At 64.1% G+C, this 57671-nt stretch carries 46 protein-coding genes (1 of these 46 running past the window's edge); 13 read left to right on the forward strand and 33 right to left on the reverse strand.

The features are described 5' to 3' along the window. Window positions 1-692 precede the first annotated feature (692 nt). Window positions 693-1208, reverse strand: a complete 516-nt coding sequence (locus ACODSO_RS20855; protein ID WP_068367960.1) for a hypothetical protein — start codon at window positions 1206-1208, stop codon at window positions 693-695. A gap of 265 nt (window positions 1209-1473) precedes the next feature. Here ACODSO_RS20855 and mobF point away from each other — a divergent pair, with 265 nt between their 5' ends. After that, window positions 1474-5580, forward strand: coding sequence for a MobF family relaxase (gene mobF, locus ACODSO_RS20860; protein WP_489038623.1), 4107 nt, complete (start codon window positions 1474-1476; stop codon window positions 5578-5580). Window positions 5581-6157: 577 nt separating this feature from the next. Here the strand turns inward: mobF and ACODSO_RS20865 are convergent. Further along, on the reverse strand, window positions 6158-7396 hold the full coding sequence (locus ACODSO_RS20865; protein ID WP_489038624.1) for an EAL domain-containing protein: 1239 nt from the start codon (window positions 7394-7396) through the stop codon (window positions 6158-6160). 250 nt (window positions 7397-7646) lie between these two features. Here ACODSO_RS20865 and ACODSO_RS20870 point away from each other — a divergent pair, with 250 nt between their 5' ends. Both ACODSO_RS20870 and ACODSO_RS20875 read left to right on the forward strand, forming a co-directional pair. Then, window positions 7647-8675, forward strand: coding sequence for an Rv1355c family protein (locus tag ACODSO_RS20870; RefSeq protein ID WP_489038625.1), 1029 nt, complete (start codon window positions 7647-7649; stop codon window positions 8673-8675). Window positions 8676-8753: 78 nt separating this feature from the next. Continuing rightward, window positions 8754-9923: a GGDEF domain-containing protein gene (locus ACODSO_RS20875; protein ID WP_489038626.1), complete on the forward strand. Its 1170-nt coding sequence runs from the start codon at window positions 8754-8756 to the stop codon at window positions 9921-9923. A 12-nt stretch (window positions 9924-9935) separates the two neighbouring features. Here the strand turns inward: ACODSO_RS20875 and ACODSO_RS20880 are convergent, their stop codons facing one another. The 16 genes from ACODSO_RS20880 to ACODSO_RS20955 all read right to left on the reverse strand — a co-directional run bounded on the left by ACODSO_RS20880 (window position 9936) and on the right by ACODSO_RS20955 (window position 29470). Further along, entirely contained in the window at window positions 9936-10745 is an 810-nt protein-coding gene (locus ACODSO_RS20880) for a hypothetical protein (protein WP_231912299.1), read from the reverse strand. A gap of 346 nt (window positions 10746-11091) precedes the next feature. Continuing rightward, window positions 11092-11688: a DUF4913 domain-containing protein gene (locus ACODSO_RS20885; protein ID WP_489038627.1), complete on the reverse strand. Its 597-nt coding sequence runs from the start codon at window positions 11686-11688 to the stop codon at window positions 11092-11094. Between the two features lie 29 nt (window positions 11689-11717). Next, on the reverse strand, window positions 11718-13565 hold the full coding sequence (locus ACODSO_RS20890; protein WP_068368135.1) for a type IV secretory system conjugative DNA transfer family protein: 1848 nt from the start codon (window positions 13563-13565) through the stop codon (window positions 11718-11720). Next, window positions 13562-14383 carry a methyltransferase gene (locus ACODSO_RS20895; protein WP_489038628.1) on the reverse strand — a complete coding sequence of 274 codons (822 nt, stop codon included), beginning with the start codon at window positions 14381-14383 and terminating at the stop codon, window positions 13562-13564. The genes ACODSO_RS20890 and ACODSO_RS20895 overlap by 4 nt, the downstream gene beginning before the upstream one ends. After that, entirely contained in the window at window positions 14380-15864 is a 1485-nt protein-coding gene (locus ACODSO_RS20900) for an ATP/GTP-binding protein (protein WP_489038629.1), read from the reverse strand. Before ACODSO_RS20900 ends, ACODSO_RS20895 begins: the two co-directional genes overlap by 4 nt. Window positions 15865-15878: 14 nt before the next feature. Beyond that, window positions 15879-17465 (reverse strand): SCO6880 family protein, encoded by a 1587-nt coding sequence (locus ACODSO_RS20905; protein ID WP_489038630.1) that lies wholly within the window; start codon window positions 17463-17465, stop codon window positions 15879-15881. Between the two features lie 3 nt (window positions 17466-17468). Then, the gene (locus ACODSO_RS20910; protein ID WP_489038631.1) at window positions 17469-19658 is read right to left on the reverse strand and encodes a hypothetical protein; all 2190 of its coding nucleotides are present in this window, start codon (window positions 19656-19658) and stop codon (window positions 17469-17471) included. A gap of 8 nt (window positions 19659-19666) precedes the next feature. After that, the gene (locus ACODSO_RS20915; protein WP_489038632.1) at window positions 19667-20407 is read right to left on the reverse strand and encodes a DUF8175 domain-containg protein; all 741 of its coding nucleotides are present in this window, start codon (window positions 20405-20407) and stop codon (window positions 19667-19669) included. Window positions 20408-20480: 73 nt separating this feature from the next. Further along, window positions 20481-20894 (reverse strand): hypothetical protein, encoded by a 414-nt coding sequence (locus tag ACODSO_RS20920; protein ID WP_489038634.1) that lies wholly within the window; start codon window positions 20892-20894, stop codon window positions 20481-20483. Between the two features lie 58 nt (window positions 20895-20952). Then, entirely contained in the window at window positions 20953-21543 is a 591-nt protein-coding gene (locus ACODSO_RS20925; RefSeq protein WP_068368149.1) for a hypothetical protein, read from the reverse strand. Beyond that, window positions 21540-23231, reverse strand: a complete 1692-nt coding sequence (locus ACODSO_RS20930; RefSeq protein WP_489038636.1) for a peptidoglycan DD-metalloendopeptidase family protein — start codon at window positions 23229-23231, stop codon at window positions 21540-21542. Before ACODSO_RS20930 ends, ACODSO_RS20925 begins: the two co-directional genes overlap by 4 nt. A 142-nt stretch (window positions 23232-23373) precedes the next feature. Continuing rightward, a complete protein-coding gene (locus ACODSO_RS20935; protein WP_489038637.1) occupies window positions 23374-25455 on the reverse strand; it encodes a cutinase family protein in 2082 nt (693 codons plus the stop codon). A 39-nt stretch (window positions 25456-25494) separates the two neighbouring features. Beyond that, window positions 25495-26784: a MinD/ParA family ATP-binding protein gene (locus ACODSO_RS20940; RefSeq protein WP_489038639.1), complete on the reverse strand. Its 1290-nt coding sequence runs from the start codon at window positions 26782-26784 to the stop codon at window positions 25495-25497. Next, window positions 26784-27440, reverse strand: coding sequence for a hypothetical protein (locus ACODSO_RS20945; RefSeq protein WP_068368161.1), 657 nt, complete (start codon window positions 27438-27440; stop codon window positions 26784-26786). The genes ACODSO_RS20940 and ACODSO_RS20945 overlap by 1 nt, the downstream gene beginning before the upstream one ends. A 55-nt stretch (window positions 27441-27495) precedes the next feature. Continuing rightward, window positions 27496-28089, reverse strand: a complete 594-nt coding sequence (locus ACODSO_RS20950) for a DUF8176 domain-containing protein (protein WP_068368162.1) — start codon at window positions 28087-28089, stop codon at window positions 27496-27498. A gap of 49 nt (window positions 28090-28138) precedes the next feature. After that, window positions 28139-29470 carry a hypothetical protein gene (locus tag ACODSO_RS20955; RefSeq protein ID WP_231912300.1) on the reverse strand — a complete coding sequence of 444 codons (1332 nt, stop codon included), beginning with the start codon at window positions 29468-29470 and terminating at the stop codon, window positions 28139-28141. 1113 nt (window positions 29471-30583) lie between these two features. Between ACODSO_RS20955 and ACODSO_RS20960 the strand changes: the two genes are divergently transcribed. Continuing rightward, complete coding sequence (locus ACODSO_RS20960; protein ID WP_068368169.1) at window positions 30584-31036, forward strand: helix-turn-helix domain-containing protein; 453 nt, start codon at window positions 30584-30586, stop codon at window positions 31034-31036. Window positions 31037-31131: 95 nt separating this feature from the next. On the opposite strand, the gene ACODSO_RS20965 is transcribed toward ACODSO_RS20960, so the two are convergent. The 12 genes from ACODSO_RS20965 to ACODSO_RS21020 form a co-directional block, all read right to left on the reverse strand. Continuing rightward, the gene (locus ACODSO_RS20965) at window positions 31132-32136 is read right to left on the reverse strand and encodes a GAF domain-containing protein (RefSeq protein WP_489038640.1); all 1005 of its coding nucleotides are present in this window, start codon (window positions 32134-32136) and stop codon (window positions 31132-31134) included. 51 nt (window positions 32137-32187) lie between these two features. Further along, complete coding sequence (locus ACODSO_RS20970) at window positions 32188-33006, reverse strand: SDR family NAD(P)-dependent oxidoreductase (protein WP_068368174.1); 819 nt, start codon at window positions 33004-33006, stop codon at window positions 32188-32190. Between the two features lie 269 nt (window positions 33007-33275). Further along, the gene (locus ACODSO_RS20975) at window positions 33276-34064 is read right to left on the reverse strand and encodes an enoyl-CoA hydratase/isomerase family protein (protein WP_489038641.1); all 789 of its coding nucleotides are present in this window, start codon (window positions 34062-34064) and stop codon (window positions 33276-33278) included. Window positions 34065-34151: 87 nt separating this feature from the next. Continuing rightward, window positions 34152-36071 (reverse strand): acetate--CoA ligase, encoded by a 1920-nt coding sequence (acs, locus tag ACODSO_RS20980; RefSeq protein WP_489038642.1) that lies wholly within the window; start codon window positions 36069-36071, stop codon window positions 34152-34154. Window positions 36072-36115: 44 nt separating this feature from the next. Continuing rightward, window positions 36116-37318 (reverse strand): acetyl-CoA C-acetyltransferase, encoded by a 1203-nt coding sequence (locus tag ACODSO_RS20985; RefSeq protein ID WP_068368189.1) that lies wholly within the window; start codon window positions 37316-37318, stop codon window positions 36116-36118. Window positions 37319-37466: 148 nt separating this feature from the next. Next, complete coding sequence (locus ACODSO_RS20990) at window positions 37467-37883, reverse strand: WhiB family transcriptional regulator (protein WP_331712348.1); 417 nt, start codon at window positions 37881-37883, stop codon at window positions 37467-37469. 194 nt (window positions 37884-38077) lie between these two features. Further along, on the reverse strand, window positions 38078-38476 hold the full coding sequence (locus ACODSO_RS20995; RefSeq protein WP_068368191.1) for a carboxymuconolactone decarboxylase family protein: 399 nt from the start codon (window positions 38474-38476) through the stop codon (window positions 38078-38080). Beyond that, window positions 38469-39329, reverse strand: a complete 861-nt coding sequence (locus ACODSO_RS21000; protein WP_068368194.1) for an HpcH/HpaI aldolase/citrate lyase family protein — start codon at window positions 39327-39329, stop codon at window positions 38469-38471. Before ACODSO_RS21000 ends, ACODSO_RS20995 begins: the two co-directional genes overlap by 8 nt. After that, the gene (locus ACODSO_RS21005; protein ID WP_068368197.1) at window positions 39326-39811 is read right to left on the reverse strand and encodes a MaoC family dehydratase; all 486 of its coding nucleotides are present in this window, start codon (window positions 39809-39811) and stop codon (window positions 39326-39328) included. Before ACODSO_RS21005 ends, ACODSO_RS21000 begins: the two co-directional genes overlap by 4 nt. Beyond that, window positions 39808-40974 carry an acyl-CoA dehydrogenase family protein gene (locus tag ACODSO_RS21010; RefSeq protein ID WP_068368200.1) on the reverse strand — a complete coding sequence of 389 codons (1167 nt, stop codon included), beginning with the start codon at window positions 40972-40974 and terminating at the stop codon, window positions 39808-39810. The genes ACODSO_RS21005 and ACODSO_RS21010 overlap by 4 nt, the downstream gene beginning before the upstream one ends. Beyond that, entirely contained in the window at window positions 40971-42977 is a 2007-nt protein-coding gene (locus tag ACODSO_RS21015; protein ID WP_068368220.1) for an acetyl-CoA carboxylase biotin carboxylase subunit, read from the reverse strand. The genes ACODSO_RS21010 and ACODSO_RS21015 overlap by 4 nt, the downstream gene beginning before the upstream one ends. Before the next feature lie 5 nt (window positions 42978-42982). Further along, complete coding sequence (locus ACODSO_RS21020; RefSeq protein ID WP_068368203.1) at window positions 42983-44560, reverse strand: carboxyl transferase domain-containing protein; 1578 nt, start codon at window positions 44558-44560, stop codon at window positions 42983-42985. Window positions 44561-44675: 115 nt separating this feature from the next. Between ACODSO_RS21020 and ACODSO_RS21025 the strand changes: the two genes are divergently transcribed. Continuing rightward, the gene (locus ACODSO_RS21025; RefSeq protein ID WP_489038643.1) at window positions 44676-45317 is read left to right on the forward strand and encodes a TetR/AcrR family transcriptional regulator; all 642 of its coding nucleotides are present in this window, start codon (window positions 44676-44678) and stop codon (window positions 45315-45317) included. Window positions 45318-45862: 545 nt separating this feature from the next. Continuing rightward, on the forward strand, window positions 45863-46756 hold the full coding sequence (locus ACODSO_RS21030) for a TIGR03619 family F420-dependent LLM class oxidoreductase (protein WP_068368210.1): 894 nt from the start codon (window positions 45863-45865) through the stop codon (window positions 46754-46756). Window positions 46757-46938: 182 nt separating this feature from the next. Here ACODSO_RS21030 and ACODSO_RS21035 read toward each other — a convergent pair whose 3' ends face one another. Then, window positions 46939-47787 carry a 3-hydroxybutyryl-CoA dehydrogenase gene (locus ACODSO_RS21035; protein WP_489038644.1) on the reverse strand — a complete coding sequence of 283 codons (849 nt, stop codon included), beginning with the start codon at window positions 47785-47787 and terminating at the stop codon, window positions 46939-46941. Window positions 47788-47850: 63 nt separating this feature from the next. After that, window positions 47851-49161: an MFS transporter gene (locus tag ACODSO_RS21040; RefSeq protein WP_489038645.1), complete on the reverse strand. Its 1311-nt coding sequence runs from the start codon at window positions 49159-49161 to the stop codon at window positions 47851-47853. A gap of 162 nt (window positions 49162-49323) precedes the next feature. On the opposite strand from ACODSO_RS21040, the gene ACODSO_RS21045 reads away from it, so the two are divergent. Further along, window positions 49324-49488: a hypothetical protein gene (locus tag ACODSO_RS21045; protein ID WP_489038646.1), complete on the forward strand. Its 165-nt coding sequence runs from the start codon at window positions 49324-49326 to the stop codon at window positions 49486-49488. A gap of 354 nt (window positions 49489-49842) precedes the next feature. Continuing rightward, on the forward strand, window positions 49843-50523 hold the full coding sequence (locus tag ACODSO_RS21050; RefSeq protein ID WP_489038647.1) for a TetR/AcrR family transcriptional regulator: 681 nt from the start codon (window positions 49843-49845) through the stop codon (window positions 50521-50523). Between the two features lie 44 nt (window positions 50524-50567). Here the strand turns inward: ACODSO_RS21050 and ACODSO_RS21055 are convergent, their stop codons facing one another. Further along, a complete protein-coding gene (locus ACODSO_RS21055; protein ID WP_068368224.1) occupies window positions 50568-51359 on the reverse strand; it encodes an SDR family NAD(P)-dependent oxidoreductase in 792 nt (263 codons plus the stop codon). A 299-nt stretch (window positions 51360-51658) separates the two neighbouring features. Between ACODSO_RS21055 and ACODSO_RS21060 the strand changes: the two genes are divergently transcribed. The 5 genes from ACODSO_RS21060 to ACODSO_RS21080 all read left to right on the forward strand — a co-directional run. Next, window positions 51659-53338 (forward strand): flavin-containing monooxygenase, encoded by a 1680-nt coding sequence (locus ACODSO_RS21060; RefSeq protein ID WP_082897496.1) that lies wholly within the window; start codon window positions 51659-51661, stop codon window positions 53336-53338. Between the two features lie 30 nt (window positions 53339-53368). Beyond that, window positions 53369-54274, forward strand: a complete 906-nt coding sequence (locus tag ACODSO_RS21065) for an alpha/beta hydrolase (protein WP_068368226.1) — start codon at window positions 53369-53371, stop codon at window positions 54272-54274. 124 nt (window positions 54275-54398) lie between these two features. Continuing rightward, window positions 54399-55544, forward strand: coding sequence for an acyl-CoA dehydrogenase family protein (locus tag ACODSO_RS21070; protein WP_068368230.1), 1146 nt, complete (start codon window positions 54399-54401; stop codon window positions 55542-55544). A 111-nt stretch (window positions 55545-55655) separates the two neighbouring features. Further along, the gene (locus ACODSO_RS21075) at window positions 55656-57272 is read left to right on the forward strand and encodes an AMP-binding protein (protein WP_082897497.1); all 1617 of its coding nucleotides are present in this window, start codon (window positions 55656-55658) and stop codon (window positions 57270-57272) included. A gap of 150 nt (window positions 57273-57422) precedes the next feature. Then, window positions 57423-57671, forward strand: partial view of a YciI family protein gene (locus ACODSO_RS21080; protein WP_068368233.1) — the 5' portion only. The gene runs 42 nt beyond the window's last position; only the first 249 of its 291 coding nucleotides appear in the window; its start codon is at window positions 57423-57425; its stop codon lies off the right edge, out of view.

A 57671-nucleotide genomic window follows, 5' to 3' on the forward strand; every position in this document is an offset into this window, starting at 1 on the left:
GGGTGGGGACTTTCACCTGGCCACCAGCGGGGACTTCAACTTGGCCATTGACAATCCAGAGGCAGCACCACTGTCCGCCCGCACGATCTCCAATGAGCCTCACCGCCGCGCTCCGCGAGACGATCGGCGAACCGGTAGAGCCCTATGGTCGCTGCAAGATGCACCGGCACCTGCGCGGAGAGGGGCATAACGCGGCCGTCTGCACGGTCGAGCAAGTGATGAACGACGAGGGCATGTTTCGGCCTCGTCCGAGGCAGGTTGCACCGAACCCTGCCGCAAGGCGGCATGAATTTTACTCGGGCCCCTGAACTGCACGCGACAGTTTGGCCGTTGAACTCTCAGAGCGGAACCGGCACAGGCGCTACGACGTGGCGGTGCGAAGCTGTGCACACGCTGCGAGCAACATCTGACCCACTTCGCAAGCTCGGCACGTGCAGACTTCGACGGAGTATCAGAAGGTGGCACGCAACGCGCCGGCCACGGCAGCGACGAAGAATGCGAACACCATTGACGCAACGAACCTACCGACACGAAGCACACCTCCGGCGACGAGTCCCGTTGCCCGCAGAGGAGCGAACCGCCACCCAGTCTCGTATTTGCCCGCGCGCCACAGCGCTCTTCCGACGATCAAGCACATGGCAACAAGTGCGATGACGATTGTTCACCTCCTACTTGCTAGCTTCGCTCGTTTGTCAGGCATTGCTGCGCCCGCCCGCTTCATCGGCCTGGGCGAACTCATCAATCGATGGCTCTGCAGTCGCACTCGATGCGGAATCGCTATGGCCCCTGTAGCTCTCCTCCGTACTAGCTGGGCCGTAAACGCCATCCTCTGCAGCCGCACCGATATCGGGGCTTGCGGTCGCACGTGACGCCATTGTCGATTTGACCAACCGCGTCGCTTCGGGCACTGAAAGATCCACCAAGGCCGCGATGCTGGCGTATGTTTCACCGCGTTTCTTGAGCTCGGCCAGTGCTCTTGCGCGTCTCTCATACGCCTCATCGAGTTTGGTTTCCGCGTCCCGCCGCAACCGCTCGATCCTCGCAGTCACATCGTCGTTGATTTTTTGTTCGTCGCGGGTCGCATCGAAATACGAAATCAAATCCTGCTCCTGATCCTTCATGCGCAACTGTGCGTCCGACAATCGCTGCGCATTCGCCCGCCGAGCCCGTTCCCGAGCGCTGACCGGTCCACCGTTTAAGGGAGTCATGCGGGACAGGCTACCGCCGACATGCCGGTCGAAGAAAGAGTGTCACGTGCCCAGACGCGCCTTGATTCAACTGTCCTGCTACAGCTTTCGTCCCTCAAGGTCCATATACGTTCTGATTCGTCCGAAATCCAGATACTATCGACTTCAGATTTCCTGTAACCGTCTGCGAAATAACAAAGTAAACGCCACACACCTCTTGCACTATTAGTGTCCATGGGCGGAATCTGCGTACTATCGCGACTGTGCCGCGCGATTCAGAAACAGAATGCGAGCGAGATCGGCCCGTGAGATCTCGTCGCACACGGGCTCGCGGGCGGCGATGCCCGCGATGATGACCGTTCACGCGCTGCACGCGGGCGACGGCTACACCTACCTCACCCGCGAAGTCGCCAGCGCAGACATTCGCCTCGAACGCGGCCAAGACCTCACCGACTACTACGCCGCCGAAGGCACCGAACCGGGCACTTGGGGAGGGCGAGCCGCGGCCGAACTCGGCGTATCCGGGTACGTCCGCGAGGACCAGATGAAAGCCCTGTTCGGCGAGGGCCTGCACCCCGAAGCCCAGGCGCTGATCGAGGCCGCCATCCTCGACGGTACGACGGCGAACGCGGCTATCGAGAGCGTGCGGCTGGGCCGCAAGTTCGCGAGCTTCCGCAACGAGGTGCCACTGATGAAGCGCATCCGCGCCGAGATCGACAAGGAGCGCGCCGCCGGCGGAAAGTCGCTCACCGCCGAGCAGTGCCAGCAAATCCGTTACCGCGTCGGAGCCGACGAGTTCCACCGCGAAGTCGGTCGATCACCGGCCAGCGAAGCCGAGCTCGTCCGCTACATCGCCTCGCAGCAGCGCCGCGAACGCCAACCCGTCGCCGGCTACGACTGCGTGTTCACTCCACAGAAATCTGTGTCGGTTCTCTGGGGCCTAGGCGACGACGACATCCGTGTCGCGGTCGAGCGTGCACACAGCGCCGCGGTGAGCGATGCCATCGGCTGGGTCGAGGACAACGCCTCCTACACCCGCGTCGGCAAAGCCGGTGTCGGACAGATCGAATCGACCGGCCTGATGTACACCCGGTTCGATCACCGCGACAACCGCAACGGTGACCCGAACCTGCACACCCACGTCGCGATCTCCACCAAAGTGCAAGGCATCGACGGCAAATGGCGCAGCCTCGACGGCCGCGTGCTGCACAAGCTCGCCGTCGCCGCATCCGAGCGCTACAACACCCTCATCGAGGAGTACGTCACCCGCGAACTCGGCACCGTGTTCGCCGACCGACCCGGCACCGGAATCAACAAACGCGCCGTCCGCGAAATCGAGGGCATCCCCACCGCACTGCTCAGCGAGTTCTCCCGCCGCGACGCCATCGAGTCACGCCTGGAAAAGCTCGTGTCGGACTACCGCAAGACCCACGGCAAAGACCCCTCGACCGCAGTGCAGATGCGCCTCGCCGACCAAGCGACCCTGGAGACCCGCAAAGAGAAAGCACCACCGAAATCGCTCGGTGCCCAACGCGCGGAATGGCGCGAACGTGCACTCGACGGCGTCGGCCGACGGGCCCTGAACTCCGCCTTGAAGACGAGCACCGGGAACACGATCACCGTCACCGATGCCGCCTCGATCGACCACCGCGAGATCGCCCGCACCGCTGTCGCACGTATCGCACAGCGACGCTCGAGCTGGAATCGCTGGCACATCCAAGCCGAAGTCCAACGACAACTGCGGCCGCTGGTGTTCGCGACCGCGGCCGAGCGTGACGCGGTCGCCGAGAAGGTCACCGAAGCCGCCCTCGGCGCGGAGTCCATCCGGTTGACTCACCAGGTCGACGCGACACCGAAGGCGCTGCAGCGCAGTGACGGGGCGTCGATTCTGACCGTGCACGGCAACGAGACCTACACCAGCGCAGCGATCCTCGCCGCCGAACACCGCCTCGTCGGTGCCGCCCACACCCCGACCGCAGTGATGGCACCTGCCCACGCCTACGCCGCCGCCCTCGCCGCGCACACCCAACGAAAAGGGTGGGACCTCGGCGCGGACAAGAAGGAACTTGTCGAGCATTTCCTGTTCTCCGGTGCGCTCCTGGCTGCCGGTGTCGGTCCGGCCGGCACCGGCAAGACCACCGCCATGCGGGTGGTCGTTGATGCCTGGCGCAGCACCGGATACGACGTGATCGCCCTCGGGCCGTCCGCGAAAGCCGCCGGCGTCCTCGGCGAGGAACTCGGTGTCACCGGCCGCACCATCGCCGACGTCCTCACCCGCTACGAGAACGAACTCGACACCGGCATCAGCCCGGGGTCGATGATCCTCGTCGACGAAGCAGGCATGGCCTCGACACACGATCTGGACCGGTTGACCTACATCGCCGCCGAGCACGGCGCAGTGGTCCGACTGCTCGGTGACCCTCAGCAGCTCGCCGCCGTCGATACGGGCGGTGCACTGCGGCTGGTCGCCCGGTCGAGCGCGGCACCGGAACTGGTCGACGTTCATCGCTTCCGCGACAAGGAAGAGGCCGAGATCTCGCTGCGACTGCGTGACGGTGATACCTCCGTCGCCGCCTGGTACGCCGCGAAAGACCGCGTGCAGCACGGCATGGCCGACGACCTCGCCGAGAAGGTCTTCACCGCCTGGGCGAAGACCTCGGACACCGACACGACGTCGCTGATGATCGCCAGCAGCAACCACGCCGTCCGAGACCTCAACGACCGGGCCCGCACCGAACGACTCGCCAAGGGACTGGTCAAGAAGGGCGGCAACGACCTGTCCGACGGACTGCGCGCCAGCGCAGGGGACCGCATCGTCACCCGCCGCAACGACACCAGCCTGCGAGTCACCGGCACACGTGGGGAACGAGTCCGCAACGGCGACCTGTGGACGGTCAAGACCGCACACCGCGACGGATCGCTGACCGTGCGCCACCTCGAACACGGCGGACGCATCCGCCTGCCGGCCGACTACGTCAAAGAGCACTGCGAGCTCGGCTACGCCGCCACCATCCACCGCTCCCAAGGCATGACCGTCGACCAGGTCCACGTCCTCGTCGACGACACCATGAACCGGCAAGCCCTCTACGTCGCACTTACACGCGGCCGCGACGGAAACCAGCTCTACGTGCCCATCGACCGGATCGTCGACCCGCACCTGATCCACGTGCACCCGGACAAGAAGATCGCCGACGAAGTCGTGCGGACCATCATCGGCCGCGACGGCTCGGACGTCTCGGCGACCGAACAGCAACGCGACGCCGCCGTCGCGCACCGCAAGCTCGACTACAACGTGGGCGGATACGAGTACGCGGGCGAACTCATCGACGCGCACCGCATCGAAGCGATTGTCCGCGAGAACATGGGCCCGGAGTTTGCGAACACGATGATCGCCGAAGCCGAATGGGACACCTTCGTCCACCAGTACCGCCGCGCCGAGCAGCTCGGCCTCGACGCCGCCCCCACCCTCGCCGCCGCACGCTCGGAGCGCGAACTCGCCAGCGCAGACTCCGTCTCCGCCGTGATGCACTGGCGACTCGAAAAGCACATCGAGAACGGTGCGGACGAGATGCGCGTGTGGGCGCAAAGCATCGAACCGACGCTGCGCACCCAGTTCGGTGAGCACGCCGACACGATCCTCGGCGACGACGGGGCGTGGCCCGACCTCGCCGCCCACCTACGCAATGCCGAACGCGCCGGCAAAGACCCCCACGCCGCGATCGTGGAACTGCGCCGCGGTGTCACCGACCCCGACCCGAGTGCAGCGGATCTACTCGACGACGCCGAACGCCGCTGGCCCCTCGGCCGAGAAGCACGCGACCACAGTGCCCCGAGTTGGGTCCTGCCGCCGATGCAGGACCGTGAGGGAATCGACCCCGAACTCGTCGCCTGGAGCTGCCGCCGATACACCGAGATCGCCGAACGCACCCGCGAGCTCGGACAGCACGCCGTCGACGAACAACCCGCCTGGACCCGCCACCTCGGCGAGGTTCCCGACTCCGGCGGTGCCCGACTGCGCTGGCAGATCACCGCCGGCCAAGTCGGGGCCTACCGAGAACAATTCGGCATCGACACCGACCGCACTCTCATCGGCGATCGACCCGAACACGGGGAAGCGGCTCGCGCGTGGGATCAAGTCAACGCCCGCATCAAGACGATCACCGCACCCGTGTTGGAGCCCGCACACGCACGCCCCGGACAGCAGTCGGCACCGACTCCACAACCTGCGACACCCGATCCGATCGTCGACACGGACCGGGCGCGCCGAGAGGCTGCAGAGCAACGCGCGGCAGAACAACGCCGCCTCGGCGAGCAACGCAAAGCCGAACGCCGCGAACAACTACGCCAGCAGCAAGCCCGACGACCCGGACCGACCCGCGGACCACGCATCTAGGACCGGGCATCCGCACCTTTGGTCCACCGCGACGTCGGGATACTCGAACCAGCGTGGGCAGAGCACCCGGTTCTTGCCCACACTGGTCGAGTGCTGGCGGGCGAGGATCCCGCCGACATTCTGCGAACCAGTTCTCCAAGGTCGGAAACTTCGTCGACGGTGCCTGCCGCTCGACGTGGTCGTCCCGATGGAACGCGCCGGGCGCGGTTGTAAGAAACGGCTCCTCGTAGACGGCCGCGATGGCGTGTATTCGATCGAGGACGTGGATCTGCGTTTGTCGGCGATACCGTACAGCTCGAAGGATGCGTTGATCGCGTCGGCGTTGGGTCCGTCCAACCACTAGACCTTCTTTACCAGTACCGGACTGTTCCGAAGTCTGCACCAGTGCAGGCGTTTTCGATACGGCAGCGAGATCGTTGGGGTCAGTATCGCCGCTATCGACCAGGACTGGGACTTCGACGACGATCTCGAACATTCCGCCGCTGCGGGAGGTCGACCTTCGGCAGGACATCGGCGTTCGGCAAGTATTCGAGATTCGAGGTGTCAGCCCAGCCCGCTCGACGTATGCGGGTGGGATTTAAGGGTCGGTGGGGCTCGTACTGTTCACGATGAGCGTGTGTGCGGCGGCGCAGACCTGGGCTGGATCGACGGTGAAGAAGTACATCCACTGACTGGACGGTGAGACTGAATTGTCAGGGTCGATCGGACGCGCGACCAGGGCGCAGTAGAACCGTTGGCCGATGACGGCGACGGCACCGATTCTTTCCGACGGCTGAACCAGATCGGCATGGCGTACCCCGTCGGTGGCGGAGAACAGTGCGCGGGGTGCATCGAGAGCCTCGATATACGGGTGTTCGAGGGCGAGTTGCTGCAGTTTGCGCGCCATGTCTGCGCTGCACAATTCCGGTTCGCGGAACGCGACGACGATCGTCAGAGTCTCGGTGGTAGTCATCGCGAAGTCGAGCAAATGGTCGGAGATGGACGTGAGGAGCGAGATCGACGTCGTGTCGGTGGCGCGGTCGTCGAGAATGTCCGTCAACGGTCTCGTCACAGGAGGGCGTGGCTGCACAGGAAAGGAGAAGGTCGGGGATGCATCGAGGGGGCCGGGACGGCCGAGATGAAACCCTTGCCCGTAGTCGGCACCCCACGCCAAGGCTTTGTCCTTCTGTCTCCCGGTTTCGATTCCTTCGGCGATGAGTGTCACCTCGAACCGGCTCGAGTATGCGAGCACGGCGAGCAAAGTGGCGAGCTTGTCGCCGGGGAGGTCGTCGTCGAGCAACGATCTGTCGAGTTTGATCACTTCCGGTGCCAGAAGGGGCAGAACCACCATCGAGTCGGGGTCGGCACCGACGTCGTCGAGAGCGATGATGATGCCGTCGCGTCGAAGTCGGTCGGCTGATCGGAGTAACCGCGCCGGATCTGTGAGCAGGGAGCGTTCAGCGAATTCCGCGACGGGCCGAACCTGCGACCCGCCTCCGCGCAACAGTTCGCTGAGGTGACGGGCCGAGGTCGATGACTTCTCGGAGGACATCGCTTCGGCTTCGATGTTGACGAACAACGTACGCGGCGCGTGGTCTGCAGGGGTGGACTGTGCCGCTGCGGCGACTGCCGACGCTATGCATCTACGGTCCAATTCCTCGGCCATCCCCATGGTCCGAGCGATATCGAAGATCTGTTCCGGCGAGGTGTCCGGAAACGCCGGCCACCGGGTGAGTGCCTCGTGCGCGACGACCAGCCCGGTCCTTGAGTCGACGATCGGCTGAAAGACTGAGATCAGTGAGCTGAAACGCTCATCGAAGTCATCGTCGACTCCCAACTTTCACCTCATATCCTCGATCCAAGTGCTGCACATGCACAAAGACTTCCGTTCCCTGCGCCGAGGGACGCGGGGGCGTTGCCTGGATACGGACTTTGCCACAGTGGTCATGTCGGCGACTGCGTTGCTTCCGACCCGCATTGCCGAAGAGTCTTTAGTAACGTGAAGCAGTCTGACGTGCCTCAGAATGTCGGACATGATCGGCGTTGCTTGTCGTCGACAGTCATTCGAAGGATGCGGAGCATCAGCAATGTCAGAGCACAGAGTGTTCGATCCGTCCGAGCGTGAACACGACTCGATCGTCCGTGGTCTGATCGACGATCCCGCCATCGGCGTCGTCGACACGACACCCGACCAGTTGGCCTCGCTTCGTGGGCTAATTCCTGCGATCGCCGGCGACCTCGCGGAAGAGCCACGGTGGGTGTACTACCCATGGCGGCGCTCACTGGTGCGGGTCCTCGGTCCAGGCGGCTTCGATCGGCTGCGACTGGACCGCAACAGAAACAAGATCACCACCGAAGAGCAAGCTCGGTTCAGAGGTCTGCGGGTGGGAATCGTCGGGCTGAGTGTCGGTCATGCCGTCGCACATACCCTCGCACTGGAGGGATTGTGCGGGGAGTTGCGTCTGGCCGACTTCGACGAGCTCGATCTGTCGAATCTCAACCGCGTCCCGACTTCGGTGCTCGATCTGGGCGTGAACAAGGCGGTCGTGGCGGCCAGACGAATTTCCGAGCTCGACCCCTATCTGAATGTGCAGGTCTTCGCGAACGGTGTGACGGCCGAGACGCTCGGTGGCTTTCTCGACGGACTCGATCTCGTCGTCGAGGAATGCGACTCGATCGACACCAAATTGCTGGTCCGCCACCACGCCCGCGCCCGAGGTATTCCTGTGGTGATGGAGACCAGCGACGGAGGCGTCCTCGATATCGAACGCTTCGATCTCGAACCCGACCGACCGGTGTTTCACGGACTGCTCGGCGAAATGGACACCGCGGATCTGGCCGACATGACCATCGAGCAGAAGAGCACAATTGCAGCGACGTTGCTCGAACCGAGCAAGCTGACCCCTCGAATGATTGCGTCGGTGCCGGAGATCGGGCGCACGCTCTCGACGTGGCCCCAGCTCGGCGGAGACGTCGCACTCGGGGGTGCCGCTGTAACCGCTGCCGTGAGGGCATTCGGCCGAGGCGAAGCACTCCCTTCAGGTCGGCGGCGGATCGATCTGGATGGGTTGGTACGCACCGGCCTCGACCCTGCCGCCGGTCCTGCAAACGTGTGAGCGGGCGCACCACCGGCGAGGAGCTCCGACAGATACTGTTTGTGGGGTTCGCCCAACCCTGATCCGAGGAATCATCCGATGAACGTGATCGACCAGTCGCCTCGTCGGCGCACGAACTTCTGGCGATCACGGCTCGACACCCGCACGGCCGCAGTCATCGCGAGCGCCACCGGTGCGGTGCCGCTGTTGGCCATTGCGCTGCTGTCACCGACATTCCTACGGCCGAACGCACTTCCGGTTCTCATCGCCGTGCTGACGTTCACCGCAGTCACCGTGCTTTTCGCCGCCAAGGTGGGGCGGTTGAGCGAACGCCAATTCGCGGTCCTGGGTTTCGGGGGTATGACCGGAGTCGCGATCAGTGCCTACCTGATCGCGGATCCGGCAGGAACGCGTGCGGTCACCTCGATGTTGGCCATCGTTCCGGCCATCGCCGCATCGAGCTCACCACCACGTGTGACTGCCGGCCTGTCCGCGGTCTCGGTGGTGATGGCCACTGCACTGTCGGTGATCAGTGTGGGGTCTTCCGGGTGGGCGGTGACTGCGGTCGCTATCGGTGCCGCCGTGACCACGGTGCTGGTGCCGGTCGCGCTTATCGGTGGCCTGCGCCGAACACTGTCGGTGGTCAACCGGAAACTGCAACAACTGGCCGACACGGATCCGCTGACCGGTCTAGTCAATCGACGCGGACTGCTGTCGAACGCCGGGATCCTGGTGCACGAGGCCTGCGAGCGAGGGAAACCGTTGTCTGCGCTCGTAGTCGACGTCGACTACTTCAAGGCCGTCAACGACACGGCCGGTCACACAGCCGGCGACCGAACGCTCGCCGCGGTTGCCGCTACCCTGGCGAATGCGGTGCGCGCGGTGGTCGGCGCATCGGATGCGGTGGTTGCCCGGACCGGCGGCGAAGAGTTCCTGATCCTTGCCACACACCGAGAGGATCACGAGCTCACGCGGCGGATACTCGACCGAGTCCGGTCCGACTGCACGGTGACCGTGAGTATCGGAACGGTGACTGTGGACGTGCGACCGGCCGCGTCCGATGACGGTGCGTCACACGCGACGGGCTTCGCTTCGACCGAATCGGGCGGTCTCGATCAGGTACTCGATGCAGTCGTCCGCGCCGCTGATGCCGCGCTCTACCGAGCCAAGACCGACGGCCGAGACCGCGCCTGCCACGCGGGGACCTTGACGATCAGCTGGCAGGGCTCCGTACAGGGTCGGCAACACGAAAATGGTCGAGGCCAGTGATGTAGCGAGCCGCTATGCCACGAACGGGACGTGCCGATCGTCCCCACACAGTGCGCGGACCTCGTCGACCATCGAGCGCCACACCTCGGGCTGCGCGGCCTGCGCGAGGGTAGTTCGGTCCCACCACATCATGACGGTCCGGTACTGCTCGCTCGGATATGCGGCAGCGGGGATGCCGTGGTCGATCCGCCCACCGGAACTCTCCCACAAACGCAGGACGTGATCGGCCGCGCTGGCGAACAGGTACCGGCTGCCGGTCAATTCGAGCGTCGGCAACGCTGTTCGAGCCAGGACATTCGACACCGTCCGCCCTGCGGCCCCCGCATCGACCCACGCGCTTTTCATTTCCACGATTCCGTGGGGAAGTCGAGACCGAAGCAGGTCGGTAACCGGTGCCAGTCCGGGCGAGTCCTTCCACTCGGTGAGGACATGGGATTGCTCGACCATCGCGTACGGCCCCTGGGCTCGAACGCCGCCGAGCATCTCTCCTGCCTCATCGCACACCACGTAGAACAGTGCTGTCGTTGCGCCGGAAGCCACTTCTTCCATGTCGAGAGCCGCGGTGACACCGTGGCGTGAATACGACTCCCACGCTCCTTCGACGTAGCGGGACCACAGTTCCGGGGAGCCCGACGGCGTCGCGGCTGTCAATGTCAGGGCTCCGTCCGCGCAGGGCGTCGACCGGTGGACGGAGTCCAGCCGTCTCCGCTGGGCACGGACAAGGCTCGTGCTGTCCGCCGGTGCGTTGCGTACAGAGCCAGGGCGGCCTGCGTACTCGATGATGCGTGCCGAGGGCGTGCTGGGGAGGATGGGGGTCGTCATCGATGAGCTCCTGAGGGGGTGTTGCCCGATAACCCTTCTAAGGCATGTCGCGCATGTGTTCGATCTGAAACAGCTGTCAAAGCCATTGTGCAACAAACAAGATTGCTGTCCGGTGTAACGCCATGAAACATACTTCTGGTCTGTTCGAGGAGGTTGAATGTGTTGTGTCACTAAGCCGTCAGCAAGGAAGCCGCAAGATTTATGACTTATCACATCGCCCGGATGTAGGAGGCCTCCGCGAGGACTTGTCGACAAGGTTCGGCCCACTCGCCGCCGCACCCGCAGTCAATCGGCGATGCTGCATTCGGCCCGGAACGTATGGCACGGCGGCCACGCTCGCTTCCGGTCAGGTGGAGGGAACCCAGGCACCCGCGTGGGCGTTGAAGGTCCATTCGATGCCCTCGAAGCTGACGGGGCTGTCGGGGTCGGCGGCGTCCAGTGGTTCGGCGAGGCCGGAGTCGATGGCCATGTCCATATCGTTGGCGGGGATGGTGCGCACTTCCTCGGCGGCAGTGACGTCGGCGACCGGTGCAGGCGGGGCCGGGGCCGGGGCCGGTTCGGGGCGGGCGTTGACGTCGGCGTCGACGAACTCCTCGATGCCGGCGAGCGTGGCCGGCGGCATTGGCCGGTGCGCGCATCGATCGTGGGTGCAGCTGTCGAAGTCCGAGATGTCACGGATACGTGTCATGAGCGGCCGGAACCACTGGGTATGCCAGGCGGTGAGGTCGTCCCGGTAGCCGTCACCGCGATAGTAGGCATCGGTCCACGCCGCCATCAGGGCGCTCAGTTCCTCGACGACGGGATCGTGGCGGTACCAGCACGGCGGAATCTTGGTGCCGAGCTCGTAGCGCCCGCGCAGCCAGGTGGTCCAGTCGATCAGCTCCGACCACAGCGCCCGCGCCTGCTCGGCGTCGAGGTAGCGCCAGGTGAACCGTGACGGCACCAGCTCATCCTGCTCGGCCCCCGGTGCGGTCACGACAGTGTCGTCCCGTCACTGACCTTGTCGAGCACCACCGCGCCGGACTCGGCCTCGGTACGAGGTGCGGTGCCCGACGCCACGATCTCGTCGAACACCTTCTGCGATTGCAGCACCGCGGCACGTGATGGTTTCTCGTCCCACACCGTCGGCAGGTGCACCAGGATCGGCGGCGCGGTCCGATAGATCAGCAGGCCTTGATCGGGGTCCATCTGACGGATCTGCGCCGGCGACATCACCGGTACTTCCCGCAGCGTCGGGCCGGACTGGGCGTTGCCGGAGGGCTGCCACTCGTATCGGTCGCCGAGCATCTTCGAGATCGCCTGCAGCTCGTCGCCTTTGAGGCCGGGAAGGATCAGCCGGGCGGGGGAGTTGTCGGCGAACATCTTGCCGGCGACCGCGCCCCAGCGGAGCTTGTTCTGCTCTTCGTTGTGGGCGTAGGCGTGGATGGTGATGCCGCGGCCGCCCGAGTCCGACATCAGATCCGGCAGGCCCGGGATCGGGGCGACGTTGTTGACTTCGTCGAGCTCGAATCGGATCGGGGGATCGAATCGGCCACCGGGTAGGGACTGCGAATGCCGGTCGGCGAGGTAGTGCACTTCGCTGGCCAGGGCCGCGATGAACGGTGCCGCAGAGTTGTCTTTGCCCTTCGACACCAGATACAGCGTGTCCGTGCCGGATCGAATGAACTCGTCGATGTCGAACGACTCGTGCATCGGTACGTCGACGGCCTCGAGCAGTGCGGGGGAGGCGAGCGGGGCGAGGAGTCGGCTGGCCGCGCCGATCATGTCGTCGGAGGAGTCCGATCCGGAGTCGAGGATCTGGCCGAGTTCGGCTTCCCAGCCGGGCATCGTCCGCATGAGGATCTCGCGTGGTTCGCGGCCTTTGCGCGAGTTCACCCACACGCGCAGCGTGGCCAGGTTCGCGCCGCTGATCGCGGCCGCGTGCAGGTAGCAGCGCAGCAGCACGACTGCTTTGTCTTCCCAGTAGCCGCCGTTCTTGGTGTCTCCCATCGGCATTGCCGACACCAGGCTCTGTGCGCGGCGGATCGCCACGTCCGGATCCTGGCAGCCGGAGAGGATCGACCAGCGGATCGGGTCGGGCCATCCGGTGATGTTGTCCGGATCGAAGATCGACACCCGCCCGAGCGCGGCGCGGTGCTCGTACGTCGCCGAGATCAGATCCACTTTCGTCGACGTCACGAGCAGGGTGCCAGGTGCGTCCATGCAGCGCTGATACGCCACGCGCCAGGTCTTACCCGAGCCGGTGACGCCCTCGACGAGCATGCAGTCGTTCTGCTTGATGTAGACGAACCTGTCGGGGTCGACCATGTTGCGGCCCAACGCGATCGCGACCTCGCTCGCGGCCAGTCTCGAGGCCCGCGTGCCCTTCAACGACGAACGGGTGGCGACGGCAGCGGTGCGGACACTCTTCTCGTCGATGCCTGCTCGGGCGAGCTCACGTCGGCCGGCGAATCCACGTTGCGCCTGATCGCGGTGGTGCTGCCAGTCGTCGATCTCGGAGTTGATCCACAGGGCTACAGCGGTATACAGCGCACCGAGCACCAGAATGCACACCCAGGTCACCCACGCCGGGCCCGGCTGCGCGGTTGCCGGCCACGCAGCCGCGGGGTCCGACGGGTTCGTGACCAATCCGCGGAAGATCGAGAACAGCTCACCGAGGCTGGTGGGCATCGCGATCACCTTGCCCGAGACCAGCGAGGAGACCATGCCGCCTCCGGCGACAGCGAACACGAGCCCCACGATTACAGCGGCACCGACCCACACTTCGGACGGAAAGAACGGATTGCTGGGCCTGCGGGGAGGGGATTGCATCGCACTCATCGAACTGTCCTGTCTTCGGTGGAAGGGACACGGCGGGAATAGCTTTCGAGCACGAGCAGCTCGGCGGCGAGGCCGACGGCGCAGTCCGCGTCGGCTACCGGGTCGAGCGCGGCGAGGTTGGCTCGTAGCTGCGTGATCCGGATGTACCGGGCCACCGCGGCGGCGTCGGTATCGGAGACCGGGGCCAGATGGGTGATCTCGTACCGCCCCTGGTCGGGGAGATAGGTCACGGTGGCCGGGCTGCGTCGACCACTGCGCTCGGTGATCGAGCGGGCGAGGTCGTGCGCGAGGCGGTGCGCGAGGTCCGGTGCCCATTGTCCGAGCAGCAGTGTCGAGTTCGGCAGCGGGTCGGGCCGAGTCGAGAGCACACGCACGTCGACCCCGGCTTCCGCAATCGCACGGCCATCGGGGCCGACGCTGCCCTGCCACTGGATCGGCAGGGCGACCTCGTCGACGGCGGCACGCAGGCAGCCCGGTGCCGGTATCCGCATCGGATCTCCGCCGAGATCGAGTGCCGGCGCGATCCGCGCTTTCCGGACGCCGACGCTGTAGACCGGGATGGCGGCGAGGGCGCAAGCGATCTCGCCGGGGGTACCGGACACACAGACCTCGTCGTCCCCGTCGACAGCGATGGTGACGGTGATGTCGGCGCGGCGGGCCGCAAAGGTAGCGATGACGGCGAATCGTGCTGCGGCGGAGGCCGATGCGAACCGGCCCCCGGTCGAGCTGGTGTCGTCGGCGTACCCGATTGGCGCCGGCGAGCTCACGCGCACGTCGATGGTGCGGGATCGCCGGGCCGCTGGCGAGGAGGTGTTCATGCTGGCTTGACTCCTTTGACGGCGGCGTCGGTGTCGGTGAGGGCGATCTCCTGCGGGGAGCGAACGTGTTCCATCAGGATCGGATCGGACGAGCCAATCTTGACCAGGCATTCGCCCTGGCCCAGGCCCATGATGATGTCGACCGATCCGGGCGGCAGGTGATACATCTCCGCTGTCTCGCGGGCATCGTCGAAGCGTTCCTGCGCGAACAGGAACACGATTCCCGCCTCCTGCATCAGGGCACGCGCGGGGGAGTCGTGGGACATGTCCGAGGGGTGATGAAACGCCGAGACGGTCGACAGACCCAGTCCGCGAGAGAGTTTCATGTTCGACCGGAACACCGCGCCGGTCGATCCTTCGGCGACGTGCCAGCCTTCCTCGACGATGAGAATGGTCTGCTTGGACACCGACGAACGCGCCGCGAGCAGGTTCGCCAACCAGGTGTTGATCACGGTCATCACCACCCGCAGCGCAGGCCCTTCGGTCGGCAACGCGGAGACGTCGAAATGCGCGAACGGATGCTCGAGCGCGGCCCGGACCTCCGGGGAGGTTTCCGCGTCGACGAGGCCCTTCAGATCCCGGTCGACCAGACGCAGCAGGGCCAAGCCCGGCTCGTAACCCCATTCGAGCGAGCGCTCGGACCAGCGGTCACCGAAATACGTGCCGTCGTCGGTGGACGGCTCGACGAGGCGGCGCGCGAGATCCTTGAGCACCGGTGCACGACCGGTCGCGGCAGCGTCGGCGTTGACCAGCTCCAACGCTCGGCCGACGGCGCTCTTCTCCGGTGTGGTCAGCGGGCGTTCCATCGTGTCGGCGAGGACGGCGAGCACGAGGGCTTCCTGACCGGCCGGGGTGACACCGTCCAGGCCCCCGGCGTGTTCACCGCCGGTGGTGATCGCCGGGTCGAGCAGGTTCAGTCGCGCCCCGCCGCCACCGGTTTTGAACCGGACCGATTCCACCTCGAGGGTGCGGGCGAAGATGGAGTACTCGCCTTCGCTGCCCTGGCGTTTCTTGTCGATGACCACTACCTGTCGGCCGAAGATGATCTGCCGCCACAAAAACGCGGTCTTGATCATCGAGGACTTGCCCTTGCCGATGTCTCCGACCACGCAGACGTTGATATTGGAGATGTCGGTGCCGTAGAGCTCGAACGGATCGGTGATCACCAGGTCCTGGGAAATCCGGTTCAGGCCGGTCACCGCTCCCTGGTGGCGGGCACTGCGGCGGCTGATGGCCAGATTCAGCGCTTCGGACTGCCTGGTCGTACTCCACGCGCCTTCGGTGCGGGGTTCGTACCAGCCGTAGCGGTCGAGGAGCGTGAACCGCCGAGGCGGCTTACGGCGGGCAATCCGCTTGGGGATCGCCTCCGCGGCCTCGAGGACGGCGGCGGAGTCGCCGAGCAGGCGGGGGCGCGGCGATCGGGCCGGCTGCCCGGTCGCGGCCGGTCGGGTGGACGGACGACGGGTGGTGTGTTGCGGCATCGAAATCTCCTGGGCTACGTGGTGTAGCGCGTCACGGCGAGACCGCGAGCGAAGGGCAGGGTGGTGAACAGGGCGACGTCGTGCATGTCGTCCTGCCAGGTGATGGTTTTGATTCCTGACTCGTCGGCGGCTTCCTCCACGCGCGTGCACGCCTGCTCGAGGTCGTCTTCGTCGCGTCCGGTGACCGCGATCGACAGGGAGTAGATGGTGCCGTGATGGCCCGAGCCCGGCATCAGATCGGTGCGTCGACGCCCGGACGCGGTGGCCATCACTTCGGCCGAGCCGTCGCCGGTGATGCCTTTGCGTGCTGCGCTTTCCTGCGCCGCCTTGTCCTGGGTGAAGTCCTGACTGGCCGCTTCCCGGGCGACGGCGTCGGGCACGAAATCGACTCGGACACTGACTGTTCGGATCGTCGGTGAGGGCGGGTTCTCGTCGTCGCCGATGTCGGGGGCGACCCCGGTCAGCAGCGGTGCGAGCCACAACGGGCCCAGCGGAATGGGTTCGATGCTCGCCGGCGGGAGGAACCCGACACGGGTGTGCCAGCGTCCGGATACCACCACCGAGTCGTGGCCACCGACGTAGGAGGGCCAGCAGTTCGACCACCGCGCCCCTTGGTGACGATCGAGTGGGTTCGACGGGTCGACGAAGGCGCGGATCAACGCACAGGTGCGCTGCTCACCGAGGACCTGGACGCGGCCCATGCCGGCGGCGACGAGTTTGCTCACCGCGCGCATCGTCTCGTCGCGGATCACTTGGGCGACACCGCCTTCGAATCGGGCACCTTTCCCGCCCGCCGCCCGCGCGGCCGCGTCCTCGAAGTGGTCGGTCTGGGGGAATTTGAGCACCACGTACGCCCGGTGCTCTTCCGAGTGCGGCCGGATGGTGTCGATGAGGTCGCCGTAGGACTCCACCGGTGCCCGCAGACGCATGTCGCCGAGCTTCTCGATCTCCCGCTCGACCCAGTCCTCGTGCATGGTCAGATCCGCGGGAATGGAGCGGTGGATCAACTGCGTTCCGCGGATGAGCGAGGTCTTGCGGGCCATCGAGGCGCTGAACAGACCGAACTTCTCCGATGTCGTCGCCCAGGCCGCGTCGGTGCGCAGCCCGCCGGCCAGGCCCTGCACGGACAGTACGACCGTGTAGTAGGCCCGCTCGCCGGGGTTCGCGGTGCGGACGATGAACATCTCGTCCAGGCCGGTGCCCGCGACGTCGAGCGGTGCGGTCCGCCCGAGCGGGACCGGGTACTCCCAGCCGGGGTCGAGATCGGTGATCCCGTAGGCGGGGTCGTCGGCGTTGCGGTAGACGTGCTCCCCGCGCCGCATCCGCGACCAGTTCCGCAGTCGGTGCATCTGCCGCGCCGCCAGGGAGGTGTCGCCGAATTCGTACGTCGAGGCGAACACCCCGACGTAGAACACGGCCACGAGCCCGACGGTCATCGCGCCGCCACCGGCCGCGAAGTAGTACACGACGCCGATGATCAGGGCAGCGGTCCAGGTGATGAGCACCGGTGCCGAGATCCCGGTCATGCCGCGGCGGGCGATCTCACCGCCCAGGATGGAGGTTCTCTGCTCGCTGTCGTGCTCGACGGTCTCGGTCGACATCGCTTACCTGCCTTCGGCTTCGGACGGTGCGGACTCGGCACTGGATTTGGCTTTGTTCATTGCCGCTGCTGCGGACTGAGCGGCGATCGGCACCGCTGCTGCCCCGGCCGAGGCGACCGTCGCGGCCGATCCCGTCGCGAGCTTTCCGCCGAGTCGGCCGGCCATTCCCATGGTCGAGCGCTTCGGTGTCGACGTCCCGCCCTTGTCGGTGCCGCCGCTGTGGGCGGTCCCGGTGGTGTGGCCTGGGGTGGAGTTGGTCGACGGCGTCGAGTGCGTGGATCGGGTGGCCTTGTCGACGCCGTCGCCGGAGCGGGTCGAGCGCGGTGTGACGGTCGACCCGCCTCCGCCGCCGCCGCCTCCGCCTCCGCCTCCGCCGCTGCGGCTGCGGAACAGGGCCGAGCTGCCCACGCCTCCGATGACACCACCGGCGACGGAGCCACCGCCGCCGAATCCTTCGGAGTCGGCTTTGGTCGGCAGGATCGGTGCCCACTTGAGCATCGCCCACGGTGCCAGGCCGACGACGACCATCGAGGCACCGACGAGCACGAGAGCGCCGAGCGAGGTCAGGTCGCCCGAGCCGCCGCCGCCCGAGAGCAGAGCGTTGTTGGCCCCGGCGAGCACGATCGCGATGAGCAGGAACAGCATCGGCTTGCTGAGCACGATGCCGACGAACGTGAACAGTGGCCGCAGCGCTTTGGTCCGCCACGTCGGGTGCACCCACATGCCGTAGCCGATTCCGGCGACGCACGCGGTCAGCGGAAGCCCGATCTGGTGCATGAGCAGACCCAGGTAGACCGACATCGCGCCGAGCAGCAGGATGCCGAAGAAGACCAGGCCGACGATCGAGCCGCCGACGACGGTGTCCTTGTTCAGCGTGCCCATCGTGGCGTAGATGTTTTCCACCATCTCGGTGATCGTGGAGCCGCTGAAACTGGCGATGCCCTCGGTGAGCACTGTCGCGAACTCGATCAGCAGTTGAGCCAGGGCCAGGGAGAACAGCATCATCACCACCCCGGCGGGCATGTAGCCGAAGACGTTGGCCACCAGCTCCGACGGCGAGCCCTTGTGCCGTGATCGCATGATCGCCAGCAGTACCGCGAGCGACATGACCATGATTCCCAGACCCGTCGATGCGGCGTAGTAGGTCACGAACCACTGCTGGGTGGGATCGAAGTCGCCGGTCGAGGTCAACCCACGCAGCACGGCATCGGTGAGTGAGAGTGCCCCGCTCTTGGTGGCGTTGACCCAGTCGTCGATGACGGTGGTCGGGTCGGTGACGAAGTCGACGACGTCGTTCGCTGCCCCCGAGATCCAGGAGAATGCCTGCAGGTAGGCCTTGCCGAGCTTGTACTGAGGGGTGGCGGCGATGACCTTGCCGAGGGTGTCGTCCAGGCGTTCGGTGAACGAGGTGTTCTTGTCGATCCAGTTCGCGGTGCCGGCGAACAATCGTCCGATCGACAGGTTCCAGTCCTGGCAGCGGCTGGCATCTGCCCGTTCGGCTTTCGAGCAGTCGACGAAGAACGCGTGCATGCAGTACTGGTCGCCCGAACCCTGCGAGCACGGGTCCGACCAGGCGGCGTCGGGCACCTTGTCGGCACCGGGCAGCGCCTTGATCGCGGTGAGCGAGTCCGCGTCCGGGCTCTGCGCCCAGGCGAAGCCCCATGTGCCCCATTCCTTGGTGCCCCACCGGGCGAGGTCGGCGGCGCAGGTTCCGGTCGGTGGGTGAAAGCTGGTGTCTCCGGCCGGAAACACCGTCGGCAGAGCGTCGGCGGGTGGTTCGGTCCCGTCGGCGACGGCCTGACGGGTGATCTCGGCCGTGGCCTGGGCCTGCGGGTCGGAGCCGACCGCGCTCGCACCGCCGAGCATGACGGCTTTGTTCTCGTCCGATGCGGTCCAGTACAGGAGCCGGTTTTCGTTCGTGAGTGCTTGGGAGATATAGGTTCCCAGGTCGCCGCCGTGGTCTGCGCAGTTGCCCGTGAACCAGGGCCCGCTCCGAAATTCCTCGGTGCCGCCGATGAATTTCTTGAGATCGTCCGGGAAGTGCGCGGGCAGCCTCGATGCCGGTTGTTGGGCGGTGACCGCCCCCGGTGCGGGGGCGGGAACGGCGGAAGGCTGGGCGAGCGCAACAGCGGGTGATCCGAACAGTGCCACCAGTGCGGCGGTGACCGCGATGAGAACGAGACGGCGAATCATGTTCTCTCCTAGTCGATGTAGAAGGTGTAGTACCCGGCGGTCAGTTGACCGCCGAGCGCGGAATCAGCGGCCGGGTAGGACGCGTCTTCCGGTCGCGGGCCCTGGCGGTAGGACCAGTCCTTGGCCTTCCAGTCCCCGTCCTGCCAGACCAACGAGATGTCGGTGGTCGCCCACAGAGTGCTCACGGCGACGGTGCCGGTGTTGTTGATGTCGGACTGGGTGGTGGTCATCGACCACACCGAGATCTGCGCGGCGTCGGGGCTGAACGAGGACACGTGCACCGCGGCCGGCAGGGTGTTCATCACGTCGCTGCTCTCGTCGCGGTTGCTGCCGAGTTCGATCTCGCGGGCCAGTTCGGCACCGGGGTCGGCGGCGATCATCGTCGGGCGGACATCGTTCATGTCGATGCGGCCCTGGCTGGCCTGATCGAACGCTTGGAGCACGTTCACCGCGGCCGTCGATGCGCCTTGGGTGTCGCGGGTGTAGCCGCTGGGGACACCGTTGTTGACGGTTGTGGGCCCGTGTACTGCGCGGATGGCATCGGAGCCACCGCCGCCGGAGTTGTCGGTGCTGCCCGACAGACCGACCACGATCACCGAGACGACGGCGAGGATCGCCAGGGCGACGGCCCCGAGAATGATCCAGCGTTTGGATCCGGACTTGCTGTCGGTCTGTCGATCACCGCCGACGTTCTCGGTGTTGGGGGAGCTGGGGGGTTCGGAGCCGACGTTGCGGTAGTCGATGGCCATGATGGGTAACTCGTTTCTGCGGACGGTGCCCGCGTCGGGGAGGCGTAAGAGTGGTGGTCAGAGCCGGGATCGGCTATGCGCCGGGCTGGACGAGGAGCAAGACTGCGCCGACGATCGGCGAGACAGCGGCCACTCCGCCCAAGATGATGAGGGAGAGCTTGAGATCCTCGCCCGCTTCGCTCAGATCGCTGGACATGCCGCGCTTGCGGGCTTTCTTGGAGGCAAGGAACGAGGTGAGCACCCACAGGCCCGCGAGGGCGATGCTGGCTCCCCAGATCGCCGCGAGCAGGCGCTTCCATGTCTGGTTCAGGGCGGGGCCGAACAAGCTGATGTCCGGGTTGACCCCGTCGTACGGGTTGACGGTCTGGGCGGCGGCGACTCCGCCGGCCAGGACGGTCAGCGCGGCGGTGAGGGCGAGGACGCCGAGGATCCGGCGTGCTCGGTGCTCGGTGCGGGTCGCGGGTGTGGTGACGGATTCTGTGTCCATCGGGGGTTCCTTTCCGAAACGGGTTGTTCTGCAGTGCCAGTGGATGTACGAGGTGGGGCTACTTGTCTTGAATGCGGCTCACCTCCCAGCCGTCGGAGCCGCGCCGCAGGATCATCGCGACGACCCGTTCGCTCACCGGTGCCCCGTCGATGGTTTGGGTGACGCGGTAGGAGCGGTAGGCCGTCGAATCGGTCTGTGGGGGAACGGGTTCGTCGTCGGCGACGAGATCGGGGGTCAGGACCGCGCCGCGCGCGGCCCAGGCCAGCCACTGCGCGCCGGGGCTCGATTGCGCTGTGGTGGAGGTGATCTCACGTGCGTACTCGGAGGTGAGGAGCGGTGCGGTGCGGGCGGCGGCATCGTTGGGTCCGGCGTCGACGGCGGTGTTCCAGGTGAACCAGACCGCCAACGCCGCGGTGGCCACCGAGTCCGGATCCTGCCGGTCCACCCCTGCCGCGATGTCGGGCAGCGCGGTCGCGGCCGGCGGCGGGGTCCGGGTGGGATCGCTGCCGCTCGGCGGGGGCGTACCCGGGGTCCACTGCTGCGCCGGGATCGACGGGGCATCGGCACCGCCGGTCTCCTGGCCACCGCACGCGGTGAGAACCGTTGCAGTGATGAGGATTACGGCGAACGCGGTGCGGGTGGTTCTCATCCGAATCTCCGTGCTGTCAGGCCGCTCGCGGGCGGGGTCCAGTCCGATACCTTCACGACGTCGCCGGACTCCGGTGCCTCGACGACCTTGTTTGCGCCGAGCCAGATGAAGATGTGGCCCGAGTGGGGTTGGATGATGTCGCCGGGAGCGAGCTCGCCGGGGGTGGCGATCACGCGGCCGCGGCTGTCGGCGATCTGCGCCGAGTCCTGGTGGGGGAGCACGATCGCGCCGCCGGAGGCTTGCGCGACGGCGTAGAGGACCAGTCCGGAGCAGTCGAAGCCGACCTTGTCGAAGTCGCCGATCATGTCTGCGCGGCCGCCGCCGTCGCTGACCCCGCGAGTGGGGCCGTTGCGGTCGCCTCCGCCCCAGGCGTAGGTGGTGCCGAGCCAGCGCATCGCGGCCGCGACGACGTTCTGACCGAACGGGCCACCGGGGACGATGCCCGGTGTGGCCTGGGGGACGGCGACGGAGAACGCTTCTGCTGCGCGGCGGGGAATCTTCGCGACGTAGTCGAGGGTTTCGGCGTTCTGGCACACCCGGCCCTGCGAGAGGGTCGCACCGGGCCCGCAGTTGTACATCGACAGGTACAGCTCGGTCAGGTCGCCGCTGACCTTGCCGGCGGCGAGCGAGTCCTTGGCGATGCCCGCCAGCTCGCAGTCGTAGGCGGCTTGGCTCATCACCGCGTCGGCGATGCTGCGGGTGTCCTTGCGTCCGTCTCCGTCGCCGTCGACGCCTTTCGCCGCCCACGTGGCGGGCATGAACTGCGCAGGCCCGTCCGCGCCCGATCCTGCGTTGTGGGCGTTGACATCGAACCCGCCCTCTTGTTCGAGCTGCGCGGCCACGACCGGGGCGGTGACTTCGGGGCACACGGTGCCGGCCTTGACGATCCACGGCTCGAAGTCCGCCGGCACCGACCCCGGTCGCAGTCCGGTCGAGCCGGCCGGGACACCGCATCCGGGTTTGATCGCGGCAGCGAGCTTGACCGATCGACTCGATACAGCGCTGGTGCTGGTGGTCGGGGTCGCGGCGGAGGTTCCGGCCGGTCCCGCCGCGAGAACGTCCACGCTCGGGGTCGGTGCGGTGGCACCGGCGGCGGCGAGCCAGGCAACGGGATCGACCGGACTCGATCCGGATGCGAGGCGCGTGCCGGGCCAGACCTCGAAATGCAGATGCGGCCCGGTGGATTGACCGGCGTTGCCGACACCGCCGATCGGATCACCGGCCTTGACGGTCTGGCCCGCGGTCACCCCGACGCCGTCGTCGTTCATGTGGCCGTAGACCGTCGAGAGCGACTGTCCGTCGACGGTGGTGTCGATGATGATCCAGTTGCCGAACCCGCTGGCGTGTTCGGCCTTGACGACCGTGCCGTCGGTGGCCGCATAGATCGGGGTCCCGATCGGGGCGGAATAGTCCTGGCCCTGGTGTCCTTCCGCTTCGCCGGTCACCGGATTGGTGCGGGCACCGAAACCGCTCGTGGCCTGATATGTGCCTTCACGCAGCGGCATCACCACTGTTCCCGAGTGCGGGGCCACCGCCGCCGCGCCGGCCTGCAGGCACGTGCCTTCGTCGACCGGCGGTGTGCGGTCACCGGAGAGGACCCCGAACATGCCGATCGCAGCGACGGCGGCGATCAGCAGCAGGCTCAGTGCGCCCGCACTGCCCCTGCTGCCCTGCTGTGATGCTGCCATCGGTGCATGTCCTCACGAATCGAAAGAATGATCAGTGCCCGCCCGGACACCTGTGGTGGTACGTGTAGTTCGGTTGTGGTGCTGTAGTTTTCGGTTGCTCTGCGTCATGCCCGCACGGCTGCAGAGCCTGCTCGGCGGCTGGTCAGCCCCCGATCTTCTGGGTGAAGAAGTCGATGAGCCATTGCAGGGCGCTGCGGCCGGTGGAGTCGACCGTGAAGTCGCCGTAGGACTGATGCGCACCGGAGGCGAAGAACGTCGCGGCGTCGATACCAGCACCGACCAGCTCGGCCGCGTCCCCTGCGCCCGGTGAGGAGGCCAGTGAGACGAGACTGCCTGCCAGACCGGCGAAGTCGCCGCTGGAGGCTTGCTGGCCGATCGCCGCGGACTGTCCGGTGACCTGGGTCTGAGCGCCGAGCTGGTCGGGGCTGGTCTTGGAGGATCCGGTGAGCACTCCGACCGCAACCGAGGCGAGGTCGAGCCCGATGGGCAGCAGCTCGGCGGCGGCCGCGAGGTTGCCGGTTTCGAGGATCTTCCACGCGACTTCCTGGATCGCGCCGACATCGTTGGCCAGGCGGATCACGTCGACGTTGCCGAGCAAGCTCAGCACCAGGGAGGCAATCTGCGCCGAACCGCTGGGGTCGGGGATCATCGCCACCAATGCCGAGAGGGTGTGCAGGTCCACTCCCGCAGCCATTTTCACGATCGGCGCGAACTGGTTGTTCAGGTCTCCGGCGATCTTGTGCGATCCCGCGACGTCGAGAGCGGCGACCTTCTGCGGCAGCGCGATCAGGTTGTCGACGATGCCTTGGTAGTCTAGGCTCGTGAAGCCGGTCGCGACGTTGACGACCTGGTTGACCACCGTCTTCGGCTTGAGCAGTGAGAGCACCTGCGTTGCCGAGGTCAGCGCATCCGGGGACACGGACTGCAACGGTGCGACCTGCCCGGTGAGCGTTGCGGCCGTATCGGTCAGCCCTGCGGTGGTGCCGGTGCCGCCCAGCACCGACGAGGCGGTGTCGGCGATCGAGGTCGCGGTGCTGAGGACTGCGGGAATGTCGATCTGATCGAGTGCGTCGAGAACCGTGGAGGTCTTCGCTTCCGGCGATCCTTCCGGTGCGGTGTCGATAGTCGAGCGGATGCCGGGGTTCGCGGCGATCACCGACTGAACATCGGCGACCGGTTCGAGGGTGTTGAGCAGCGCTGTCGCCGAGGCCCCGACGCTGGCGACCTGAGACTGCGTGCGGTTGGTTCCCACCGAGTCGGGCAGGGTGGCCACCCGCTCCTCGAGAGTCGATGCGGTGTGCGCGGCACCGGCCAGATCGACGCGGGAGAAGTCCGAGACCAGCGACGACGAGAAATCGCTGGCCTCTCCCGACTGCGCCGGTGTCGTGCCCGGTTGCGTTCCGGCACCGGTGACGCCGCCCTGCGCGGACGTCGACGGCACTGCGGTACTCGACGCTGCTGCGCTTGATCCGGATCCGGTCTGTCCGCCGGTGGTGGCCGGGTCGACGGGCTTGTTCGCCAGCACCTTGCCCAGGCCCGCGAGCAGACCGTCCTTGCCGGCGTTCGTCGAGCAGTACAGGTCCGTGGGATTGCAGAGCTGCTTGACCACCGGGGCGAGAGAGCCGAAGCCTTCCGGCCGGACCCCGCCGATGCCCTGGCCGTCGACCTTCGGCCCGACGACGGTGCCGCCCGCGGTGCCCTGGTGCGGATCGGCGACCAGACCGACACCGAGAATCCGGGCCGCGGGAACGACGCCGCGTCCGTTGCCGATCTCGGCGGCGATGTCGCCGGCGGCGTCCGCGCCCTGGGAGTAGCCCGAGAGCAGGAACTTCGACGTCGCGCACGCGGAGGTGAGGATGTTGTTGATGGCGCTCTTGCCGGTTTCCTTGCTGTCGGCGTAGGTGCGCCCTTTGTCGAACGCCGAGGCCGCGTACGCCGGGTAGTAGACCTCGATGTCGTTGCCGTACTTCTGTTTCAGTGCGTTGCCGACAGTGGCGAGCATCCCTACCGGGGTGGTCGGATTCGCCGCGGCGTTGGTCTCCCACGTACCGGGGGTCATGATCGCGACGTACTTTGCGCACGAGGTCGCCGCCGTCGCAGCCGGGGCAGCGTGTGCGGGGACGGTGCCCGCGGCCAGGACCACCGCGGAGACGACGACGGTCAGCGCCGACAGTGTCCGGCGTTGTCGTCGCCGCGGTGTGGGGTGCGTTCTCTGGCCGGTCATCGTGTTTCTCCTCGTGTGCTTGAGCGGGGTGGGGACGGGTCAGGCTCCGCGACGGTCGCGGCTGCGCCGCTCCCACTGCGAAAGCTGTGGGGGCGGCGCGCTGTCGGGCTGGCGGTACACCGATTGCGGGGAGTACGGATCGGTGAACTGATAGGCCGCGCCGGCTCGTGCCGCGGCGACGTTGTCGGCGACCAGGGCGGTGACGTTGGTGTAGGCCTCGATCGTGGCGGGCGGGAGGTCCTTGTAGAGGATCCGGTCACCGCGGGCGAGCGCTGATTCGTACGGGGCCTGAATGAAATTGCTGTCCTGGACACCGAGATTGCGCAGATCCTCGAAGACCGCCGAAGCCAACTGCGGGTTGGAATCCGGTGTTGCACAGGTCACGATGACCGTCGACGCCAACAGGTGCCCGTAGCCGCGAGCGATAATGCCCTCGAGCATTTGATAGACCTGCCGGGCGATGTCGAGGCGTAGCGGGAGCGGAACGACCAGGGCATCGGAATGCTGTACGGCCCACTGCCAGCTCTCGGCCAAGGGATTTGCGGCGGTATCGATGACGATCAGGTCCCGGTGTCGGCGCAGCACTGCCATCACCGCAGCGCATTCGTCCCACCCCAGGTTGCGCTCACGGTCGGCCGAATTGTCCGCAGCGAGAATGTCTTCCATCGTCGGCTGACGCCGCAGGAACGCATTGAGCGACCCCGACACCGCCGACGAGGACGCCAGCTCGTGTGCATGATCGAGCAGGTCCCACACCGTGAGCTCCGGATCGGTGGTGCGGGCGGCGCGATCGCCGAGACTGCCGAGTGATTCGCTGGCGTCGAACACTGTCACCCCGTGGCCACGGTGCTTACCGAACGTCGAACCGAGCATCACCGATGTCGGGGTCTTGCCCGCCCCGCCCTTGGGGTTGATGACCGAGACCACCGAGCACCCGGGAAGAGGCTGCTGCACAACGCGAATCGACTGACGCAGTCTGACTTCGGCAGATGCAGGCTTGGGCCTCAGGTGAGTTCCCAAGGCGGCATTGAGCCGTCCCCGCAGGCCTGCTTCGGCCGGCTCGACGGTCGGGTCTTCCTCCTGGCGGTCGAACAGTCGCGCTCGGTAGAACGCTGTGGGGTCGACATCGGGTGTCTCGACCGCTGCCAGTGCGTCCTGTCCGACTCCGTACGGATCCGGTGTCGTGTCGGTGTGGACGTCTTCTGCAGGCTGTTCGTCCGGTTCGGATTCGGGTCGGCGAAGACGCTGAGCGCGGAGGTTGACGGTGTCCTCGGCTTCGTACCCTGCGACGGGGTTGTCGACGTCCGGGCGCGGGTGCTGTTCGGCCATCAGCCGACCTCCGCTTGATCGTCGACGAGTAGGTCGGAGAGCCGGATCGCCTGCCACGGACGGTGTCCGGGAACCTCGCACCACACGGTGGCCGGATTGTCGTCGTCGATCTCGAGGCGTTCGAGGTGCACTCCGTAGCGTGCCGCGAGGGCTGCGAGCCGGGTGCCGTCGAGGTGCGGGTTGGAGATGTGCAGAATCAGCCGGATCGCGGGGGCTTCGAGCTCTTCGCGTAGTTTGCCGGCGAGAAAGGCTGCCTTGCCGGCCGCGGAGTCGTCGGCCGATGTCTGATCGCCCTGACGGAACACCGCGTCCTTGCTGTGGAATGTTCCGTACCAGGCTGTTTCGTCGCCGTCGCCGACCACTGCGAAGCTGCCGCGCTCGTCGCCTGCAGCGTAGAGCTCGACCACCGGTGCGGCGGCGGCCGCGGAGGCGACCGCGTCGGTGACCTGCTCGGCTTCGTTGGCGCGCATTCCGTCGTAGTCGAGGTCGAGCTGCTTGTAGAGCTCTCGTTTGACCTTCTGCCACATCGACCAGCCGGACAGGCCCGCCTGCTCTGCCCAGGCGCGGATCTCGCTCGCGGTTGACGCCCTGAGGGTCTCGTGTGCCTGTCGTACTGCGGTGGCGGCCTCGGCCCATTCGCTCGCTGCATCGCTCATGTCCTGGCGTTCCTTTCGTGATGGCTGTTCGCCGCGGTGCTGCGGCGGCGGGTGTTCATGCCTGCTCGATGGCGGCGATGACGTAGCGACCGTCGACCTGGTCGGTGGTGATCCGTTGGCGGTACTGCGTCCCGGGCCCGTTCGGTCCGCTCTCGGTGAGGGTGAGGGTGTAGGAGCCGGTGCGCAGCGGGTCGATGTCGAGGCAGTAGGTGGTGCCGGCCGGGACGGTGGCGATACCTGCGTCGAGGTTGGCTTCGACGGTGAACGGTGCGCTCGTCAGGGCGTTCGGTGAGACCAGAGCGTGCGCGGCCGCACCCGATCGCTGGACGTAGTAGGCGTGCTCGAACGCGGCGATGACCCCAGGGCCGCTGTTCTGGTCACCGGTCGGCATCGAGCAATCCGGTCCGGCGGCAACGGTTGTCGGTGCGACGGAGGACGAGGCGATCGTGTCGGCGGCTGGTGTGTCCGGCTCGGAGTCGCCACCGCTGAGCAACACAGCGGCGGCGACGCCCACGAACACGACAGCAGCCCCGGCTGCCGAGACCGCGCGTCGGCGCGATCGCGGCACCCGGGGCGAGCTCGACGGCACCCCTGATCGGGCTGGGCCGGTGGCACTGGCAATCGGAGATGTCGTCGAACGGCGCATCATCTGGATAGGTCCTTCCTGGCTGGTCCAACTGGCTGGCTGTAGGGCGGAATCAGGCGGGTGCGAACGCTGCCTGCAAGCCGCCGAGAGCGGCAGTGGCCTGATCGACCAGAGGAGCTGCAGCCGACTGCACCGTCTCGACGGTCTGAGCCACCTGCGGCTGTTCGAGGGCCGTCGAGGTGAAGCCCTGCACTGCCGAGGCCGCCGGTGCGGTCCACACCGACGCATCGTTGACGGCTTTGTCGACGATCGGAGCCGCGTTCTGAAGGGCTGCGTCGGCCGCCGCGAGAACCTGGCGGCCGTTCGGGTCGGCCGCGAGATTGTCGCGAACCTGCGCGATGGGGCCGGGGAGATCGACTGTCGCGGCCGGCGGGATCGTCGGGACGCTGTCGGCAGCCGGGGGAACCACCACAGGGGCGGGGGCCGGCTCTTCGATGATCTGCTGCTCGCCGCCGAGAACGGTGGCACCGAGGATGCCGCCGATGACAGCGCCTGCGCCGGTCAGGCCCAGCACGATCGGTGCCGACAGTGCTGCACCGACGCCTGCTCCGGCAAGTGCGGCTGCGCCGGGGATGAAGACCCAACCCACCGGTCCTCCCCAGACGACCGCACCGGTGCCGGCGGTAGCGGCGACTCCGAGTCCACCGCCGATAGCAGCAGCGGTGCCGGTGATCACTGCGGCCGGGACCACCGATGCCGCGAGGCCGACAGCGCCACCGGTGATGACACCGGTCGCGGTACCCGCTGATATCCGGTCGGCGCGGGGCGCGTCGGCGAATCCGTTGTCCACGAGCCAGTTTCCGCCATCGGCTTGTATCGCCTGCAACGTGTTGTTGGTACGTGTGAGCAGATTTTGGTCGACGATGTTGGTATCGACCGGCACCAACGTGCCGCCGACGATGAAGGTTCCGGGCGGGGCCTCGATCGGGGCGATGACCTTGCGCTGCACCGTCGGGACCGGCGGCGGTGGCGGCGGAGTCGCCTGCAGCGCCGGGGGTGTTTCGCTCGGGGCGGCCTGCGGAGCGGGGGCTTCGTAGTAGGTGTTCTGGTAGTTCGAGGACTGCTGGTTACCGGCCAGGTAGTCGTCGTAGCTACGCGACGGGGTTTGCTGCACCTGTGGTGAGGGCTGGTAGCCGTCCAAGTACTCACGCGGTTTCGGAGCTGGCGGCGGCGGGGTGGCCGGTGCCGTCTGCGGTGTGCTCGTGACGCCCGGTTGTGATCCTTGAGGACTGGTCACTCCCGGCTGAGATGGTGCAGCCTGCGCGGGAGCGGCCTGCATGGTCAGGCCGGCGATCGTCACCGCGGCCACGACGGGCAGCGATTTGATCACCCGCCCTCGCTTCTTGGATGAGCGGTGGTCTTCGGTGCCCGGTGATGCTGGCATTGGTGTCGATCCTTTCCTGGTGCGACCCGGCGATCGGGTCGTGCTGGTGAACGCGATTGCGGAGCAACCGTTCTGGCGACAATTGGTTATAGGTAAGTCGGTGAAGAGAAGTGGATGGGTGCGTGCGATCCATAGGTTGTGGGCCAGTCGCACGCACCCATCACGTGCTAAAGGCTCAGACCCAGCCGAAGACCACCGACCAGAACCAAGGCTGCTGGAAGATCCACATCGGGTATCGGAATCCTTTCTGTGCGAACGGGTGTGAGGGCCAAGGGTGATGTCCCGGCGGGGCCGCGCAGCGCTGAACATGATGAAATGCGCTCACTGCGCGACCTCGCGCCGGTCCACCGGCTGAGCTACAGGGCGCGGGGAGCTCCTGTAGCTCACGAGTGGGACTATCGGCGAAAGCCCATCCGAGTCGGGTTGCAGTCCGGACTGTCAGGTTTGGGGCTTACGGGTAGGAATGGACCGCTCATTGCACGATGTGGATGGACCCCACTCTGCTAGCAGGGCTCCGTCGTCACCGATGTATTGGTGGCGACCGGAATGCCCTTGCTCAAGCGAGCAGGCAATCAAGTCGCCATGTGTGCGATTTACGACGATTGACGCACAGAACTGTTTCTGCGCGAGGAAATTTGGCACCATCGCATCCCGTGTGGCACTCACCTTGATTCGCCCCCGTAACCCCGGCGAAAGCGGCGATGTCGGGCGGATGCACCTGCCGTCGCACCTCGTCCCAATGCTGAACTTCGACGACGGTAAATGCTGATCTCAGCCGTCGACTGCAACTGCGATGTTGCAAGGGCAAAAGACGCGAACATGTAGAACTCCCGACAGGAATGATCGGACGGATTCTGTGAACAGACCGACCTGATGTCCCGCGCTACAAGCAGTGCCGAGATAGACAAGCACCGAGGATTCCCTGTTGGGCGCGCATCAGGACTGTAGAACAGGTTCTGCGCATGGCGCAATCGGTTCTGCTTTGTGGGACTCAAATCGAATGAGTACATAACCGCAACAGTAACGCGCAACTATAAAACGCACAAGAGTTCGCAGTCGTCGTCGATCGAGGAAGATAAGACTGTCTTGCAAGGTCGACAGGGAGTTGGGACAGTGCCGCGAAGCGGAGTTCGTGGATTTCGCGCCGACCGGTTGCGGGAGCTACGGGTACGTGCGGGGTTCAGTGCTGACGACCTCGCGGCGAAAGTGGGCGCGACCAGACAGGCAGTATCGACCTGGGAGACGGGGCGCTCGACGCCACCGCCTGCGACGCTTGGTCGGATCGCGAATGCCCTGCACACGTCGGTCGCAGCGCTGGTTCCGATCCCGGAGTCTCAGCTCAGATTGTCCGACCTGAGGGTGCACGCCGCGCTGTCCCAGGGCGACGCTGCAAAACTGCTCGGGATGTCGACAACCGTTCTCGCCGACATCGAACGTGGGCGCAAGCCCGCGACCGAGGAGCGCATCGAGTCGTTAGCCAAAGCGTATGGCGTATCGACTCGGACGGTGGCGGCTGCGTGGAGTCGAACTCGCGATGCCCGCACGACACGCGCACAGTCCCTGTAGAAAACGCAACTATTAAACGCACTTCCAGCGTTCGCGCTTCAACTGCACTCAGTCCGCAATGAGCTATGTGGATCCGTATGAATCCGCGAACTTATTTACTCCTCGGACAATTCGGTCAGAGTGACGAGTGCGGCCGTAGTGTGCTGGTCGAGCGAGACCAAAACCGCGTCGATCGTCATAGGCTTCCAATTTCCGTCAAGAGTTCTGAAGCGAAGCACGCCGTTGGCGCGTTCGCGTGCGAGGGCGTTCGACATTTGCTTCGCAATCGGTACGTCGTCCGGATGAATCGCCGGCACCGGTTCGTCAGGAAGGTTTTCCCAGCAGATATCCGGTGCGGGGTCAGAGTTGTACCAGCGCAACAAGTTGAGAGTTCTGAGGTTGACCAGCGCGCGGTACTCGCCCGCCTTGGTGGAAGCCTCCAGAACGCGATGCTCGAGAATCGTAGGTGGAGGAGCGATATTGATTTCCCCTGCGGGGCCGATGTCGTGGGTGATACCCCTCAAAATGACTTCGGTGCCCGAAACCCCGTCTTCGGCAATCATCCGGCACGAGAAGTGCGCAGCCCGCAGTTCGCCGTCGTCCCGCCTCACCGTCCAGACCGCTTGGTGAGTGGTGCCCGGCGCTGATTGCACGATCTTGGCCATCGCCTCGCTCTCGTCGCGATTGGTGACAAGTCGGGTGAACGCTCCGGCGAGTGCACGCTGGGTTTCGCGCTCATCCTGCGGAACGCGGTAAAGGTCGAGTAGATCGTTGCTACCGCTTGCGGTGCTCTTGGTTAGGTTGAACTGCCACGCCCCAGCGGCGTCCCGACGAGGTGGAGTCTCGTCGCGCTGGCCGAGCCACACCCACACACCATGTGTGCGGCCAGCGAAGGTGTGCAGTGGTTCGGCCAGTACTCGCCTGTAGCGGTCTTTGGCTAGCCGATCCACCACGGCTCCTGTGGAGAGCGCCTCCGCTACCGCGGCCAGTGCCTCGTTGCGGCTGCCGGAGCTGCGGAGAACATTACGAAGTGAGACAAAGGACTTGGGCGAAGACCCAACTCCGATGACCGACGGCTCTTCGTCTCCGAACGTCTCTATCAGGATCCAGCTATTCGACATAGTTGACCGACCCCCGCAGGTCTGGTGAGTGGTTTGTTTACCGGCGACGTCTTACCAGCGTCTTCGCGCAACTTGAATCGCAGGCAGAATCTGTTGGTACTGCGAACCAAGGACTCGCGTCGCTAGGTCTACGAGCCGAGCATCGTTGCCGACCGTCACTCTCGACTTACCTTTCCATGCTCCGTGGATGATCTTCCTAGCTGCATCGACAGGATCGGTTCGAGCGACGTGTCGATCGAAGAGGTCAGCCGTACGAGTCGGATCCACGCCAGGTGCTGCTCGCGCTGAACGTGCGATAGACGTCTTCAATCCGCCCGGGATCACGCACGTCGCACGAGCGGTTCGTGACGCCAGCCGCAGTTCTTGGTTGAGGGCCTCGGTGAAACCTCGTACGGCAAATTTGGACGCGTTGTACGCCGAGTAGCCGGGTGCGGACATGACCCCAAATACGGATGAGACATTGATGATTCGACCTCGAGGTGACTTCAAGATGTCGGGCAAAAAGGCGCGAGAGCTGTTCACTACGCTCTCGAAGTTGGTTGCCATCACGAGATCGAAGTCAGCTGGGGGAGTGTCGATGACATCGCCGCTGTAGAGGATGCCCGCGACGTTGAAGACCGCATCGATACCGCCCAATTCGGAACGTGAAGACGCTGCCCACGAATCGATTTCGGACCGGTCGGCGACGTCCATACGGGTCGCGTGCATGACTTTGGTGGTAGCCGCACACTGTGACTGAACGTCGAGGAGGGCATCGAAGTTCTTGTCTGCGAGGGAAAGAGACCAGTTCGAGCGCGCTAGCTGCAACGCAATCTCGCGGCCCACTCCCGAGCCCGCGCCCGTGACCACTGCTCTCCAATGTCCCGGCATTGGCCACTCCTCCCGTCTCGGTGCCCTTGGTAACTAGGCACAGTAACGAACGGGGCGCGGCTTCGCTAGAAACCAGTTGGTCTGTGTTGTGGTTTGTGTCATTGGCGTTCCGCCGTAGTCCTACCAGTCAGGCTTCAGCAGGTCGGCTCCACGCAGGATCCGGTTTGGCGAGCGCAGTCTGGTTACCAGGCGCGCCACGTGTCTCGTGCAGTTTGTGGAATGCCTGTCCAAGACAGTCCTGAGACTCCGACTGACCGTCGGTGCCGGTGTCATTCGCCGTTGTAATTCGCGTGGCCTGGGCCGTCGTCGATGAAGGACTGGAAGCCGTTCTTCCGATCTTTCGTGTCGAAAATGTCTACAAATAAGCGTTCCTCGATTTGCAGCCCCACAGCGAGGTCAACTTCCATTCCGAGGTCAATGGCACGCTTCGAGTGGGAGATTGCCATAGAAGCGGCCCCGCTGAACTGTCTCGCCCACGCGAGTGCGGTGCCGAGGACGTCGTCGGGCGCGACAACTTCGTCGACGAGTCCAAAGTCGAGTGCCTCGGTAGCCTCGATCACCCGGCCGGTGAAGATCAGTTCCTTGGCCTTCGATGGTCCGATCAAGCGAGCAAGTCGCTGTGTGCCCCCGCCTCCCGGCATGATTCCGAACTTGGTTTCGGGGAGCCCGAGCTTCGCGTTCGCGGCGGCAATACGTCGGTCGGCCCCTAGGCACAGCTCGAGACCGGCACCGACAGCCAGACCGGTGATTGCCATGACCGTCGGCTTGCCGATGTCCGCAATGGCACCGAGATGTTGTTGAAGGCGGCGGGCATCCGCGCGCAGTTCGGCCGAGGTCATGGAGTGCAGCTCCTTGATGTCGGCTCCGGCCGCGAGCGTTTTCGGACCGCCGTACACCACCACGGCGCTTATATCGGAGCGTCGGTTTGTCTCCTCGGCCGCGGCGGCGATCTCCATCTGTACTTGTCGGCTGAGCAGATTGTGCGGCGGCCGGTCGATGCAGATGATTCCGACTCCGGTGTGATCCTCTGGCGTCTGGAGTTTCACGAATTGGGTCATAGTTTCCTTGCGTCAAAGACCGAGGTTGCACCAGCTGCGTTGAAGCACTGCGGGTGCTGGTGCCGATCGATCGACTGAGAGTGTTTGCTAGCGGCCTTTTGTGATCGCCTCGAATACCTTCGGGTCGACGAGGGTGGAGACGTCGCCGAGTTCGCGGCCCTCGGCCACGTCACGGAGGAGGCGGCGCATGATCTTTCCGGAGCGCGTCTTGGGCAACTCCGGCACGATCGAGATTTCCCGCGGCTTGGCGATCGGTGAGATCTCCTTCGACACCTGGGCTTTGAGTTCGGCGATCAATGCGTCGCCGGTGTTCTCGATGCCCGCGCGCAGGATGACGAACGCGACGATGCCCTGACCGGTGGTCTCGTCGGCGGCACCGACGACGGCAGCCTCGGCGACACTGTGATGACTGACCAGTGCCGACTCCACTTCCGACGTGGAGATGCGGTGGCCGGAGACGTTCATGACGTCGTCGACGCGGCCGAGGACCCACAGGGCGCCGTCCTCGTCGTACTTGGCACCGTCACCGGCGAAGTACCAGCCTTCCTCGGCGTAGCGCGACCAGTAGGTGTCCTTGTAGCGGTCCATGTCGCCCCAGATCCCGCGAAGCATCGCCGGCCACGGCTCGGAGAGAACGAGGTATCCGTTGCCGCCGTTGCCCAGTGGTTTGGCGTCGTCGTCGACGATCTTGGCCGAGATACCGGGCAGCGGAGTCATGGCCGAGCCGGGCTTGGTGGATGTGACGCCGGGGAGCGGAGAAATCATGATCGCGCCGGTCTCGGTCTGCCACCAGGTGTCGACGATCGGTGCGCTGCCGCCGCCGACGACGTCGCGGAACCAGCGCCAAGCCTCGGGGTTGATGGGCTCGCCGACGGACCCGAGCAGGCGGATCGAGGACAGATCGTGTGCCTCGGGAATCTCCTTGCCCCACTTCATGAATGTGCGAACGAGGGTGGGGGAGGTGTAGTAGATCGACACCTTGTACTTCTCGATGACGTTCCAGTGTCGGTGCTCGTCGGGCGAATTGGGCGTGCCCTCGTAGACGACCTGGGTGGCGCGGTTGGAGAGCGGTCCGTAGACGATGTAGGAGTGTCCGGTGACCCAGCCGATGTCGGCGGTGCACCAGTAGACGTCCGTGCCGGCCTTGTGGTCGAAGACGTTGTGGTGGGTGTACGAGGTCTGCGTCAGGTAACCGCCGGAGGTGTGGATGATGCCCTTGGGCTTACCCGTCGTGCCGGAGGTGTACAGGATGAACAGTGGGTGCTCGGCCGGGAAGGGCTGCGCTTCATGCTCTTTCGATGCTTTGGCGACGGTCTCGTGCCACCACAGGTCGCGTCCGTCGGTCCAGGCGACGTCGGAGTCGGTGCGCTTGACGACGAGCACGTGTTCGATCGAGGCTGCGCCGTCGACTGCTTCGTCGACGGTGTCCTTGATGGGGGCGGGCTTGCCGCGTCGCCACTGGCCGTCGGTGGTGATGACGAGCTTGGCTTCGGCGTCGTCGATGCGTGAGCGCAGTGCGGTGGCCGAGAAGCCGGCGAAGACGACCGAGTGGGTCAGGCCCAGGCGTGCGCACGCGAGGATCGAGACGATGGCCTCGGGGATCATGGGCATGTAGATCGCGACGCGGTCGCCGGAGACGAGGCCGAGTTCGGTCAGGGTGTTCGCGGCTTGGCTGACGTCGGCGAGCAGATCGGAGTAGGTGACGTCGCGGCTGTCGCCTGGCTCGCCTTCCCAGTGGATGGCCACCTGGTCGCCGTGTCCGTCGATGACGTGGCGGTCGACGCAGTTGTAGGCGACGTTGAGCTCGCCGTCGGCGAACCACTTGGCTACAGGGGCGTCGGACCAGTCGAGAACTTCGGTGAACGGGGTGTGCCAGTGGAGTCGGCGAGCCTGTTCGGCCCAGAAGCCGAGTCGATCCTCTTCGGCGGCGGCGTAGAGATCTGCCTGAGCGTTCGCCTGAGCCGCGAACTCGGCCGAGGGTGCGTAGACGTCAGGGAAAAAGGGCATTTGCGCTGCTTTCGGATGAGGTGTCGAGGCGTTCCTACCGCTGCTCATCGCCGTCTCGGCACGCGGATGATGAGGGCGTCGCCTTGTCCGCCGCCACCGCACAAGGCAGCGGCACCGATGCCGCCGCCACGACGTCGCAGTTCGAGCGCCAGGTGTAGTGCGATTCGAGCTCCGGACATTCCCAGCGGATGACCTATCGCAATGGCACCACCGTTGACGTTCACTTTGCTTGCTTCGATACCGAGCTCACGTGCGGAGGCGATACCAACGGCGGCGAACGCCTCATTGATCTCGATCAGGTCCAGATCCTTGGGATCGATCCCCTCCTTCGCACACGCCTTGTCGATTGCGCGCGCCGGCTGAGACTGCAGAGATGAATCAGGACCGGCCACGACACCGTGGGCACCGATTTCCGCGATCCACTCGAGCCCGAGGGTCTCGGCCTTTGCTTCGCTCATCACGACAACGGCGGCCGCACCATCGTTGATCGTGGAGGCGTTTCCTGCTGTGATGGTCCCGGTCTTGGCGAACGCCGGCCGCAACTTGGCGAGTGAGTCGGTGGTGGTGTCGGCGCGGATGCCCTCGTCCTGAGTAACCACGATTGGGTCGCCTTTACGCTGTGGGATCGACACCGGTACAACCTCGCCGTCGAAGATGTTGTTTCTCCACGCCGCAGCCGCACGTTGATGTGATGCCGCGGCGAATGCGTCTTGCTCTTCACGGGTGCTTGCGCCTGCGCCTTCATTGCAGGCTTCGGTGAGCCCGCCCATCGCCTGATTGGTAAAAATGTCGTACAACCCGTCGTACGCGAGATGATCGCGCATGGTGACATCGCCGTATTTGTATCCTGCGCGGGACTTTTCGAGCATGTGTGGAGCCTGCGTCATCGACTCCTGACCGCCGGCGACAATCACTTCGAACTCTCCCGCACGAATCATCTGATCTGCCAACGCGATCGCGTCGATGCCGGACAAGCACACCTTGTTGATCGACAAGGCCGGCACATGCATCGGAATGCCTGCGGAGACTGCGGCCTGACGTGCGGGTATCTGACCGGCACCAGCGGTGAGAACCTGACCCATGATGACGTATTCGACGAGCTCGGGGGCGACACCGGACTTGTCCAGCGCACCTTTGATCGCGATTCCACCCAGGTCAGAACCGGAAAAACTCTTCAACGCACCGGACAATTTGCCGACTGGGGTTCGGGCTCCGGCCACGATCACGGACGAGATGGGGTCGCTCATGCTGTTGAGTCCTTTTCATTCGTTGGCGGGCGACAGGCATCTGTCACCGAAGTCGAATTATTTGGCGAATGTTGGTGCGGGCGTGTTATTCACGATGGAAATGAAAGCCGACTCTTTCGTAACAAGTCGGTCGACGTGCTCGTCCGGCTCATCTCACAGAGCCGTTCAGTTCCCACGCAATGAGCGCTCGTTCTTTCGGCGTCGTTCCTCCCCAGATTCCGTGAGGTTCGTGATGGGCGAGTGCATAGTTGGCGCATTCGACACGAACTGGACAGTTCGAGCAGATGCGCTTGGCTTCCGTTTCCGCTCGATGCCGCTGGGGACCACGTAGTGACTCCGACGGAAAGAAGACCGACGAGGCGTAACCATGGCAGTTCCCACTCCTCTGCCAGGCCCACACCTCCTCGGTCGGCACCGCAAGAATCGCTGTGCCGGTTCGGTATCGACGCATGATCCCGTCGACCAGTTCAGGCGACAACGTTACGGGTGCGGGAAGTGTTCGAGGGCATGGCTCGGCGTACTTCTGTCGACTCATACCAAGGCACCTATTTGTCGGACTGGGCATCGCCGCCCGGTGCGCGACCGATTACAGCTACCGTGGGTCATTGATTTCCTGTTTTCTCCATCAAAGTGAGCTATTACTATCGACTGTGATGGCCTTGTACCACCGTCGGTGTCGGTGCACGATCGGACAGTGTGGGCCCAGTGCACCGTCCGCCTGGCGATTCGATCGTGCGTGCAAACGTGTTGGGTCCGAGATCAAGCCGCGTTGTTCGACTCGTCGAAGACTTGTTGGACCACCCGCATAGCGGCAAGTGCAGCTGGTGCCCCGCAATAACCCACGGCGTGGAGAATTGCCTCGGTGATTTGTTCACGAGACAGACCGTTGGTGAGCGCCCCCCGAACGTGTCCTCGAAGTTCGTCGTGGCTGCGCAGAGCGGTCAGCATTCCAATAGTGACCAAACTTCTTTGGGCTCTGTCCAGTTGCGGCCGCGACCACAAAGCGCCCCAGATATGTTCTGTGACAAAACTTTGTATGTCTTCCGATTCAGTTTCTCGGGCGCGGTCGAAGGCACCCTGAACGAACTCGGCACCCATGACGGCCGATCGAACAGCTATCCCTTGCGCGAGCCCAGGCGTTGGTGCGTCATCAGGCATCTACGGCCCCCGGTGACAGGGACTGATCCGCCCGTCGAACGTCTCCCTCACGTACACGCGCGAGTATGCGACGAGCGTGTTGGATGACTGGGGCATCGACCATATGCCCCTCGAAGGAGAAGACACCGCGATTGGTCTTCGCCGCGGCGAGCACACGCCCCGCCCAATCGATTTCCGTCTCGGTCGGGGCATAGGCCTCACGAATCACGCCAACCTGGGTGGGATGGATCGCTACTTTGCCGTCGAACCCGACTGCGACCGCGTCGTCGGCCTCGTCGCGTAGGCCTGCGAGGTCGCCTATGTCGAGGAACACTGAGTCCAGCGCGAAAACGCCCTGTGCTTTTGCCGCCAAGAGTGTTTGCGATCGAACATGCTGTGCGACGTCGCGGTAACCGCCGTAGTTGAACCTACTGGAGTTACCACCGAGCGCCGCGACGAGGTCTTCGGCACCCCACATCGCTCCGACGGCGTTGTTGGCACCCAGCGCAACGTAGCTGTTGATCGCACCGAGAGGCGATTCGATCAGCGCGATGACGAGACGCGGAGCGAGCGCTGCGATTTGTTGTGGGCCCTCGCATTTGGGGAGCATTACGATTTGGTAGTCAGTACGATCGAGTGCAGCGAGATCGGCTGACCAGTCCGCGCTTCCCTGGGGATTGATTCTGACCACTGTGGTGGCGGGGTCCAACGGTGTGGAGATGAGAGCTTCTCGTGCTGCGGCCTTGTCTGCTGGTGCCACACCGTCTTCGAGGTCGAGGATGACAACGTCCGCGCGAGCGGCGGCCTTGGCGAACCGTTCCGGTCGATCTGCCGGGCAAAACAACCAGGCAGGCCCAGGCGATGACCACGTCATGACGGTTCCTCAGTGGGCCGCAATCGTACGAGGGTTTTGCGGACAGCCACGGCGACGATGTCTCCGTGCTGGTTTCGGCCGGTGTGGGTGAAGGTCACGACGCCTTCGCCGGGTCGGGACTTGGATTCACGTTTGTCGGTGATCACCGTCTCTGCGTACAGAGTATCGCCGTGGAAGAGCGGTTTGGGAAACGACACCTCCGAGAAACCGAGGTTCGCCACGATGGTGCCCTGAGTCAACTGCGTCACCGACAGTCCGACAAGAGTGGAGACGGTGAACATAGAATTCACCAGACGCTGGCCGAACGCTGTCGTCTCGCTGTAGGCGGCATCGAGGTGCAGGGCCTGAGTGTTCATCGTCTGCGTGGTGAACAGGGTGTTGTCGGCCTCGGTGATGGTGCGGCCCGGCCGGTGCTCGTAGACGGTGCCGAGCTCCATCTCCTCGAACCACAGGCCCTGCTGGCGAATCCGCTTGTCGCTCATAGTCCCAGGCTCCGCGCGATCAGCATCAGCTGCACCTCGGTGGTGCCTTCGCCGATTTCGAGGATCTTGCTGTCGCGGTAGTGGCGAGCGACGACGTACTCGTTCATGAAGCCGTAGCCGCCGTGAATCTGCGTCGCGTCACGCGCATTGTCCATCGCAGCTTCGGAGGCGACGAGTTTGGCGATCGAGGCTGCTTTCTTGAACGGCTTACCCGCCAACATCAAGGCTGCCGCGTCGTAGTACGCCGTCCGTGCGGTATGAGCGCGCGCTTCCATCCGAGCGATCTTGAACGAGATCGCTTGGTTGCGGCCGATGGGTTGGCCGAACGCTTCGCGTTCTTTGGCGTATTTGACGCTTTCGTCGACGCATCCCTGCGCTGCGCCGACCGATACCGCGGCGATCGCGATCCGGCCCTCGTCCAGAATGTGCAGGAAGTTCGCGTACCCGCGACCCTCCTGCCCGAGCAGATTCTCCTGTGGCACGCGCACATCGGTGAAGCTGAGCGGATGCGTGTCGGAGGCGTTCCAGCCGACCTTGTTGTAGGCCGCTTCGGCGACGAACCCGGGGGTGTTCGTGGGAACGAGGATCGACGAGATCTGCTTGCGTCCGGTCGCCTCGTCGACGCCGGTCACCGCGGTGACGGTGACGAGCTCGGTGATATCGGTGCCGGAGTTGGTGATGAACTGCTTGCTGCCGTTGATGATCCAGTCGCCGCCGTCACGCTTGGCGGTGGTCTTGGTGCCGCCCGCGTCGCTGCCGGCACCGGGCTCGGTCAGACCGAACGCGGCCAGGGCCTTGCCTGCGGTGAGCTTGGGCAGCCACTGCTGCTTCTGTGCGTCGTTGCCGAAGCGGTACACCGGCATGGCACCGAGCGAGACACCGGCTTCGAGGGTCATCGCGACGCTCTGATCGACCTTGCCGAGCTCCTCGAGCGCCAGGCACAGCGCGAAGTAGTCGCCGCCCATGCCGCCGAACTCCTCGGGAAACGGCAGGCCGAACAGGCCCATCTCCGCCATGCCTGCGACTACCTCGTACGGAAAGGAATGCTCGGCATCGTGTTTCGCCGACACCGGCGCTACGACCGTTCTGGTGAAGTCGGCAACGGATTTGACCAGTTGCTGGTACTCGTCGGGCAGATTCGACGACGACAGGTGATCGGTCATGGCTGGTCCTCTTCGGTGGGTGTGGGAACGATTCGGGCGAGGATCTGATCGACGCGGACCTGATCGCCCACTGCGACAGTGAGTTCGACCGTGCCGTCGATCGGGGTGGTCAGGGTGTGTTCCATCTTCATCGCCTCGACGACGACGATGGCGGTGCCCGCAGTGACGGTGTCTCCGGATTTCATCGCAACTGCAATGATCGAACCGGGCATCGGTGAGAGAATTTCGGCGTTGCCGGAGTGCGCGTCCTCTTCGCGGACACTGGGTTCGGCGACGGCCCGAAGTTGCCACGTTCCGCGGGAACTCGATATCCAGGTCGAGGCCTCGTCTCGTGCGAACGTGAGGGATTCGCGGCGGCCGTCGACAACAACATTCACGATGTCGGCGGTGGAGTCTGCGTGTAGCGACTTGGGAGGGTCGTCGTCGATGGCGACCTTCGCCGAGTCCGGTGTGCCGGAGATAGATACGTGCGCGGCCCTGTCGCCGACTACGAGGCGGAGGACGAACGGCGTGTGTGCCCCGACTCGCCATCCCGACGGCGATGCCCAGATGTCATCGCCTGCGGTGCGCCAGAGCTGTAGCCAATCCAACGCGGCAGCAGCAATCAGTGCTTCGTCGGTGACGGGAGCTGCGATAAAATCCTCGACGCGGCGGTCGAGGAGCCCGGTGTCGAGCTTGCCGGCGCGAACGTCGTTGTCCGCGAGTAAGAATCGTGCGAATTCGATGTTGGTGACGACACCGAGGACCGCGGTCTCCGACAACGCCCGGTCGAGTGTGCGGAGGGCGCTGGGACGGTCGGGTCCGTAGGCGATGACCTTCGAGAGCATCGGGTCGTAATTGCTGCCGACTTCGGTGCCGACGGCAAGCCCGGAGTCGATGCGCACGTTCTCGCCGGCGGGTTCGCGTAGTCCGACGACGGTGCCTCCGGTGGGGAGGAATCCGCGGCCGGGATCCTCAGCGTAAACACGCGTTTCGATTGCGTGCCCGGTCAAGGTGATGTCGTCCTGCGTGATCGTCAATGTTTCACCGGCGGCGATCCGTACCTGCCACTCGACGAGGTCGAGTCCGGTGACCATTTCGGTGACCGGGTGCTCGACCTGCAGACGAGTATTCATTTCCATGAAGAAGAAGTCGTCCGGGCTGTCGGCCGAAACGATGAACTCCACCGTCCCTGCACCGGAGTAGTCGACACTGCGGGCAGTGTTGCAGGCGGCCTCGCCGATGCGAGCCCGGGTTGCTTCATCGAGCAATGGCGACGGTGCCTCCTCGATGACCTTCTGGTGTCGCCGCTGCAAGCTGCATTCACGCTCGCCGAGATGGATGACGTTGCCGTGTTGATCGGCGAGGATCTGTACCTCGATATGCCGGGGCCGCAACACGAATCGTTCGAGGAAGAGGGTGTCGTCGCCGAAGGAGGATGCTGCTTCCCGTCGCGCGCTGGCCAGCGCTGCGGGTAGATCTTCGGTGCGTTCGACCAGGCGCATGCCTTTGCCGCCGCCTCCGGCCGAAGGTTTGACCAATACCGGGAATCCGACATCCTCGGCTCCGATGATGAGGTCGTGATCGGTCAGGCCGGGTCGAGAGATACCGGGTACGACGGGGACACCGAACTCGGAGACTGCCGCCTTGGCGGTGATCTTGTCGCCCATCACCTCGATCGCTCGGGCCGGCGGGCCGAGGAATGCGATATCGGCGGCTGCGCACGCAGAGGCGAAATCGGCATTTTCCGACAAGAAACCGTAACCCGGGTGAATGGCCTGTGCGCCGGTACGTTTCGCTGCGTCGATCACCTTGTCGATGACAAGGTAGCTCTCACGTGCGCTTGCAGGTCCGATGCGCACGGCGGTGTCGGCTTCGGCGACGTGGCGGGCACCTGCGTCGGCGTCGCTGTACACCGCCACGGACCGAATACCCATGCGGCGCAACGTACCCGCTACTCGTACAGCGATCTCGCCGCGGTTGGCGATCAGGACCGTATCGATCTGCCTCGTGCTGGTGGTCATATCACTCACATCCTGAAAACGCCGTAGGAGACCGCTTCGAGCGGCGCATTGGCGCACGCCGAGAGAGCGAGCCCGAGAACTTGCCGAGTGTCGGCCGGATCGATGATGCCGTCGTCCCAGAGCCGGGCCGTCGAATAATAGGGATTGCCCTGATCTTCGTATTGCTGGCGGATGGGAGCTTTGAACTTCTCCTGGTCTTCTTCCGACCACGGCTTACCCGACGCGTCCAGTTGGTCACCCCGGACTGTGGCAAGGACGGACGCTGCCTGCTCGCCGCCCATCACCGAGATTCGCGCGTTGGGCCACATGAACAAGAAACGTGGTGAATAGGCCCGTCCGCACATCGAGTAGTTGCCTGCGCCGTAGGAACCGCCGATGACGACGGTGATCTTGGGAACCCGCGCGCACGCCACTGCCGTCACCATCTTGGCGCCGTGTTTGGCGATGCCGCCTGCTTCGTAGTCGCGGCCGACCATGAAACCGGACAGGTTCTGCAGGAACACCAAGGGGATGCTGCGCTTGTCGCACAGCTCGATGAAGTGGGCACCTTTCATGGCCGACTCGGCGAACAGAACGCCGTTGTTGGCGATGATCCCGACGGGGTGACCGTGGAGGTGAGCGAATCCTGTGACGAGCGTCTTGCCGTACTCGGCCTTGAACTCGTCGAATCGACCCGCGTCGACGACGCGGGTGATAACCTCTCGCGCATCGTATGGGGTTCGTGGATCGGTGGGAACGACGTCGTACAGCTCGGTCTGAGCGGCAATGGGTTCACGTGTGGGGAGGATGTCCCACGGGACCGGGGTGCGCGGGCCGAGCGTGGAAATGACTGTGCGGACTCGCTTCAGTGCGTCGCGGTCGTCGTCGGCGAGATGGTCGGTGACTCCGGAGACCTTCGAGTGCAAGTCTCCACCGCCGAGTTCCTCGGCCGTGACGATCTCACCCGTGGCGGCTTTCACCAGCGGGGGTCCGCCGAGGAAAATGGTGCCCTGGTTCCTGACGATGATCGCTTCGTCGCTCATCGCCGGTACATAGGCACCGCCTGCAGTGCACGAGCCCATCACCGCCGCGATCTGTGCAATACCTTTGGCGCTCAACGTCGCCTGGTTGTAGAAAATGCGGCCGAAGTGCTCGCGGTCGGGAAACACCTCGTCCTGACGCGGCAGGAATGCGCCACCCGAGTCGACGAGATAGATGCACGGAAGGGTGTTCTGCAGGGCGATCTCCTGCGCGCGGAGATGCTTCTTAACCGTCATCGGGTAGTATGTTCCGCCCTTGACGGTGGCGTCGTTGGCGACGATCACACATTCGCGCCCCGAGACGCGGCCGATACCGGCGATGACGCCGGCACCGGGGCACTCGTCGTCGTAGAGACCGTTGGCTGCGAGCGGTGCGATCTCGAGGAACGGGCTACCGGGATCGAGGAGCTCGTTCACCCGCTCGCGGGGCAGCAGTTTTCCGCGAGCTACATGACGCTCCCGCGATTTCTCGTTTCCACCGAGCGCGGCTCGGGCGATTCGTTCGGCGAGCTGCTTGCTCAGCAGTTCGTGCTCGGTTCTGTTGGCGGTCAGTTCGATTGCCATATGGTGCGCGCCTCAGTCGTCGTCAAACCAGGTGATTTCAGTTAATCGCATGTAACTAATCGTATAGTAAACTACGATTAACTGAACTGTCCAGTGGCTGAGCAGAAATGATGCGATGACAACGCAACCGACGCACCACACCGAACCCAAACCGACGACGCTGCGCGAGCAGCGCAAAGCCGAAAGACGGTCACAGCTCTTGTCCGCCGCGGCATCGCTGTTCGCCGCGCGGGGATTCGCGTCGGTCAGACTCGAAGATCTCGGTTCTGCCGTGGGAGTAAGCGGCCCTGCCGTGTATCGACATTTCCCGAACAAGGAAGCAGTTCTAGTCGAACTGCTGGTCGACATCTCGGAATACCTCCTGGGCGGGGGCCGTGATGTGGTGGCGCGTCACACCGCTGCTGACGTGGTCACCAATAGAATCATCCTGTCGGAGCTGATCGATTTTCACATCGACTTCGCTCTAGGATCACCCGCTCTCATCCGCATTCAGGATCGCGACCTGTACAACGCACCGGAATCTGCGCGAAGACGAATTCGCCGCATGCAGCGGGAGTACGTAGAGCTGTGGGTTTCGAGCTTGTGTGCCGCAGAACCCGCAACGAGCGAGTCAGATGCCAGAACCAAGGCCCATGCGGTGTTCGGATTGATCAACTCGACTCCCTACAGCGCAGGCAACACTCCATCGAAGAATACGAAATCTCTACTACGGGTGATGGCAATGGGATCACTCGGGTTGAGTACCGCCGAAAGATGAACTGGCGTGTCTTCCCGGTCCTCGACCTACACGTGGTTCCCGAGCGGCTTTGCAGTGTTTCGATCGAAAAGGTCTTCACGGAGCGATGATTCGCGACCTCCGCGTACCCACCCTCCATCATAATCACTCGAGCGAGCACGCGACGCTGGCAGCGATGTGCGATCTGGCGACTCGCGATCTTCCGAACGGATGTCTGCCGCCCGACGCTCTGCGGGTTCACGATCATCCGCCGACAGCCTCACACGCATGCTGGAGTTCTCCTCCTCGTGGGTAGTCAATGGCTCGATGTACCACCTTTTGAAGGTCGTAGTGCTCGGCGCGTCGACATTTCGGCCGTTATCGCCAACGCGTCAGCGACTGACGGACCAAGGAGTCGAGGTGACATGTATGTCAATTGACGTTGGCCTACCTGGCGGTCGGACTCCCCGATTCGCCCCACCGATAGTGTAACTGGCAACGACACGGTACTTGACTATCAAGTCAACCAGTGATGTTATGTGTTGGCGGTCACACTCAGGCCGCTTCCTCCAATGTTCAGTAGAAGCATGAAGATCGGAATCATCCAGGTCCCAGCCGATCACGACCATGATCCAGCGGTGGTAGCAAGGCGCGCCGAAGAATTGGGGTTCGATTCCTACTGGCTGGGTGACCATCCAGTTGTCCCAGTCGACGAGAACCTCTTGAACTATCCCGGACGGTGGGAGGAAGGGGCGAACGAACCTCCGTCGCTGGTAATGAGAGAGTCTGACCCGCTGATCTGCCTGGCTCGTGCGTCCGCTGCCACCAGTACGATCAAATTAGGAACGGGAGTGCTTCTTCCTGCCGAACGAGGGGCGATTCTTGCTGGCTCGCAGATCGGAACACTCGACAACATAAGCGGCGGTCGGCTCCTGCTCGGAGTCGGCACAGGTTGGAACGAGACGGAATGTGTTGTCATGGGTGGTGATTGGAAGCGGCGATGGACCCAGGTCACCGAACACGTCGCCGCTATGAAAGCTCTGTGGACGACCGACCCATCGGAGTTCCATGGGAAGTACGTTGATTTTCCGCCAGTGCGATCATTTCCGAAACCATTGAGCAAACCACACCCTCCGGTTCTACTGGCTTCGATGGGATCACCGAAAGTGTTCCGCCGCATCGCCGAGTGGGGTGACGGCTGGATCCCGATCGTCCAGTCTGCGGAGGAGCTTGCCGAGGGAGTTCAGCAAATGCACGCAGCCGCGGACCAGGTCGGACGACGGCGCGAAGATCTGAGTGTGACGGTGTTCGGACTGCAGGGGCAATGGCGGTCTCGCAGCGAGGTCGAGGCCCTTCACCGTGCTGGCGCGGAGCGTGTGGTCGTCTGGCTTCAGGACGTCCCGCTGGACGACCTGTTGGCCGAGATGCAATCTCTGGCCGACGAGTTCGGTTTGCTCTCGACTGCTGCTGCGAAGTCCTGAGGACCCACCGTCTCGGCGTCAGGAACTGAGTGCAGCGCGCTCAAACGTCGGTATCGAGCCAGCCTGGCCATCTGATTCGGTGATGGCCAGGTTGAGCGCGCCGGTTGCGAGTATGCGGATACCGATCCTCGACGTTGTTGAGCTCCAGACTGCATCGGGGTCCGACGACGGTGAATGGGTAATCAGTAGGTGTAGAAACCATGTCCAGTCTTGCGTCCCAAACGTCCGGCTTCGACCATGCGGCGCAGCAGCGGCGGCGGTACGTATTGCGACTCTCTGAACTCGTCGTACAGCGAGTCCGTCACAGCCATTATTACGTCCAAACCAACTGTGTCGCAGAGCTTCAACGGTCCCATCGGATGTCCGCATCCTGCCACCATTCCTGAATCGATATCCTCGGCCCGGGCGAAACCGGACTCAAGCATCCGAATGGCAGAAACGAGGTAGGGGACCAGTAGTGTGTTGACAATGAATCCCGCACGGTCGCCCGAGCGGATCGGGTCTTTGGACAAGCGTTCGGCTACGTAGTTCGTGGCGTAGCCAGCCACTGATTCCGAAGTTCGCAGTCCGACCACTATCTCGACCAAAGCCATCACGGGAACCGGATTGAAGAAGTGCATGCCAACGACGCGTTCCGGGTGCGCAGTCGCATTCGCGAGACGGTTGATCGGAATGGAAGAGGTGTTGGAAGCCAAAACAGCCGTGGTCGAAACGACAGCGTCAAGTCTACGGAAGAGCTCCGACTTCATTTCTTCGATCTCTGGAAGCGCTTCGATGACCAGCTCTCGGTCGGCGAAGTCGTCGACCGAGAGCGTAGTGGTGATCAAACTCCGTGCGTCGTCGCAAGCTTTTTGCGTGAGCTTTCCCCTGTGGACGGCGCGAAGAAGCGAACTGTCTATCCTCGCGGCAGCAGCAGTAACTGCCATTTCGTCGCGTTCGAGGATCAGGACAGGGTCGCCGGCGCGTGCCACGACCTCGGCAATGCCGGCTCCCATTGAACCACCGCCAACGACTCCAACTTTGGTCTCCACCGGGTACTCCTTCTGTCAGCAGCAATCGAAGTAGGTCTGTAGCGCACGTGTCTGTGCGCGGAGTCAGGCCTCGGCTTCGTGAGTCGGTGCGGATCGCACCGGTGTCGAAGGCGCCGTCGAGACGCCGTCGATCGCGGCGATGTCCTCGAGTGTCCGTCCTTTGGTGCGTTCACCGAAAACCCCGACGGTCACTGCGGCAAGGCCGGACGCTGCTGCCAAGAATATGAACACGGACGTGAAGCCCGATTGGCCGAGAATCGCGCCGATTGCGAACATGCAGATGACTGTCGCAAGTCGTCCCACGCTACTGGGAATTCCAGTTCCCAACGCGCGCAGATGAGTTGGGAAGAGTTCCGGGATGTATGTGTAGATGACCGCGGTGTTGCAGTAGAGCAGCAGGCTGATAGCGACTCCGGACACCGTGAAGACCACGTTGGAATCGGTGGTGCCGAACACGACCAGCAGTACCGCCGTCAGCAGATAAATGACCATGATGGCGGTACGACGTTCGACCCGCTCGATGAACAGAAACGCGAGTAGCGCTCCAGGGCAGGCCGCGATCGCAAGTATCGACGTGTAGGTCAAGCTGCTGCTTGTGCTGAATCCATGCTCGGTGAGAAGGATTGGCATCCACGAGTTGTAGCCGTAGAACGCAGATGTCGCGAAGGCGAGCGTCAGAGACATGACCACCGCACGCTTGAGATAGCCACTGCGCACCAAGTCGCGGGCGGTACCGGCAGGAACTGCCTGCGCGGTGACCGGAGCGGGAAGGTCGGCACCTGTGATGTGCACCGACTGGCGTTCGATGGCGTCGACGATCTCGACACTTCGCGCGTCGACCGTGACCCCGGGATTCTGCTCGATCCATCGAACTGACTCCGGCAACAGTCGCGAGGCAACCAGCGCGACGATCAGTCCACTGCCGCCAGCGACGAACACCCATCGCCATCCGTTATCGCCCAGCGGTACAACCCAGCGACTCAGCCAGGACATCAACGGGATGCCCAGTAATGCGACGGCCAGCAACAAGGACTGCACTTTCCCTCGATAGTTGCGGGGGAACATCTCGGCAACGTAGGTCAGCGCCGCAACTGTCACGGCATAGAGGCCCGCTCCGATGAAGAATCTGTATGCCGCAAGTTGCATGGGGCCGCTGGATGTCGCTGACAGAATCGACAGGACCGAGTAGAAAACCGTTCCCCACACCAAGAGGCGTTTGCGGCCGAAGCGATCAGCGAGAATTCCGCCGACCACTGCGCCGAGCGACATTCCGAGAAAGGCACTTGCGCTGATGAACGCGACGACATCGACGGACAGCCCCCACTGCTCGCGTAGCGTCGGGGCGACGTATGCAAAGGCGTTCAGATCTGCCATTTCGAACACCAAAAGGCCGGCAACGACTGCGCCCCAAATCTTGTGGCGCTTCGTGAGAACTGGAATGCGGTTCAATCGTTCTGTGAGTGTGTACTCCGAGGTAGTCATACCCGGCTCGACTTTCTGCCTGAGGAACTCGATGAAAGAGACTGGATTGATGTAATGCCCTTGGCCGCCGGGCGCAGGGGCGTGCGCGGCAAGGTGTGCGCGGCGATTTCCGCCGAGTTCGTCGGTCCGGAGGGCGTGGCGCAGTCGCTGTCGGACAAGCAGTCAGAAGTTCGCCTTCGTCGGTGTACCGACGAGATCTACCAGATCCGCGACGGGTAGTTAAAGTAGCTTTACTTGACGTTTAAGTCAATATATGATGCTGACGATGATTCAGGTGCTCAATAGCCACAATTTCCCCTGATACCGGCTGCGGCTTGCCATTGCCTCAAGTCGAACTTGATACATGAGTCATGCTCGCTGCACTGCAAAGGTCTGCTGTTCACGGGGAACTACGCGGAGTCGTGCCCCTCAGGTCCCTGCTGCAGTGTCGCCCTGAGCGTTGGCGCTGCGACACGTTAGGTCTCGTATGGTCGGACGACAATTCGGCTCCTCGGGGTCGTGCAGCCGGTCGTGGTCGCGTGCTGAGGAGGTGTCGGGGTGCCTCGAACGGCTGTGGTGTGCGAACCTGGGAGTGTGGTCACTCCTTTACCGAACTCTCCGAGCCCCGCCGCGGAGCCTTCTGTTCTGCCACCGGACACTGCATCGGCCCAGCCGACAACTCCCCGCGGTCGACGCACCCGCAACGCTTTAGTGCACGCAGCTCGCGAAGTATTCGAGGAACAGGGCTTTCACTCGACCAAGATCGCCGACATTCCACGGCGAGCGGCCATGTCCCACGGCTCCTTCTACACGTACTTCGACTCGAAGCATGCGATCTTCCGCGAGGTCGTCAATGGCGCGATGGGGGATCTATTTCAGGCGACGCGCTCGGGCTTGGGTGACGGCGGATCGCCGGTCGAACGCATCCGAGCGGCGAACACTCGATACTTCGCCTCCTACGCGCGCAACGCCGGTGTTCTCAGAGCCATCGAAGAGGCGTCGTTTCGCGATCCCTACTTCCACGACTTGCTGGCGCAGATACGTGCGGTTTTCGTGGATCGAATCACGACCGGCATCCGGCGTCTGCAAGAGCAGGGTCTCGCCGACCCGAAGCTGGACGCCGAACGGGCCGCTGCAAGCTTGGGTGGCATGGCGGAACAGGCTGCGCGCCATGCCTTTCTGTTCGGCGACTCGTTTGTCGAGGAGCTGACCGTGGACACGCTCACACGGCTGTGGGCGCGCGGTATCGGGCTCGATCCTGATTCGCACGACTGACACATGTTTCGACGCAGATGGTCCGGCGCTCGACGGTCGAGCTGTCAGCTGTCAGTGGCCGAGTGCACCAGTGAATTCATGGCACCGAGCCAGCGGTCGGTGTCGGTCGCACGGTTCATGTAGAAGCGGTGCACGTCGGGGTGGGGCAGGATGAGGAATCGATCATCCAGCATTCCTTGATAGGCCTGCTCGGCGACCTCTTCCGGGCTGAGTGTGCCTGTGCGTTCAGCGACCTCCGCGAGTGCACCCAGTCCTCCCAGCATTTGGGTTCGCACCGCTTGTGGGCAGATTGCTTGCACCACGATGCCGCGGTGTCGGTACGTCATGGACAACCACTCGGCGAACGCGACCGCGGCGTGCTTCGATGCAGCGTAGGGCGCCGCCCCCGGCATGGTGAGCAACCCGGCGGCCGAGGCGGTTACGACAAACCGGCCGCCTCCTTTGCCGATCCACAACGGGACGAGTAGTCGAGCAGCTCGAACGTGCGCCATCACATTGACATCCAGTGCCAGTTGCCAGTCTTCATCGGAAGCATCGATATCGCCGACGCCCGAAACTCCGGCGTTTGCGATAAAGACGTCGACCTGACCGAATTCCGAAGTCGCGCCGGCTATCAGGGCTGCGATCCCGTCCTCCGACGCGCAGTCGGCCGTTACTGCGATCCCACTTACCTCGCGCGCAACTGCGTGTGCGCCTGCATCGTCGAGGTCGTTGACGGTGATATTGGCACCGGCGGCAGCGAGCCTTACCGCCAACGCTCGGCCGATCCCCCCGGCAGCACCGGTGATGATGACGGACTTGCCGGTCAGGGGGGTCAGGTGAGGCTCTGTGTGCATCCGGCATCTCCAAGGTGTGAACGGGGCAGCTGCATACAGCCAATCGCATAGTCGACATGGCAGTCAACAGTGGGTCGGTGTGGATCCGCCTTTGCAGCTGGGTTATTTGCCTTAACGTGGAGTTTCAGTCTTCATCGGCGCTATAGAAATGCGCAGGGGTGTTGACAAACAAGTCATGTTAGTGATGCGATGTGATGGTCGTCACCGCCAAGGTCGATCAGTGACCGGCGAGATCGGTGACACCCGATTTACCACCGGCCAGCGCCTCGATGTGCGCGGCAGAACAGGAGCAACCAGCCATGACTGTGGACAATGGGACGAGACCAGCGGGTTCAGTAAACGGCGATCGAACGTCGAACGGCGCTGAGACAACGGTCGACGCCGTCATCGTCGGCGCGGGGTTCGGAGGTTTGCGCGCCCTGCACGAGATGCGTGAGCTCGGCCTGTCGTCGATCGTCATCGAGGCGGCTGACAACGTGGGCGGCACGTGGTTCTGGAATCGCTATCCCGGTGCCCGTACCGACAGTGAGAGCTGGGTTTATGCCTTCCCGTTCCCGGAGATCCAGGACGAGTGGGACTGGACCGAACGGTTCCCGACGCAATCCGAGGCGCTCGGTTACCTGAACTTTGTCGCTGACCGCCTCGACATGCGCCGAAATATTCAGTTCGAGACCCGAGTCACGTCAGCTGAGTACGACGAGCAGAGCACCGAGTGGATCGTCCGCACAAACACCGGCGACACGTTCCGGTGCACGTACTTCGTCCCGGCCGCCGGTCCACTATCGGTGCCCTACAAGCCGGACTTCGCCGGTTTGGACGACTTCCGCGGGGAGTGGCACGTGACTGGCCGATGGCCACACGAGGGTGTCGACTTCGCAGGCAAAAGAGTCGCCGTCATCGGCACCGGTGCCACCGGCGTGCAGCTGATTCCCATCGTCTCGCACACGGCGTCCGAGGTGACCGTCTTTCAGCGCACACCCAACTTTGTTCTCCCAGCACGTAACTACTCGTTGACAGCAGAAGAACGTCAGGGAATCCGCGCAAATTACGACAGCATCTGGGAGAAGAGCCGACTGCACTTCTTCGGTTTCCCGATGGATCTTGCGGGCCGAACAATCAACGACGTCACCCCCGAAGAAGCCCAGAAGATACTCGAATGGGGCTGGGAAATCGGCGGCTTCCACTTCATCTTCGAAACGTTCGACGACATTCTGGTCGATCCGAAGTCGAATCAGGTCGTCGCAGATTTCGTTCGATCCAAGATTCGATCCATCGTCACGGATCCCAAGACTGCTGATCTGCTGTGCCCGGAGAACTATCCCATCGCGGGCAAGCGACCCCCGCTGGGGCACTTCTACTACGAGACCTTCAACCGGGAGAATGTCAACCTCGTCGACGTGAGCGAGACGGCAATTTCCAGCATCACCGAGAAGGGTGTCAAAGTCGGAGACCGCGAGTACGAGGTCGATATCATCGTCTTCGCAACAGGATTCGACGCAGTGACCGGCAGCTACCGTGGCCTGGATATTCGCGGCCGAGATGGTAGAACCCTTGCCGATGCCTGGACCGATGGCCCCCGCACCCAGCTCGGAATCAATGTCGAGGGATTCCCCAACATGTTCATGATCGGTGGTCCACAGACACCGTTCGCGAACATTCCTGTGGTCATCGATGGCGTCGCGGAGTGGATCGGCAACGCAATCCGGTTCATGCGCGACACGAACGTTGCGACCATGGAGCCGACGGGGGAGTCGATGGAAATCTGGCGGCAGACCGTCAACGCCATCGTCGACGCGACCGTCCTGTCGGTGGGGCCGAACTCCTGGTTCCTCGGCGACAACATTCCCGGCAAGCCGCGGGCCGCCCTCTTCTACTTCGGCGGAGTCGGTGCCTTCCGTGAAGCGTGCCAGCAAGTCGCCAGTGGCGGCTACGACTCGTACGTCTTCAGTCCCGCCCAACCTGTCGCTGTCAGCAACTGAGTCCGACCCGTCACCGAAGGAGACATCACCATGGGAACAGCTCAACCGAACGCGCTCTTCGACCTCTACACCGCGATGGGGGTTCGGATGGGTGCCGAGCCGCCGATGGATCTTCCCACCATGAGAGACATGTTGGAGGGGCTGGCGGTGCTCGCAACCGAGCCCACCGACGTCACCTATGAAGACGTCGATGCCGGCGGCGTTCACGCCGTACTGATCACACCCGCGGGTGCACAAACAGATCGTGTGATCGTGTACGCACACGGTGGGGGGTGCGTGACCGGCTCCTCGGCAAGTCACCGCAAGCTTGCCGCTCACCTTGCCAAAGCGGCTGGATCCAGAGCGATCGTGCCGGACTACCGATTGGCTCCCGAGAACCCGTTCCCGGCACAGATCGAGGATCTGATCATCGTGCACCGCTGGTTGCGGGAACAGGGGTACTCTCCGGAATCCACTGCCGTGGCAGGGGATTCGGCCGGCGGCAACCTATCGATCAGTACGGCGCTACGGCTGCGGGAACTGGGAGAGCCGTTGCCTGCAGCGATCGTCGCATTCTCACCGTGGCTCGACATGGAAGTCACCGGTGAGACGATGAAGACGAATGCCGACAATGACGCGCTGATCTCGCCTGAGGTCAGCGGGATGATGGCCGGTATGTACCTGGGCGAAACCACGCCGAACACTGCTCTGGCGAACCCTCTGTACGCCGACTTGGCCGGCCTGCCTCCTCTGTTCGCGTCCGTGGGTGACGCGGAAACTCTGTTGGACAACGCGCAGCGCATCGTCGAGCAGGCGCGTGAAGCCGGTGTCGAAGCGACACTGGAGGAATCGCCCGGGCAGCAACACGTGTACGTATTCATGGCCGGCCGATCCAAAGAAGCGGACGAGACCATCGGCAACGCCGGGGAATGGTTGAAAGCCCAGTTCGGCCGCTGAGCCCGGTGACACCCACATCTGTGGGTGTCACCGCTTTCGTGGCTGACCTGACAGCTCGATCGTCTTGATGGGTCCGCGTCACCCATACATCCACAGCTCACATTCGAAACACTGAGGGATCACTATGCAATTCACTACTGAGCACGACGCGTTCCGCAAGATGGTCCGCGATGTCGTCGAACGGGATATCGCACCCCATCTCGACGAATGGGAGAAGGCGGGTGCCTTCCCTGCCCACGAACTGTTTCCGAAGCTCGGTGAGCTGGGTCTGCTGGGCCTCGAGTACGACCCGGAGTACGGCGGCCAGGGCGCTGAACACTCCTTCACCGTGGTGCTGTGCGAGGAGCTCTATCGCGCCGGTGCAGCAGGCGTACCTCTTGCCATCGGCGTGCAGGCCATGATGGCGACACCCTCTCTCGCCGAGTTCGGTACCGACGAACTCAAGCGGCGGTATCTCGCCCCGGCTATTGCTGGTACTCAGGTCTGCTCGGTCGCAGTGACCGAAGCGGGCGCTGGCTCCGACGTCGCCGGCATCCGTACTCGCGCTGTTCGGGACGGCGACGACTGGATCATCAACGGAAGCAAGCTCTACATCACCAACGGGACCCAAGCCGACTGGCTTTGCCTGCTGGCTCGCACCTCCGATGAGGGCGGCTATCGAGGCATGAGTCAGATCATCGTCGAAACGAAGTCACCGGGCTTCTCGGTCTCCAAGAAGTTGGACAAGCTGGGAAACCGCTCGTCCGATACCGCTGAGCTATACTTCGAGAACGTCCGCGTTCCGGTGTCCAACACGATCGGCGAGATCGGACGTGGGTTCCAGCAGCAGATGTCGCAGTTCGTGATCGAGCGGATGTTCGGCGCGTACGGCGTAGTGGGGGCCTGCCAGTGGGCTCTGGAACGGACTCGTGAATTCGTTCGGGAGCGCCAAGCGTTCGGCAAGTCCCTTGCCGACAACCAGTACATTGCGTTTCGACTCACGGAACTCGCTGCAAAAGTCGATGTGCTGCAGTCGCACAACTACCAATCGGCCGAGGCGCATATGGCCGGCGAGGACATCATCCGACAAGCGACCGTAGCCAAGCTCATGGCTGGGCGTTTGGCTCGGGAAGTTGCCGACGAATGCCTTCAGTTCCATGGCGGCATGGGATATATGGAGGAGACATGGACCGCTCGGTTCCTACGTGACAGTCGGCTCCATTCCATCGGGGGAGGCGCTGACGAGGTCATGCTTCAGGTACTCGCCCGCAGAGACGGACTGATTGCGTGACGAGTGATGCGGCGAGCCCGATTCTCTCGGTGGGCATGACCGGTGCTCGAACCATCAGCCGAATTTTTACAGACATGAGTGGAATGATGAAGCAGGCGAACGTAGCTCGGAATGAAGGCGGTACTCATGCGTCCTGACGTCTCTCAGGTAGGTCAGCTCGACCTCAACCTTGCCACCCGGATGTCGGTCGGCGACCTGCTGACGCGCAGTGCCCGCCTGTTCGGGCATCGAACGGCAGTCGCCGATTCCCACGAGGAAGTGACCTACTCCCAACTCGACAGCGCAGCTGAGGCATTCGGCCGCGGACTGCTTGAGTCCGGTGTCCGCAGCCAGGAGCCCGTGGCCTTTCTACTCGGCAACTCCTGGCGCTTCCTGGCCAGCTTCTTCGGCTGCGCAAAAGCCGGAATCGTTGCGTTGCCGATGAATCTCATGCTTTCCACCGACGACATCGCGTGGATCCTGCAGGACTCCGGCACAACAACGGTCATAGTCGATTCGGCGTACGTTCCTCTGCTGGAGGCAGCGCTGCCGTCCGTGCCTGCGGTCACGCGAATCGTGCTCATCGGTGACGAGGTTCCAGCCACCATCTGTGGTCGCGAGGTCGTTCGCTGGGACGACGTCGCGGCCGACTCGAGTCCGCTCGAAGTCGTTGTCGACGACCGCGACACGATGCATTGCCTGTACACCTCGGGAACAACGGCACGCCCCAAGGGCGTACTGACGAGCCATGTGTCCGTGTACGTTGCGCTGATGAGTAACGCTCTACAACTCGAGCATCGCCGCGGCGACGAGTTCAGCGTTTTCCCCGTCGTATTGCCGCTGTTCCACACAACGGCACTGGATACTCTGACGTTGCCGATTCTGCTGACCGGTGGAACGGTCCTTCTCCCAGCAGGTTTCGAGGCGGAGTCGTTCTTGGATCTAGCCGAGAGCCATGCCGCTACACACGTCATGCTGCTGCCCACCATGTTCAGCGCCGTGCTCGACTCACCGAGTCTGGCGACTCGAAATCTGTCCTCGGTTCGGATGTGTATCTATGCCATGGCACCGATGCCGGAGGAGCGGATCGGCCTGATCGCCTCGGCGTTTCCTAATGCGAAAATTCTGCTGGGCTCAGGGCAAACAGAGGTTGTCCCGGCCACAGTGTTCCAGTTCCCATCGCACCAGAAGACGAAGTCTGCGTCGTGGGGTCCGCCGGTTGTCACGGTCGATGCGCAGATCATGGACCAGTCCGGCCAACTTCTCCCAGCTGGCGAAACCGGTGAAATCGTCTACCGAGGCCCGCATGTCATGTCGGGCTATTGGAACAATGCGTCCGCTAACGCTGCGGCGTTCGAGCACGGATGGTTCCACAGCGGCGACCTCGGGCATGTCGATGAAGAAGGCGTGATCTGGTTTACCGATCGTGTCAAAGACATCGTCAAGACCGGCGGCGAGAATGTGTCCTCGGTCGAGGTGGAACGTGTGTTACTGAGCTGCCACGATGTCCTCGAAGCAGCAGTGATCGGCGTCCCTGACGACCGATGGGGCGAGTCCGTTACCGGCGTCGTCGTGCCGGTCGATCCCAACATCGACGCCGAGGCGCTTGCCGGTCGCTTGCTGGCCCATTGCAAGCAACACCTCGCAGGATTCCAGGTCCCCAAGCGGATCGATGTGGTGTCGGGGCTTCCGAAGACGGCCACAGGCAAGATTCAAAAAGCTGTGCTGCGCGACAGCTTTCGCATCTGAACGGGCTGAATCAGTCTTACTGGCAGTCGCACGCGAGCCGGGCGTCGGGTAAACCGACGCCCGGCCTCCATGTTGGGCCGATGTCGCCTCAACGCAACCACTTACAGCACTCAGAGCGCCGGCGCGCCGGCGCGACGAAAGGTCGCTTCCATGATTGTTGCCTACAGCACGTATTCACGTCCTCTTGCCGACGAAGACAAGAGCCTTGTTGCAGAGCACCTCGCCTTCATCAAGCAAGGATTCGACGACGGAACGTTCGTCGCAGCGGGGGCCCGCCAATCCTCGGTCGGCGGAGTGGTCCTCGCCCGCGGGGTCTCCGAAGATGACCTCCGTGCACTGATGCAGCAAGACCCGTTCGTCCGGGCCGGCTTGGTCGACGAGTACAAGATGATGACGTTC

Source organism: Rhodococcus sp. FG69 (assembly GCF_057808915.1).

Bases quoted from the DNA above. Each gene is read 5' to 3' on its own strand.
- ACODSO_RS20855 (WP_068367960.1), bottom strand. From the start codon at position 1,208: ATGACTCCCTTAAACGGTGGACCGGTCAGCGCTCGGGAACGGGCTCGG.
- mobF (WP_489038623.1), top strand. From the start codon at position 1,474: ATGCGAGCGAGATCGGCCCGTGAGATCTCGTCGCACACGGGCTCGCGG.
- ACODSO_RS20870 (WP_489038625.1), top strand. From the start codon at position 7,647: ATGTCAGAGCACAGAGTGTTCGATCCGTCCGAGCGTGAACACGACTCG.
- ACODSO_RS20875 (WP_489038626.1), top strand. From the start codon at position 8,754: ATGAACGTGATCGACCAGTCGCCTCGTCGGCGCACGAACTTCTGGCGA.
- ACODSO_RS20880 (WP_231912299.1), bottom strand. From the start codon at position 10,745: ATGACGACCCCCATCCTCCCCAGCACGCCCTCGGCACGCATCATCGAG.
- ACODSO_RS20890 (WP_068368135.1), bottom strand. From the start codon at position 13,565: ATGAGTGCGATGCAATCCCCTCCCCGCAGGCCCAGCAATCCGTTCTTT.
- ACODSO_RS20895 (WP_489038628.1), bottom strand. From the start codon at position 14,383: ATGAACACCTCCTCGCCAGCGGCCCGGCGATCCCGCACCATCGACGTG.
- ACODSO_RS20900 (WP_489038629.1), bottom strand. From the start codon at position 15,864: ATGCCGCAACACACCACCCGTCGTCCGTCCACCCGACCGGCCGCGACC.
- ACODSO_RS20905 (WP_489038630.1), bottom strand. From the start codon at position 17,465: ATGTCGACCGAGACCGTCGAGCACGACAGCGAGCAGAGAACCTCCATC.
- ACODSO_RS20910 (WP_489038631.1), bottom strand. From the start codon at position 19,658: ATGATTCGCCGTCTCGTTCTCATCGCGGTCACCGCCGCACTGGTGGCA.
- ACODSO_RS20915 (WP_489038632.1), bottom strand. From the start codon at position 20,407: ATGGCCATCGACTACCGCAACGTCGGCTCCGAACCCCCCAGCTCCCCC.
- ACODSO_RS20920 (WP_489038634.1), bottom strand. From the start codon at position 20,894: ATGGACACAGAATCCGTCACCACACCCGCGACCCGCACCGAGCACCGA.
- ACODSO_RS20925 (WP_068368149.1), bottom strand. From the start codon at position 21,543: ATGAGAACCACCCGCACCGCGTTCGCCGTAATCCTCATCACTGCAACG.
- ACODSO_RS20930 (WP_489038636.1), bottom strand. From the start codon at position 23,231: ATGGCAGCATCACAGCAGGGCAGCAGGGGCAGTGCGGGCGCACTGAGC.
- ACODSO_RS20935 (WP_489038637.1), bottom strand. From the start codon at position 25,455: ATGACCGGCCAGAGAACGCACCCCACACCGCGGCGACGACAACGCCGG.
- ACODSO_RS20940 (WP_489038639.1), bottom strand. From the start codon at position 26,784: ATGGCCGAACAGCACCCGCGCCCGGACGTCGACAACCCCGTCGCAGGG.
- ACODSO_RS20945 (WP_068368161.1), bottom strand. From the start codon at position 27,440: ATGAGCGATGCAGCGAGCGAATGGGCCGAGGCCGCCACCGCAGTACGA.
- ACODSO_RS20950 (WP_068368162.1), bottom strand. From the start codon at position 28,089: ATGATGCGCCGTTCGACGACATCTCCGATTGCCAGTGCCACCGGCCCA.
- ACODSO_RS20955 (WP_231912300.1), bottom strand. From the start codon at position 29,470: ATGCCAGCATCACCGGGCACCGAAGACCACCGCTCATCCAAGAAGCGA.
- ACODSO_RS20965 (WP_489038640.1), bottom strand. From the start codon at position 32,136: ATGTCGAATAGCTGGATCCTGATAGAGACGTTCGGAGACGAAGAGCCG.
- ACODSO_RS20970 (WP_068368174.1), bottom strand. From the start codon at position 33,006: ATGCCGGGACATTGGAGAGCAGTGGTCACGGGCGCGGGCTCGGGAGTG.
- ACODSO_RS20975 (WP_489038641.1), bottom strand. From the start codon at position 34,064: ATGACCCAATTCGTGAAACTCCAGACGCCAGAGGATCACACCGGAGTC.
- acs (WP_489038642.1), bottom strand. From the start codon at position 36,071: ATGCCCTTTTTCCCTGACGTCTACGCACCCTCGGCCGAGTTCGCGGCT.
- ACODSO_RS20985 (WP_068368189.1), bottom strand. From the start codon at position 37,318: ATGAGCGACCCCATCTCGTCCGTGATCGTGGCCGGAGCCCGAACCCCA.
- ACODSO_RS20990 (WP_331712348.1), bottom strand. From the start codon at position 37,883: ATGCCCAGTCCGACAAATAGGTGCCTTGGTATGAGTCGACAGAAGTAC.
- ACODSO_RS20995 (WP_068368191.1), bottom strand. From the start codon at position 38,476: ATGCCTGATGACGCACCAACGCCTGGGCTCGCGCAAGGGATAGCTGTT.
- ACODSO_RS21000 (WP_068368194.1), bottom strand. From the start codon at position 39,329: ATGACGTGGTCATCGCCTGGGCCTGCCTGGTTGTTTTGCCCGGCAGAT.
- ACODSO_RS21005 (WP_068368197.1), bottom strand. From the start codon at position 39,811: ATGAGCGACAAGCGGATTCGCCAGCAGGGCCTGTGGTTCGAGGAGATG.
- ACODSO_RS21010 (WP_068368200.1), bottom strand. From the start codon at position 40,974: ATGACCGATCACCTGTCGTCGTCGAATCTGCCCGACGAGTACCAGCAA.
- ACODSO_RS21015 (WP_068368220.1), bottom strand. From the start codon at position 42,977: ATGACCACCAGCACGAGGCAGATCGATACGGTCCTGATCGCCAACCGC.
- ACODSO_RS21020 (WP_068368203.1), bottom strand. From the start codon at position 44,560: ATGGCAATCGAACTGACCGCCAACAGAACCGAGCACGAACTGCTGAGC.
- ACODSO_RS21025 (WP_489038643.1), top strand. From the start codon at position 44,676: ATGACAACGCAACCGACGCACCACACCGAACCCAAACCGACGACGCTG.
- ACODSO_RS21030 (WP_068368210.1), top strand. From the start codon at position 45,863: ATGAAGATCGGAATCATCCAGGTCCCAGCCGATCACGACCATGATCCA.
- ACODSO_RS21040 (WP_489038645.1), bottom strand. From the start codon at position 49,161: ATGGCAGATCTGAACGCCTTTGCATACGTCGCCCCGACGCTACGCGAG.
- ACODSO_RS21045 (WP_489038646.1), top strand. From the start codon at position 49,324: ATGCCCTTGGCCGCCGGGCGCAGGGGCGTGCGCGGCAAGGTGTGCGCG.
- ACODSO_RS21055 (WP_068368224.1), bottom strand. From the start codon at position 51,359: ATGCACACAGAGCCTCACCTGACCCCCCTGACCGGCAAGTCCGTCATC.
- ACODSO_RS21060 (WP_082897496.1), top strand. From the start codon at position 51,659: ATGACTGTGGACAATGGGACGAGACCAGCGGGTTCAGTAAACGGCGAT.
- ACODSO_RS21065 (WP_068368226.1), top strand. From the start codon at position 53,369: ATGGGAACAGCTCAACCGAACGCGCTCTTCGACCTCTACACCGCGATG.
- ACODSO_RS21070 (WP_068368230.1), top strand. From the start codon at position 54,399: ATGCAATTCACTACTGAGCACGACGCGTTCCGCAAGATGGTCCGCGAT.
- ACODSO_RS21075 (WP_082897497.1), top strand. From the start codon at position 55,656: ATGAAGGCGGTACTCATGCGTCCTGACGTCTCTCAGGTAGGTCAGCTC.